General features: G+C 71.1%; 44 protein-coding genes, 1 tRNA gene, 1 pseudogene and 1 riboswitch. Of the genes and pseudogenes, 31 read left to right on the forward strand and 15 right to left on the reverse strand.

Annotation, left to right across the window (positions count from 1 at the left end; genetic code table 11):
• The first annotated feature begins 376 nt into the window (after window positions 1-376).
• Window positions 377-1,228, forward strand: coding sequence for a hypothetical protein (locus ACWDA7_RS27395; protein ID WP_450607186.1), 852 nt, complete (start codon window positions 377-379; stop codon window positions 1,226-1,228).
• A gap of 173 nt (window positions 1,229-1,401) precedes the next feature.
• Window positions 1,402-2,766 carry a tannase/feruloyl esterase family alpha/beta hydrolase gene (locus ACWDA7_RS27400; protein WP_450607188.1) on the forward strand — a complete coding sequence of 455 codons (1,365 nt, stop codon included), beginning with the start codon at window positions 1,402-1,404 and terminating at the stop codon, window positions 2,764-2,766.
• Between the two features lie 4 nt (window positions 2,767-2,770).
• Here the strand turns inward: ACWDA7_RS27400 and ACWDA7_RS27405 are convergent, their stop codons facing one another.
• From ACWDA7_RS27405 to xylA, 3 genes are all read right to left on the reverse strand, one after another.
• Window positions 2,771-2,953: a hypothetical protein gene (locus ACWDA7_RS27405; RefSeq protein WP_359397282.1), complete on the reverse strand. Its 183-nt coding sequence runs from the start codon at window positions 2,951-2,953 to the stop codon at window positions 2,771-2,773.
• 342 nt (window positions 2,954-3,295) lie between these two features.
• Complete coding sequence (locus ACWDA7_RS27410) at window positions 3,296-3,547, reverse strand: hypothetical protein (RefSeq protein WP_450607190.1); 252 nt, start codon at window positions 3,545-3,547, stop codon at window positions 3,296-3,298.
• A gap of 417 nt (window positions 3,548-3,964) precedes the next feature.
• Window positions 3,965-5,131, reverse strand: a complete 1,167-nt coding sequence (gene xylA, locus ACWDA7_RS27415) for a xylose isomerase (protein ID WP_450607191.1) — start codon at window positions 5,129-5,131, stop codon at window positions 3,965-3,967.
• Window positions 5,132-5,327: 196 nt separating this feature from the next.
• Between xylA and xylB the strand changes: the two genes are divergently transcribed.
• From xylB to adh, 7 genes are all read left to right on the forward strand, one after another.
• Window positions 5,328-6,773, forward strand: a complete 1,446-nt coding sequence (gene xylB, locus ACWDA7_RS27420) for a xylulokinase (RefSeq protein ID WP_450607193.1) — start codon at window positions 5,328-5,330, stop codon at window positions 6,771-6,773.
• Window positions 6,774-6,790: 17 nt separating this feature from the next.
• Window positions 6,791-7,999: an ROK family protein gene (locus ACWDA7_RS27425; RefSeq protein ID WP_450607195.1), complete on the forward strand. Its 1,209-nt coding sequence runs from the start codon at window positions 6,791-6,793 to the stop codon at window positions 7,997-7,999.
• A 247-nt stretch (window positions 8,000-8,246) separates the two neighbouring features.
• Entirely contained in the window at window positions 8,247-9,731 is a 1,485-nt protein-coding gene (locus ACWDA7_RS27430) for an APC family permease (protein WP_450607197.1), read from the forward strand.
• A complete protein-coding gene (locus ACWDA7_RS27435; RefSeq protein ID WP_450607198.1) occupies window positions 9,728-10,741 on the forward strand; it encodes an acetamidase/formamidase family protein in 1,014 nt (337 codons plus the stop codon). The genes ACWDA7_RS27430 and ACWDA7_RS27435 overlap by 4 nt, the downstream gene beginning before the upstream one ends.
• Window positions 10,742-10,800: 59 nt before the next feature.
• Window positions 10,801-11,415 (forward strand): N-acetylmuramoyl-L-alanine amidase, encoded by a 615-nt coding sequence (locus ACWDA7_RS27440; RefSeq protein WP_359397297.1) that lies wholly within the window; start codon window positions 10,801-10,803, stop codon window positions 11,413-11,415.
• A 183-nt stretch (window positions 11,416-11,598) separates the two neighbouring features.
• Window positions 11,599-12,876 carry a GAF domain-containing protein gene (locus ACWDA7_RS27445; RefSeq protein WP_450607200.1) on the forward strand — a complete coding sequence of 426 codons (1,278 nt, stop codon included), beginning with the start codon at window positions 11,599-11,601 and terminating at the stop codon, window positions 12,874-12,876.
• A 286-nt stretch (window positions 12,877-13,162) separates the two neighbouring features.
• Complete coding sequence (adh, locus tag ACWDA7_RS27450; RefSeq protein ID WP_432935322.1) at window positions 13,163-14,686, forward strand: aldehyde dehydrogenase; 1,524 nt, start codon at window positions 13,163-13,165, stop codon at window positions 14,684-14,686.
• 72 nt (window positions 14,687-14,758) lie between these two features.
• Here the strand turns inward: adh and ACWDA7_RS27455 are convergent, their stop codons facing one another.
• Window positions 14,759-15,382 (reverse strand): TetR/AcrR family transcriptional regulator, encoded by a 624-nt coding sequence (locus ACWDA7_RS27455; protein WP_450607202.1) that lies wholly within the window; start codon window positions 15,380-15,382, stop codon window positions 14,759-14,761.
• Between the two features lie 94 nt (window positions 15,383-15,476).
• Between ACWDA7_RS27455 and ACWDA7_RS27460 the strand changes: the two genes are divergently transcribed.
• The 3 genes from ACWDA7_RS27460 (at window position 15,477) to ACWDA7_RS27470 (ending at window position 18,885) form a co-directional block, all read left to right on the forward strand.
• Window positions 15,477-16,232: an SDR family NAD(P)-dependent oxidoreductase gene (locus ACWDA7_RS27460; RefSeq protein ID WP_450607204.1), complete on the forward strand. Its 756-nt coding sequence runs from the start codon at window positions 15,477-15,479 to the stop codon at window positions 16,230-16,232.
• Between the two features lie 386 nt (window positions 16,233-16,618).
• Window positions 16,619-18,190, forward strand: a complete 1,572-nt coding sequence (locus tag ACWDA7_RS27465; RefSeq protein WP_450607206.1) for a serine/threonine-protein kinase — start codon at window positions 16,619-16,621, stop codon at window positions 18,188-18,190.
• A complete protein-coding gene (locus tag ACWDA7_RS27470) occupies window positions 18,187-18,885 on the forward strand; it encodes a hypothetical protein (RefSeq protein ID WP_450607208.1) in 699 nt (232 codons plus the stop codon). The genes ACWDA7_RS27465 and ACWDA7_RS27470 overlap by 4 nt, the downstream gene beginning before the upstream one ends.
• Here ACWDA7_RS27470 and ACWDA7_RS27475 read toward each other — a convergent pair.
• From ACWDA7_RS27475 to ACWDA7_RS27485, 3 genes and pseudogenes are all read right to left on the reverse strand, one after another.
• Window positions 18,866-19,714 (reverse strand): annotated as a pseudogene (locus ACWDA7_RS27475) (IS200/IS605 family accessory protein TnpB-related protein); the annotation flags it as partial. The gene ACWDA7_RS27470 and the pseudogene ACWDA7_RS27475 sit on opposite strands and share 20 nt — an antisense overlap.
• 23 nt (window positions 19,715-19,737) lie before the next feature.
• Entirely contained in the window at window positions 19,738-19,869 is a 132-nt protein-coding gene (locus ACWDA7_RS27480; RefSeq protein ID WP_450607209.1) for a hypothetical protein, read from the reverse strand.
• Window positions 19,870-20,088: 219 nt separating this feature from the next.
• On the reverse strand, window positions 20,089-20,433 hold the full coding sequence (locus ACWDA7_RS27485) for a hypothetical protein (RefSeq protein ID WP_450607211.1): 345 nt from the start codon (window positions 20,431-20,433) through the stop codon (window positions 20,089-20,091).
• A 250-nt stretch (window positions 20,434-20,683) separates the two neighbouring features.
• Here ACWDA7_RS27485 and ACWDA7_RS27490 point away from each other — a divergent pair, with 250 nt between their 5' ends.
• Window positions 20,684-21,844, forward strand: coding sequence for a hypothetical protein (locus ACWDA7_RS27490; protein ID WP_450607213.1), 1,161 nt, complete (start codon window positions 20,684-20,686; stop codon window positions 21,842-21,844).
• A 114-nt stretch (window positions 21,845-21,958) separates the two neighbouring features.
• On the opposite strand, the gene glpK is transcribed toward ACWDA7_RS27490, so the two are convergent.
• Together glpK and ACWDA7_RS27500 are read right to left on the reverse strand one after the other, a co-directional pair.
• Complete coding sequence (glpK, locus tag ACWDA7_RS27495; RefSeq protein WP_450607215.1) at window positions 21,959-23,473, reverse strand: glycerol kinase GlpK; 1,515 nt, start codon at window positions 23,471-23,473, stop codon at window positions 21,959-21,961.
• Between the two features lie 41 nt (window positions 23,474-23,514).
• The gene (locus ACWDA7_RS27500; RefSeq protein ID WP_450607217.1) at window positions 23,515-24,282 is read right to left on the reverse strand and encodes an IclR family transcriptional regulator; all 768 of its coding nucleotides are present in this window, start codon (window positions 24,280-24,282) and stop codon (window positions 23,515-23,517) included.
• 146 nt (window positions 24,283-24,428) lie between these two features.
• On the opposite strand from ACWDA7_RS27500, the gene ACWDA7_RS27505 reads away from it, so the two are divergent.
• Entirely contained in the window at window positions 24,429-24,857 is a 429-nt protein-coding gene (locus tag ACWDA7_RS27505) for an ATP-binding protein (protein ID WP_450607219.1), read from the forward strand.
• A gap of 127 nt (window positions 24,858-24,984) precedes the next feature.
• On the opposite strand, the gene ACWDA7_RS27510 is transcribed toward ACWDA7_RS27505, so the two are convergent.
• Entirely contained in the window at window positions 24,985-26,139 is a 1,155-nt protein-coding gene (locus ACWDA7_RS27510; RefSeq protein ID WP_450607221.1) for a hypothetical protein, read from the reverse strand.
• A gap of 247 nt (window positions 26,140-26,386) precedes the next feature.
• Here ACWDA7_RS27510 and ACWDA7_RS27515 point away from each other — a divergent pair, with 247 nt between their 5' ends.
• Entirely contained in the window at window positions 26,387-27,277 is an 891-nt protein-coding gene (locus ACWDA7_RS27515; RefSeq protein WP_450607223.1) for an LLM class F420-dependent oxidoreductase, read from the forward strand.
• A gap of 82 nt (window positions 27,278-27,359) precedes the next feature.
• Window positions 27,360-27,926, forward strand: a complete 567-nt coding sequence (locus ACWDA7_RS27520) for a cysteine hydrolase family protein (RefSeq protein ID WP_450607225.1) — start codon at window positions 27,360-27,362, stop codon at window positions 27,924-27,926.
• Window positions 27,927-28,016: 90 nt separating this feature from the next.
• Here ACWDA7_RS27520 and ACWDA7_RS27525 read toward each other — a convergent pair.
• Window positions 28,017-28,090, reverse strand: a tRNA-Pro gene (locus ACWDA7_RS27525).
• 97 nt (window positions 28,091-28,187) lie between these two features.
• On the opposite strand from ACWDA7_RS27525, the gene ACWDA7_RS27530 reads away from it, so the two are divergent.
• Together ACWDA7_RS27530 and cobF are read left to right on the forward strand one after the other, a co-directional pair.
• On the forward strand, window positions 28,188-28,712 hold the full coding sequence (locus ACWDA7_RS27530; RefSeq protein ID WP_450607227.1) for a DUF309 domain-containing protein: 525 nt from the start codon (window positions 28,188-28,190) through the stop codon (window positions 28,710-28,712).
• Between the two features lie 57 nt (window positions 28,713-28,769).
• A complete protein-coding gene (gene cobF, locus ACWDA7_RS27535; protein ID WP_450607229.1) occupies window positions 28,770-29,540 on the forward strand; it encodes a precorrin-6A synthase (deacetylating) in 771 nt (256 codons plus the stop codon).
• Window positions 29,541-29,602: 62 nt separating this feature from the next.
• Here cobF and ACWDA7_RS27540 read toward each other — a convergent pair whose 3' ends face one another.
• Window positions 29,603-30,346, reverse strand: a complete 744-nt coding sequence (locus tag ACWDA7_RS27540; RefSeq protein WP_450607231.1) for a cobalt-precorrin-6A reductase — start codon at window positions 30,344-30,346, stop codon at window positions 29,603-29,605.
• A gap of 120 nt (window positions 30,347-30,466) precedes the next feature.
• On the opposite strand from ACWDA7_RS27540, the gene ACWDA7_RS27545 reads away from it, so the two are divergent.
• Window positions 30,467-31,282 carry an HAD-IIA family hydrolase gene (locus ACWDA7_RS27545; protein WP_450607233.1) on the forward strand — a complete coding sequence of 272 codons (816 nt, stop codon included), beginning with the start codon at window positions 30,467-30,469 and terminating at the stop codon, window positions 31,280-31,282.
• Here ACWDA7_RS27545 and ACWDA7_RS27550 read toward each other — a convergent pair.
• The 3 genes from ACWDA7_RS27550 to ACWDA7_RS27560 all read right to left on the reverse strand — a co-directional run bounded on the left by ACWDA7_RS27550 (window position 31,264) and on the right by ACWDA7_RS27560 (window position 34,890).
• Window positions 31,264-32,037 (reverse strand): sulfite exporter TauE/SafE family protein, encoded by a 774-nt coding sequence (locus ACWDA7_RS27550; RefSeq protein WP_450607235.1) that lies wholly within the window; start codon window positions 32,035-32,037, stop codon window positions 31,264-31,266. The genes ACWDA7_RS27545 and ACWDA7_RS27550 overlap by 19 nt on opposite strands.
• Window positions 32,038-32,113: 76 nt before the next feature.
• A complete protein-coding gene (locus ACWDA7_RS27555) occupies window positions 32,114-33,628 on the reverse strand; it encodes a long-chain-fatty-acid--CoA ligase (RefSeq protein ID WP_450607236.1) in 1,515 nt (504 codons plus the stop codon).
• A 74-nt stretch (window positions 33,629-33,702) separates the two neighbouring features.
• Window positions 33,703-34,890: a thiolase family protein gene (locus ACWDA7_RS27560; RefSeq protein WP_450607238.1), complete on the reverse strand. Its 1,188-nt coding sequence runs from the start codon at window positions 34,888-34,890 to the stop codon at window positions 33,703-33,705.
• 151 nt (window positions 34,891-35,041) lie between these two features.
• Between ACWDA7_RS27560 and ACWDA7_RS27565 the strand changes: the two genes are divergently transcribed.
• The 12 genes from ACWDA7_RS27565 to ACWDA7_RS27620 all read left to right on the forward strand — a co-directional run.
• Window positions 35,042-35,302 carry a WhiB family transcriptional regulator gene (locus ACWDA7_RS27565; protein ID WP_359397347.1) on the forward strand — a complete coding sequence of 87 codons (261 nt, stop codon included), beginning with the start codon at window positions 35,042-35,044 and terminating at the stop codon, window positions 35,300-35,302.
• The gene (locus tag ACWDA7_RS27570) at window positions 35,299-35,781 is read left to right on the forward strand and encodes a Dps family protein (protein ID WP_450607241.1); all 483 of its coding nucleotides are present in this window, start codon (window positions 35,299-35,301) and stop codon (window positions 35,779-35,781) included. The genes ACWDA7_RS27565 and ACWDA7_RS27570 overlap by 4 nt, the downstream gene beginning before the upstream one ends.
• 63 nt (window positions 35,782-35,844) lie before the next feature.
• Window positions 35,845-36,183 (forward strand): DUF3140 domain-containing protein, encoded by a 339-nt coding sequence (locus ACWDA7_RS27575; protein ID WP_359397351.1) that lies wholly within the window; start codon window positions 35,845-35,847, stop codon window positions 36,181-36,183.
• Between the two features lie 37 nt (window positions 36,184-36,220).
• Window positions 36,221-36,847: an endonuclease gene (locus tag ACWDA7_RS27580; RefSeq protein WP_450607257.1), complete on the forward strand. Its 627-nt coding sequence runs from the start codon at window positions 36,221-36,223 to the stop codon at window positions 36,845-36,847.
• A 169-nt stretch (window positions 36,848-37,016) separates the two neighbouring features.
• A riboswitch (TPP riboswitch) is annotated at window positions 37,017-37,111 on the forward strand.
• Window positions 37,103-38,497 carry a purine-cytosine permease family protein gene (locus tag ACWDA7_RS27585; protein ID WP_450607243.1) on the forward strand — a complete coding sequence of 465 codons (1,395 nt, stop codon included), beginning with the start codon at window positions 37,103-37,105 and terminating at the stop codon, window positions 38,495-38,497. Its footprint overlaps the riboswitch before it by 9 nt.
• The gene (gene thiD, locus ACWDA7_RS27590) at window positions 38,494-39,288 is read left to right on the forward strand and encodes a bifunctional hydroxymethylpyrimidine kinase/phosphomethylpyrimidine kinase (protein ID WP_450607245.1); all 795 of its coding nucleotides are present in this window, start codon (window positions 38,494-38,496) and stop codon (window positions 39,286-39,288) included. Before ACWDA7_RS27585 ends, thiD begins: the two co-directional genes overlap by 4 nt.
• Before the next feature lie 117 nt (window positions 39,289-39,405).
• On the forward strand, window positions 39,406-40,662 hold the full coding sequence (locus ACWDA7_RS27595) for an arsenic transporter (RefSeq protein WP_450607259.1): 1,257 nt from the start codon (window positions 39,406-39,408) through the stop codon (window positions 40,660-40,662).
• 180 nt (window positions 40,663-40,842) lie between these two features.
• On the forward strand, window positions 40,843-42,282 hold the full coding sequence (gene gndA / locus ACWDA7_RS27600; RefSeq protein WP_450607247.1) for an NADP-dependent phosphogluconate dehydrogenase: 1,440 nt from the start codon (window positions 40,843-40,845) through the stop codon (window positions 42,280-42,282).
• Between the two features lie 138 nt (window positions 42,283-42,420).
• Window positions 42,421-43,095, forward strand: a complete 675-nt coding sequence (locus ACWDA7_RS27605; protein WP_450607249.1) for a hypothetical protein — start codon at window positions 42,421-42,423, stop codon at window positions 43,093-43,095.
• A gap of 148 nt (window positions 43,096-43,243) precedes the next feature.
• Window positions 43,244-43,639, forward strand: a complete 396-nt coding sequence (locus ACWDA7_RS27610) for a MerR family DNA-binding transcriptional regulator (RefSeq protein WP_450607251.1) — start codon at window positions 43,244-43,246, stop codon at window positions 43,637-43,639.
• Window positions 43,546-43,902, forward strand: coding sequence for a recombinase family protein (locus ACWDA7_RS27615; protein WP_450607253.1), 357 nt, complete (start codon window positions 43,546-43,548; stop codon window positions 43,900-43,902). Before ACWDA7_RS27610 ends, ACWDA7_RS27615 begins: the two co-directional genes overlap by 94 nt.
• A 62-nt stretch (window positions 43,903-43,964) precedes the next feature.
• A partial coding sequence (locus ACWDA7_RS27620; protein WP_450607255.1) for a hypothetical protein occupies window positions 43,965-44,263 on the forward strand: 299 nt, incomplete at its 3' end.

Genomic DNA, 44,263 nt, shown 5'->3' on the forward strand with positions numbered 1-44,263 from the left:
GCCCCACCCCGAGATCCACAGACACGGCAGAACACAACCACAGTCACCGGCAGAACTCACAACTGCCCTACCAGTAACTGTGATTGCAGTACTAGGCCCGGCGCTGACATGAGGAACGGATGGGCCAGGCCTTTCACCGGACGGGGCAGGTCTTCATGCCGCCGACCGGAGGTGTGCCGAGATCGGCGATGCGACAGTCGTTCGGGAAGCCCTCGGCCTCTCGTTTCCGGGATCCCGGGAGACGTGTTCATGACTTCGTCCGGCCGTTTCGCCCGGTCCGCCGGACAAGTGCAGCTCCTCGTGGGATTCGCAGTCGTGACAACTGGCTCGCGGGCGCAATAGGGTGCGCCGACGGACAAACGATGGGGAGGATGGCATGGCCGGGACGGACGAGGAGGCCGTCGCAGCCGAGGACGACGCGCTGTACGTGCTGACGGCGGTTCTGTTGACGCCCGCGCAGTTCCCGAGCGTGCTCGGTGACGACTATCCGGAGGCCTGCGCGGCCCTCGACCTGCCACCTGTGGTGGACGGATACGGACTCGTGCTCGGCCAGGACAGCGACGGTGCGCGCTGGACCGTGGTCATCGACGATGTCTCACTGGTGGCTGTGGCGATCGCTTCCTGGGACTGCGGCATGGAGTACGACCTGTCGCCCGACGAGCGAACGGTTGTCGCCGCCCTGCCGGGCTGGCCGCTGGACGTGGCCGTCGCGGCGCCCGGCGTGCCCGCGCCGCACGATCCGGCACCGGAAATCATCGACCGCAAACCGCTCTCCCCGCCGGACACCGACATCTGGGGTCCCGCACAACGGCGACTGGGCGCCGACGAGATCGCGCTCCGGTGGGCCATATGGCGCGATCAGCTCGCTGATGCCGTCTTCAAACCCGCAGCAGCCCCGTCGGCGGACGGCGAGCAGGCCGAACCGGCCGAACCGGCCGAAGGCAGCACACTGAGCAATCCCCGCAGCCCTGTTCGCCGCGTCCTCGACGAGGCACGCGGGTACGTGGACGCTCCTCCGCCTCTCGGGCGTGTCCGTTCCTCGTTCGCACCGGGTGACGCGCGCACTCTGCGTGCCGACGGCCCGGGCTGGTCCATCGTCGCCAGGACCGACGACATCGCGTTCGTCCTCCTCGACGAGCAGCCCGGCCAGGTGGTCCCGGTGGGCCGCGGGCAGGAGCTGCCGGGCCTTCTCGAGGCGCTCGACAAGCTGGCGGTGCGCCCCCTCTGAGCCAGCGGGCCATCTGAACCGGAAGACGAAGTGCGGAGCCTCTGGGGCAGGGGCTGCGTTGTGGATCCCCATACCGGCTACGGCACCACTGTGGCCCGCACCCATACTCGGTGCGCTCGCCTGGCCGCAGCATGGGGCAACCCCGCGCTCCCGTCCTACCCGGAGGCCCCGCCATGCGCCTGTCCCGAAGCGTCGTGTTGTTCGCCGCCGCCCTGCTGACCTCGGCCCTCACGGGCCCAGCGGCAGCGGTCGGCGGTGGCCATTGCGAACGACAGGAGCGGGTGCGGATACCCGGTGCGGAGCTTCAGCAGAGCGCCTGCCTCGATGATCTGACAACTGCTGGGCTCGCCGGGACCCCGTACACGGACATGGCCGACCAGGCGGGACTGACCGCCAAGGTCACCCGCAATCCGTCCGGCGTGCCGGGACTGCAGATCGACGGGTACTTCCCGGACGACTCGCACTTCAACAACACGCACGGCTGGCAGCACGACGCGCAGTTCGTCATTCGGCTGCCCGACCGGTGGAACGGCGGCCTCGTGGTCACGGGTGCTCCCGGTACGCGCAAGCAGTACGCGACCGACACGGCCATCTCCGACCGGGTGCTGGCGCAGGGCTACGCCTACGCGGCGACCGACAAGGGCAACAGCGGGTCGGATTTCTACCGCGACGGGACCCGCCCGGGTGACGCGGTCGCCGAGTGGAACCGGCGTACGACGCAGCTCACGCTCGCCGCCAAGCGCGCGGTGGCCCAACGCTACGGGCACGCGCCCCGTCGCACCTATATGACCGGGATCTCCAACGGCGGCTACCTGACGCGCTGGCAACTGGAGCACCATCCGGAGCTGTACGACGGCGGCGTGGACTGGGAGGGCGCCCTCTGGACGGCCGACGGCCCGAACCTCCTGACGTCGCTGCCCGTCACCGTTGCCCGGATGTTCGGCTCGGCACGGGACGAGGACCTGTACGCGGCCGGGTTCGCGCCCGGGTCGGAGTTCCTTTGGCCTTACCACGAGAAGGCTTACTGGGGCGTCACCCAGAAGATCTACCGGGCCGAGTTCGACCCGTCGTACGACACCGCCTGCCCGGGCGCGTCCGCCGGGTCGACAGTGGAGCAGATCCTGGCGCCCTGCCCCTCGGACGCCGCGTACGACTATGCGGCACGCCCGGCGTCCGTGCACCGCGCGGTGGCCCGGGTCGCCCTCACCGGGCGGATCGGCAGGCCGCTGATCACTCTGCACGGCGACCTGGACGCCCTGCTGCCCAAGGCGACGGACTCGGACGTCTACGCGGGCATGGTGACCCGGAGCGGGCGCGGGCCGCTGCACCGCTACTACACCATCGAGGGCGGCACGCACGTGGACGGCCTCTACGACACCTATCCCGACCGGCTGCGGCCGATCCTGCCGTGCTACCGGGCCGCCTTCGACGCGCTCACCGCCTGGGTGGAGCGGGGCGTGCGGCCGCCCGCGGACCATGCCGTCGGCAGGCCCGCGGGCGGTGACGTGACCGGCTCCTGCACGCTGGCGGGAGACTAGCTTTTCAGCGGCCCAGTTCCTTGCGTGCGACCCGGCGCAGCCGGCGCCGCTGGGAGGGGTCCAGGGTCAGGTACGCCGCAGCCGGAACCCCCAGCACGATCAAGAGGGCGGCCCACCAGGGCAACCAGATCAACAGGATGAGCCCGACCAGCACACCCCCTGCGGCGATCTTCGCGTTTCTCGACATATGTCGCCTCCTTCGCGGCCACGGCCGCTCGCGGGCCTCGGCGGCTCCGCTCTCTGTTCTGAGAACGGGAGCGTGCTGCGCGCGGTTCCAGGCGGTGACCTGGATACAACCCTGAGCCGCGACCCTCAGCCGCCCCGCAGAAGCCTTCGGCGACTGCGGCTGGTTCAAGTATGAGCGCGTTCGGCGAACCCGACCCGCGCTTGTTCGGGGCCGCGCAAGCGGCTGGTCGTCGTCCTGGGCGTACTGGAGGGCGTACCCAGGAGGACGAACGGCATCGAGCGGGCGCACACCACGCGCGCGTCGATCACGGCACGTCGGCTCTCCAGCGCTCGCGGGCCGGCCTCAGGGTGAGGCCGCGGGTGTGGCGAAGAGCGACTCGATGCCGCTCGGCAGCTCGCTCGCAACGTCACTCGGAAGCTCGTTGGGAAGCCGGGACGGCAGCTTGCTCGGCAGGCTCGAGGGGAGCTCGGAGGGCAGCCGGGAAGGAATGCCGACGGACGAGGCCGACGGGCGGCTCGCGCCGGCACTGCTCTCGGCGGGTGACTTGCGCTGCGAGGAGTCGCCACCGCCGCTCACCGCCAGGAACACGGACACGATCACGAGGGCCACAACCACCGCGATCGCGAGGAACAGGGTGTTGCGGCGTGGACCGGGCCCGCCAGGAGGTGCCGGTGGCGGCTGCGGAGGAAGGCCGCTGCCGCCGCCCGACGACCAGTGTCCGCCACCTGGAGGCGGACCATAACCGCCCGGTGGATGGCCACGTGCAGGCGTTCCGTGGTCGTCCGGCGGAGCACCGTGCCCTCCGGGCGGAGGACCGAACCCACCGTGGTCCCACGGCGGCGTGTCTCCGGGCGGCTGGGCTGGCATGGGCGGCGTGGCCATACCGACCAGAGTCGCCGCGAACCGTTCAGGGCACGACCCCCGCGCGGCAGTTGATACGGACTCATGTCATGGATCGCATGATTCCGGAGCATTCCGCGCGAGGGCCGGCCGGGCGGCGTCACACGACGATCAGCCGCGCGCACCCAGCAGGTGGTCCATGGCCAGCTGGTCCAGGCGCTCGAAGGCCATGCCGCGTGCGGCGGCTGCTTCCACGTCGAACTCCTCGAAGGCACCGCGGTCCGCGAGCAGGGCCTCGAGTCCGTCACCAGCGGTCGGCTGCGCCAGCTCGTCCAGACGGGACGCGCGCAGCGCCTCCTGGACCTCCGGGTCCGAACGGAAGGCGGCGGAGCGCTCCTTGAGGATGAGGTAGTTGCGCATGCAGCCCGCGGCCGAAGCCCAGACGCCGTCGAGGTCCTCGGTCCGCGGCGGCTTGAAGTCGAAGTGGCGCGGCCCGCTGTAACCGGCGGTCTCCAGCAGGTCGACCAGCCAGAACGCCGCCCTCAGGTCACCCGCGCCGAAACGCAGGTCCTGGTCGTACTTGATGCCGGACTGGCCGTTGAGGTCAATGTGGAAGAGCTTGCCCGCCCACAGGGCCTGGGCGATGCCGTGCGGGAAGTTGAGGCCGGCCATCTGCTCGTGGCCCACCTCGGGGTTGACACCGTAGAGCTCCGGGCGCTCCAGGCGCTCGATGAACGCGAGGGCATGGCCGACCGTGGGCAGCAGGATGTCGCCGCGCGGCTCGTTCGGCTTGGGCTCGATGGCGAAGCGCAGGTCGTAGCCCTGAGCGGTGACGTACTCACCGAGGAGGTCGAAGGCCTCCTTCATGCGGTCGAGCGCCGCGCGCACGTCCTTGGCGGCGCCCGACTCGGCACCCTCCCGGCCGCCCCAGGCGACATACGTCTTCGCGCCCAGCTCCACCGCCAGGTCGATGTTGCGGATGGTCTTGCGCAGCGCGTAGCGGCGCACGTCCCGGTCGTTGGCGGTGAACGCGCCGTCCTTGAAGACGGGGTGCGTGAACAGGTTGGTGGTGGCCATCGGCACGGTCATCCCGGCGGCGTCGAGCGCCTGCCGGAAACGCTTGATGTGAGCCTCGCGCTCGGTGTCAGAGGACCCGAAGGGGATCAGGTCGTCGTCGTGGAAGGTCACGCCGTAGGCCCCGAGCTCGGCGAGGCGCTGCACCGTCTCCGCCGGATCCAGGGCACGCCGGGTGGCGTCACCGAAGGGGTCCCGTCCCTGCCAGCCGACGGTCCACAGGCCGAAGGTGAACCTGTCCTCGGGGGTGGGCTGGTAGTTCATGCCGCGGCTCCTTGTTCGCTGAAGACTATTTCGTCATGGCGCTTAACAAATTAGTATGCGGAGGCAACTCTGGGAAGAGACGAAGTGTCCCCCTCGAGGGGACTTCGTACGGTGACGATGCGTGTACGCCGGGCCCAGCCGGTCAGCGACACGCCCACAGACCAGATCCCGCGAGCCGCGGAAGAGGGAGAGCCCGATGTCAGCAGCCGAGGGTCCGCTCGTCGTCGGGGTGGACTCGTCCACCCAGTCCACCAAGGCCCTGGTCGTCGACGCATCGACCGGACAGGTGGTGGCCAGCGGTCAGGCGCCCCACACCGTCTCGACGGGCGCGGGCCGCGAGAGCGATCCGCGGCAGTGGTGGGACGCCCTGTGCGAGGCCCTGCACCAGTGCGGCGAGCCGGCCCATGAGGCCGCCGCGGTGTCGATCGGGGGTCAGCAGCACGGTCTGGTGACCCTGGACGCGCACGGCGACCCCGTGCGTCCGGCCCTGCTGTGGAACGACGTGCGGTCGGCGCCGCAGGCCCACCGTCTGGTGGAGGAACTGGGCGGCCCCAAGGCCTGGGCGGACCGCACGGGAAGCGTGCCGGGGCCGTCCTTCACGGTCACCAAGTGGGCCTGGCTGGCGGAGCACGAGCCGGAGGCCGTCCGGGCGACCGCGGCCGTACGACTGCCCCACGACTATCTGACCGAACTCCTGACGGGACAGGGCACGACCGACCGGGGCGATGCCTCCGGCACCGGCTGGTGGGCGTCCGCCACGGAGTCGTACGACGAGGAGGTCCTCGCACATGTGGGCCTCGACCCCGCCCTGCTGCCGCGGGTGGTGCAGCCCGGCGAGGTCGCCGGGACGGTGCGCGACGCGCATGACCTGCCGTTCTCCAAGGGCACTCTGGTCGCACCCGGCACCGGCGACAACGCGGCCGCCGCACTGGGCCTCGGCCTGCGCCCCGGCGTTCCGGTGCTGAGCCTCGGCACCTCGGGAACCGTCTACGCGGTCTCGAAGCGACGCCCCACCGACCCGACCGGCACCGTGGCGGGCTTCGCGGACGCGCACGGCGACTGGCTGCCGCTGGCCTGCACGCTGAACTGCACATTGGCCATCGACCGGATCGCCACCTTGCTGGGCCTGGACCGCGAGGCTGTCGAGCCGAGCCGGGGCGTGACGCTGCTCCCCTATCTCGACGGTGAGCGCACTCCGGCTCTCCCGCACGCCTCGGGCCTGCTGCACGGCCTGCGGCACGACACGGCACCCGGCCAGCTGCTCCAGGCCGCCTACGACGGTGCGGTGCACTCGCTGCTGGGCGCCCTCGACCTGGTGCTCGACGCGGATGCGGACCGCACGGCTCCGCTGCTCCTGATCGGCGGTGGCGCCCGGGGCACCGCCTGGCAGGACACCGTGCGACGGCTCTCGGGACGTCCCGTCCAGGTGCCGGAGGCGAAGGAACTGGTCGCGCTGGGCGCCGCGGCTCAGGCAGCCGGGCTGCTGACCGGCGAGGACCCGGCCGCCGTCGCCCGCCGCTGGGACACCGCCCGCGGGCCGGTGCTGGAGGCCGTGGAGCGGGACGACGCCACCCTGGCGAGGATCGCCGGGGTACTCTCCGACGCGGCGCCGCTGCTGGAGCGGGCGCCGGACCAGCCCTGACGAGATCAGAGGGAGGCATGACCGCACCACTGCACGAAGTCCATCCCTCCGGCCCTGGCCGCCGGCTGCCCGACACGCAGCAGGGCATGCGGCGCCGCAATCTGGCGCGGGTCATGCACACCGTGAGCGCCGAGGGACCGCTGTCGCGTGCCGCCGTCGCCTCACGGATCGGGCTGACCAGGGCGGCGGTCTCCACACTCGTCGACGAGCTGATCCGGGCGGGGCTGCTGGAGGAGCTCGGACCGGAGCGCCCCGGCCGGGTCGGGCGGCCCGGGTCAGCCCTCGCCGTCAGCGGCCGCGGGCCCGCCGGCATCGGCGCCGAGATCGGTGTCGACCACCTCACTGTGTGCGCGGTCGACCTGCGCGGCGTCGTCCGCGCCCGGGCGGAGCGGCACGGCACGAACCGCGGTCGCGCACCACAGCCCGTGCTCGACGAACTGTCCGCCCTGGTGGGTCAGGTCGCCGCGGAGGCGGAGCGGGAGGGGCTGTGGCCGGCCGGTCTCGCCGTCGCCGTGCCCGGTCTGGTCGCGCGCGACGCCCGGACCGTGGTCCGCGCCCCCAACCTCGACTGGCATGAAGTCGACCTGGCTCCGCTGCTGCCGGCCGGGCTGCCGCTGACCGTGGACAACGAGGCCAACTTCGGCTCCCTGGCGGAACTCTGGCTCGGCGATGACACACCCCGTGACTTCCTGCACGTCTCGGCGGAGATCGGCATCGGCGGTGCGGTGGTCGTGGACGGGCGGTTGCTGCGCGGGACGCGTGGCTTCGCGGGCGAACTGGGACATGTGCCGGTGCGCCCGGAGGGGCCGGAGTGCGCGTGCGGCGGACGCGGCTGTCTCGAGCAGTACGCCGGCGAGGAGGCCGTGCTGCGGGCGGCCGGGCTGACTCCGGGTGAGGACCACGTCGAACTGCTCGCCGAGCGTGCCGCGCAGGGCGACAAGGACGTGCGCCGGGCCCTGCGGGGCGCCGGAACCGCGCTCGGTATCGCGCTGACGGGCGCGGTCAATCTGCTGGACCCGGAGGCGGTCGTGCTCGGCGGAGCGCTGGCGGCTCTCGCACCCTGGCTGCTGCCGACCCTGGAGCAGGAACTGGCACGACGGACGGCAGGGCCTTCGTGCACCGTGTCCGTCTCACAGCTGGGATCCGAGGGGCCACTGCTCGGTGCCGCGCACTCGGTGGTGCGTGCGGTACTCGACGATCCGGCGGCCGTGGGCGGGCGGCTGTAGAGGCTGACATCCGGCGGTCGTGCCCGACCCGCCGGGTGGCTGGCCAACTGGGGGGCGCAGGCCGAACCCGGGAGGCCCTTCCCCGGAGCTCCTTCCCCTGAACGGGTGCCGGAGTTTTCCACAGTCCCGGGCTTTTCCACCGATGACACCGCCCTCTTCCTGCCCAACCGCCCACCGCCGTACGGTGATTCACGCGAGCCGCAGCCGTCGGACAGCGGCCGGCCATCAACCGCATCGGGGGGTTCACATGGCGAGGGAAACGGCGTTGGGACTACGGCGTGAGGCGATCGGCCTGCGCGAGGTCCTCTTCCAGAGCATCACGGCGATGGCACCGGCGGCAGCGGTCGCGGCGTCCATTCCGTCGGGCGCGGCCTTCGCGGGCGGCAGCCTGCCACTGTCGGTCCTCGTGGCCCTGGTGGCCTGCCTGTTCACCGCGTCCTGCGTGGCCGAACTGGCACGGCAGCTACCCGCCGCCGGCTCGGTGGCGACCTATGCGGCACAAGGGCTGCATCCGGCCATCGGCTTCCTCGTGGGCTGGGGCTATGTGTTCGTGGAGGCGCTGGTCCCGCCCCTGCTGCTCCTTCAACTGGGCTTCACGACGGCGGGCACGCTGCACGAGGAGTGGAGTTCGTACCCGGCCGACCTGTGGTGGCCGTGGTCCCTCGCCGGCGCCGTGGTCATCGCGGCGGCGGGCTACTTCGGGGTGCGCGCCTCAGCCCGCTTCGGCACGGTCCTCGGTGCCTTCGAGGTACTGGTCTTCCTGGTCTTCGCCGTCTGGCTCATCGTCAAAGCGGGCGGCGGCAACACCCTGTCGGTGTTCGGGACCTCGCACACCGCCAAGGGGTATGGCGGCATCGGCGGAGTGTTCGCCGGATCGGTGTACACGGTGCTCGCCTTCGCCGGATTCGAGGCGGCGGCGCCGCTCGCGGAGGAGACCAAGAATCCGCGGCGGACGATGCATCGTGCGGTCCTCGGGGCGGCGCTGGCGATAGGCCTCTTCTATGTGGTGACGACCTATGCGATGACCGTGTTCGTCGGCCCGGACCGCTTCGCCGGCTTCGGTGCTTCGGGAGCGGCGTCCTGGGAGGGCGTGGCCCGTGCGTCCTTCGGGCTCTTCTGGATCCTGGTATTCCTTGCCGTCGTCAACTCCACCATCGCCAACGCGAACGCGTGCTCCAACGTCTCGACCCGTACGGCCTTCGCACTGGCACGGATCAGGGTCTTCCCGTCCCTCTTCGCGCGCCTGCACCCCCGGTACCGCTCCCCGGTCGCCGGTGTCGCCGTCCAGGCCGCGCTGGCCGTGGTGGTCATGCTGGGCCTCGGCCTGTACTACGACCCCATCACGGCATTCCTGCTGCTGGCCACCGTCATCGTGACGGTCGTCATCGGTGTGTACATCGTGGTCAACTTCGCGTGCGCCGGCTACTTCCTGCGCCGCAGGCGTGAGTTGTTCAGCCCGGTGCGGCACCTTCTGTTCCCGCTGCTGGGCGTCGTCGCCTTCGTGCCCGCTCTGCTGACCGCGGCAGGGCTGCCGGTCTTCGACTTCGTGTCCGCGCTGTCCGCGCCCGTGTCCTACGCGGGGCCCGTCGTCGGTGTCTGGATGGCCGCCGGGGTCGTGGTGCTGCTGGTCCAACTGCGGCGGCACCCCGGACGCATAGCCGAGACCGCCCGCGTCCATCTCGACGAGTCCCCCGCACCCGACCTTCGGCAGAACGGAGCCGTGCAATCATGAGCGACCCGCGAGTCCTGACCGTGCGACCCACATCCGGCGAGTACGCCTGGACGTTCGGCGGGGCGCCGCCCGTCGCACGGATCGCGCCGGGCACCGTACTGGACCTGTACACCGAGGACTGTTTCGCCGGGCGGGTACGGTCCGAGAAGGACCTGGTGTCCGAGGTGTGCGAGTTCCCGTTCCTCAATCCGCAGACCGGTCCCTTCCATGTCGAGGGCGCCGAGCCGGGTGACACACTCGCGGTCCACTTCGTCTCGATCGAACCGGCCCGGGACTGGGCGGCCTCGACCACGGTCCCGCTGTTCGGCGCGCTGACCTCGACGCACACCACGGCGACGCTCCAGCCCCCGCTGCCCGAGACGGTGTGGATCTGGCAGCTCGACCGGGACCGGCGCACCGCCCTGTTCACCGCGCGCGACAGTGACATCCGCATCGAGCTGCCCATGGACCCGATGCACGGCACGGTGGGTGTGGCGCCGGCCAACCTGGAGGTGCGTTCCGCGCTGGTGCCGGATGCGCACGGCGGGAACATGGACACGCCGGAGATGCGAGCAGGCGTCACCTGCTACCTGGGCGTGAACGTCGAAGGTGGCCTGGTCAGTCTGGGCGACGGGCATGCCCGGCAGGGCGAGGGCGAGACCTGCGGCGTGGCCGTCGAGTGCGCGATGAACACCGTGGTGATCGTCGAACTGCTCAAGGGGATCGCCACCCCCTGGCCGCGCATCGAGTCCGATACTCACATCATCTCGACGGGCTCGGCCCGTCCGTTGGAGGACGCGTTCCGGATATCCCAACTCGATCTGGTGCAGTGGCTGGTGCGCGACTACGGGTTCAGCGAACTGGACGCCTACCAGTTCGCCACCCAGACGGTCGAGTCGCCGCTCGCGAACGTCTGCGACACCAACTACACGTGCGTGGCCAAGCTCCGCAAGGACTGGCTGCCCGCGCGGGAGACACATCGCGGAATGCATACGCAACTACGCGAAACGGCAGACGCACTGAGGCGTTGAGTACACCGGGGTCAAGATCGGCACAGCTCAAAGCAGCACACGCGGAAGGCATTCTGTCCATGGAACGATCCGCATCGCACGGAGCGGGACGCCCTACGAGCAGGCGGCGGTTGCTGAAGGGCGCGGCCCTGGCGGCGGTACCCTACGCGCTGCTTCCCGCGGTACCGGCCGGTGCCCGTCCCAAGGTTGTGGACCAACCCTCGGCCGACTGGTTGGGGGCGAACCCCTCCAACTTCACGGCCTCCGACCGGCCGGTGAGCCACCCGCTGGACCTGGTGGTCATCCATGTCACACAGGCGACCTATCCGAACACGCTGGGGATCTTCCAGAACCCGCGCAAGCACGTGTCCGCGCACTATGTCGTCCGGTCGGTGGACGGGCACATCGCCCAATGCGTCCGTGAACACGACATCGCCTGGCACGCGGGCAACTGGCCTTACAACACGCGCAGCATCGGTATCGAGCACGAAGGGTGGGTGGACCGGCCCGGATACTTCACGAACTCCCTCTACGAGGAGTCGGCCCGGCTCACGGCGGCGATCTGCACCAGACACGGCATCCCGAAGGACCGGGCACACATCATCGGCCACTACGAAGTCCCGGGCACGGACCACACCGATCCGGGCCCGAACTGGGACTGGACCCGCTACATGAGGCTGGTCGATTTCGCCTGAACTGAGGACGGCGGCGGTCGCTCCGGCAGGGGCGAGGCTGCCTGACACGAACGGGCGCTCCGGGTCTGCTCGGGACCGGACCTTCCTGTGGTCTCGTTCGGGGCGATGACGGTCGAAACGGTTGTCGGCGGCCACCCCGGGAGTGACGATGTCCCCAGCGCACCACCGTCCCGGGAGGCCGAGTTGACCGATCCGTGGGTGGCCCTGGAACCAGGGGCCGATCCTGCCGCACGGGTGCGGGAGCTGCGTCGCGCCCACGAGACGTTCACGGCGGTGGGCACGGTGGCCCAGAGGGTACGTCCGGTGGTGGCCGACTCGTGGCGGCGCTCCGCTCGGGCGGGTGTGGGACCGGACGGCACGGCACGGGTGGAGCTGACGGACGGCGACCTCGGTTCCTACCGGGCGGAGCATCCGCTGGCTCGGGTGATGCCGCTGGTCCGTGAGCTGATGGGCCCGTTCGCGGCGGACGGCGAACATCTGCTGGCGGTGTGCGACGCACAGGGCAGGCTGTTGTGGGTCGAGGGGCATCCGGCGACGCGGCGGCGGGCGGACAGCATGAACTTCGTGCCCGGTGCGCGCTGGGCGGAGTCGGCGATGGGAACCAACGCACCGGGGACAGCCGTCGCCGTGGACCGGGCGGTGCAGGTGTTCGCGGCCGAGCACTTCGCCTGGCGGGTCCAGCCCTGGACGTGCGCCGCGGCGCCGGTACACGATCCGCGTACCGGGCGGCTGCTCGGGGCGCTGGACATCACCGGCGGGGACAGGCTCGCACACCCGCACAGCCTGGGGTTCGTGCAGGCTGTGGCGCGCGCCGCCGAGTCCCAGCTGGCGCTACTGGTCCCGGCCGAGGCCGCCGCGGACACCTGGGAACTGGCGGCGCTGGGCCGCGATGAGGCGCAACTCCTCGCCGGGGGGCGGAAGATCAGGCTCAGCCGTCGGCACAGCGAGATCCTGGTGCTGCTGGCCCGTCATCCGGAGGGACTCACCGGCGACGAACTGCTGTGTGCTTTGTACGAGGACGAGTCGGTGACACCGGTGACGCTGCGGGCCGAACTGGCGCGGCTGCGCCGGATCCTCGGTCCCGGTCTGCTGGCCTCGCGGCCCTACCGGCTCACGGCCGCGGTCGAATCCGATGTCGCGATCGTGGAAAGGCGGTTGGCGGCAGGAGCGGTGGCCGAGGCCGCGGCCGCCTACCGGGGCCCCGTACTGCCGGGTTCGCAGGCACCGGCAGTGGCACGGCTGCGGCGCACACTCGGCGACGGACTGCGGTCGGCGCTGATCGCCCGCCGCGACCCCGACCTGCTGGCGGCCTGGGCGCACGCGCCGTGGGGCGAGGACGACGTCGACATCTGGCGGGCCCTCGCCGTGGTGCAGCCGACAGCGGCGGTACGCACGCGCCTCGAGTGGCTGGAGTCGGAACTGGTAGCTCCGCCGGGGTGGGCGCGTCCGGCACCGCGCTGACACGCGGCACGCCACGGCACACGGCTCGCGCCCCGATACCCGCTTGGGGTCGCCCTCCGCCCCACCCTTCGACACGGCCGCCTCGCAACACCCACCGGGACGGGCACGGTTCAACCACCTCCCTGACACGCGCCACGCCACAACACACGGCTCGCGACCCGACACCGCGAGGGGACACCCCCTCCGACCCGACCCCGTCGCAACGTACTCGCAACGTCCTCCGCTCTAGCCTCCCGGCCGAGAGCTGCCCAACGGCGGGCAGCGCTTTCCCGGGAGGCAGACTCGTATGACCCGTTACGCAGCGCCCGGCACCGAGGGCGCGATCGTCTCCTACCAGGCGCGCTACGACCACTTCATCGGCGGCGAGTACGTGCCGCCGGCCCGCGGTCAGTACTTCGAGAATCCGACTCCGGTGAACGGTCAGCCGTTCACGGAGATCGCGCGAGGTACGGCCGAGGACGTGGAGCGCGCCCTGGACGCGGCGCACGCCGCCGCGCCTGCCTGGGGCCGTACGTCCGTGACCGAGCGCTCCGACATCCTCCGGAAGATCGCCGACCGGATGGAGGCCAACCTGGAGCAACTGGCGGTGGCGGAGAGCTGGGAGAACGGCAAGCCCGTCCGGGAGACCCTGGCCGCGGACATTCCGCTCGCCATCGACCACTTCCGCTACTTCGCGGGCGCGATCCGGGCGCAGGAGGGTTCGCTCGGCGAGGTCGACGACGACACGGTGGCGTACCACTTCCACGAGCCGCTCGGTGTGGTCGCGCAGATCATCCCCTGGAACTTCCCCATCCTCATGGCCACATGGAAGCTCGCGCCGGCTCTGGCGGCGGGCAACGCGGTCGTGCTGAAGCCGGCCGAGCAGACCCCGGCGTCCATCCATGTCTGGCTGAGCCTGGTCGCGGACCTGCTGCCGCCAGGCGTGGTGAACATCGTCAACGGGTTCGGCGTCGAGGCGGGCAAGCCGCTGGCCTCCAGCCCCCGCGTGGCGAAGGTCGCGTTCACAGGCGAGACCACCACGGGCCGGCTGATCATGCAGTACGCGTCCGAGAACATCACTCCGGTGACGCTGGAACTCGGCGGAAAGTCCCCGAACATCTTCTTCGAGGACGTCTGGTCGGCGAACGACGACTTCCGCGACAAGGCGCTGGAAGGCTTCACGATGTTCGCGCTGAACCAGGGCGAGGTGTGCACCTGCCCGTCGCGGGCGCTGGTGCAGCGTGGCCACTACGCGGAGTTCATGGAGGCCGCGGTGGCCCGCACCGAGAAGATCGTGAGCGGGCACCCGCTGGACACCGACACGATGATCGGCGCGCAGGCGTCGAACGACCAGCTGGAGAAGATCCTCTCCTACCTGGACATCGGCCGCCAGGAAGGCGCAAAGGTCCTCACGGGCGGCGAACGTCTCGAGCACGACGGCGAGTTGAAGGGCGGTTACTACGTCCAGCCGACGATCTTCGAGGGCGACAACCGGATGCGGATCTTCCAGGAGGAGATCTTCGGGCCGGTGGTGTCGGTGACGTCGTTCCACGACTTCGACGACGCCATCAAGATCGCCAATGACACCCTGTACGGCCTCGGGGCCGGCGTGTGGACCCGGGACGTCAACACCGCGTACCGCGCGGGCCGTGCGATCCAGGCGGGCCGGGTCTGGACGAACTGCTACCACGCCTACCCGGCGCACGCGGCGTTCGGCGGCTACAAGGGGTCGGGCATCGGCCGGGAGACCCACAAGATGATGCTGGAGCACTACCAGCAGACGAAGAACCTCCTGGTGTCGTACTCGCCGAAGAAGCTAGGCTTCTTCTAGACACCGGAAAAGGGGCGCCTGACCAGGGCAGATGCCCGGCGGGCGCCCCTTTTGCCGTTCCCGCCGGGCCTGTCATCCCGCCGGCGTCCCGGGCTCCGGTGCGGGAGCGCCGAGGAGCTGGTCGATGCCCAGGTCGAGGGCTGCTTCGAGGTGCGCGAGAGAGCCGGTGGCCATGAGGATCGAGACGCCACCCTGGATGCCCGCGAGCAGGGCGGCCGCGGCACGGTCGGCGTCGAGGCCGGCTGAGATCTCGCGCCGGTTCTGCATGGCCCGGATTCCGGCGGCGATCTGGGCCTGCCACGAGGCGAGCAGTTCCGTGGTGACGGCCTGCGCGCCGGGCGTGGCCTGGGTCAGCTGGGAGGTCAGCATGCCGAGCGGGCACCGCTGCCCTTGCCGGCGGTAGCGGTCGACGACCGCGTCCCGCCAGTTGCGCCAGGCCCCCCAGGAGGTGAGCTCACCGAGGTAGGGCTGCTGGTCGGACAGGACGCGGCCGGCCTCGTGCCGGGCCACGGCGAGCAGGAGCTCCTCCTTGCCGCTGGGGAAGTAGTGGAAGAGCTGGCTCTTGCTGGTGGCCGTGCGGGAGCGGATGTCGTCCAGGGTCGTCTCGGTCACGCCGCGCTCGCGGATCTCCTCCGCGGCTCCTTCGATGATGCGTTGCCTGGTGGCCGCGCCCTTGGCGGTCAGTCGTGATGCCATGCCACCATCCTGCCATTTTCTGGACTTGCAGGTCCATTTTCTGGGTGGCAGGTTTGCCGTTCCCAGGCGATTCAGCGCAGAAAGGCACGGCATCATGACTCAGCGACTCACCGGGCGGACGGCCCTGGTCACCGGTTCCACCACGGGCCTCGGCGCCGCCATCGCGGAGGCCCTGGCCGCCGCGGGCGCGTTCGTCGTCGTCAGCGGACGCGACGAGCGTCGCGGAGCTGACGTGGTGGCACGCATCGAGAAGGACGGCGGTGCGGCGGCCTTCGTCAAGGCGGATCTGTCCTCGGGCACCGATGTGATCGGCCGCTTCGCCACCGACGCGGTCGCCGCGGCCGGCGGACGGATCGATGTGCTCGTCAACAATGCGGCGCTCCTGCTCACACCCACCCCCACTGCCGAGGTCGCGCAGCAGACCATCGACGAGGCGCTGGCCGTGAGCGTGCGGTCGATGTTCCTCCTCACCGGCCTGCTGGCACCGTCCATGGCCGAGCGCGGCCACGGCGCCGTGGTCAACCTGGGGTCCATCAGCGGTATGCGGGGGATGGCGCAGTCGGCGCTCTACAACATGACCAAGGCGGCTGTGCACTCGCTCACCATGTCCTGGGCCGCCGAGTACGGGCCGCAGGGAGTCCGGGTCAACACCGTCGCGCCCGGCCCCACCCTGACGGAAAAGGTGGCGGCGATGGAGGAGCACCTGACCCCGATCATCGCGCGCATGCCCTCCCGCCGCGCCGGCACCCCGGAGGAGGTGGCCGCCGCCGTTGTGTTCCTCGCGAGCGATGAGGCGTCCCAGGTCCACGGCGCCACCCTCACCGTCGACGGCGGATTCACCGCGGTGTAGTGGGACAGCGGCGCGGCGGCGCCGGAGACAGGTCCGCTCGAGCGGTACGTCAGTGCTCACTCGGTGATCCCGTCCTCGGCGCGCCGGCCGGTCGGCCGACCGACTTCACCGCGGCTCTCGGGGAGGTGGCCCGCCGGCGGTGCCGGCCCGGTACATCCGGTGCCAAGTGGTCCCCAGTCATGCCCGGCCACACGGGCGGGCCGGTCCGGGCGCCTGCAACCGAACCCGCCGAAAACGTGTCTCTGTCCGCGTGGTCCGAAGCTCCTGCGGGCAAGGAGCCTTTGGAAGCCGCGGCAGGGGGGACTGCGATGACGGCGTGGGCGGTACCGGGGTATTCCGAGTCGGTCGAACTCGGTTCAGGGGCAAGTGGGCGCGTAGTACAGGCCGTGCACGAGCAGACCGGTGTGCCGGTCGCCGTGAAGTACCTCAGCGATTCGCTGCGGACACGCCCGGACTTCGTGCACGGATTCCGCGCCGAGGCGCAACTGCTCGGCGGCCTGGAGAGCCCCTACGTCGCCGGACTCTACGAGTACGTGGAGGCGACACAGGGCGCCGCCATCGTGATGGAACTGGTCGACGGCGTCTCCTTGCGGACCCTGCTGACCAGGCAGGGCCCTCTCTCTCCCGAGTCCGCGCTGGTCGTACTCAAGGGGTCCCTGCTCGGCCTGGCCGACGCGCACCGGGTCGGTGTGGTCCACCGGGACTACAAGCCGGAGAACGTCCTGGTCACGCCGAAGGGTGTGTCCAAGCTCGTCGACTTCGGCATCGCGGTGGACTCCGGCGTCAGGGCAGGTATCGCCGGAACCCCCGCCTACATGGCCCCGGAGCAATGGACGGGCGCGCCCGCCTCCCCCGCCGGCGACGTGTACGCGGCCACCGCCACGTTCTTCGAATGCCTGACGGGCCGCAAGCCCTACTCGGGCGACAACCTGGCCGAGTTGGCGCTCCAGCACGTGGAAGCGCCCGTACCTGTGGAGGACGTGCCCGAGGCGGTGCGTTCGCTGGTCTGCCGGGGACTGGCCAAGTCGGCGGCGGGGCGTCCGGCGGACTCGGCGGCGTTCGTCGCCGACCTGGAGGAGACCGCCGTCGTCTCCTACGGGGGCGACTGGGAGGAGCGCGGCCGTGGCGGGCTCGCTTCGCTGGTGGCTCTGCTGCTGTTTCTGCGGCCTTCCGTCCGGGAGACGTCCCACGCAACCACGGACACAGCCCGCACGGTGCTGGCCTCGGGTCCTCGCGGGGGACGCCTCCACGCCTGGCGGCCCACATGGCCGGGCATCGCCGTGTCGGCCCTCGCTCTGCTCCTCGCGATCCTTCTGGCGCAGGGCGACAAGCCCGGGGTCGGGGTCGCCGGGCAGGCGGCGCAGGCCCTGGCCACCACGAGCGCCACGCCTGCTTCCGGCGCCGACGCGGTCGCTCCCACCGCAGAGACGCAAGCACCGCCGACCACCACGGCCCCCGCCGCCTCGCCGTCCGGACCGGGCCCCGGCAACACCGGTCCTCCGTCGGCACCGGTCACCGTCTCCGCCGCACCGCCGGGGGCCACGGCCGGCGCCGGGGGGACGATCGCGCCCCCCACCGTGCCGGGCTCTACCAGCCCGACGGCGGTCACTTCCCCGTCAGCGCCCGCTCCGGCGGCGGTCAAGGAGGTAGCGGTGGCCGCTTTCCAGCAGACGGGCCCGGCCACGGCGACCGCGACGATCACGGTCACCACGGACGGAACCGGACCTGTCTCGATCAGCGTCGGCTGGTTCACGGGCAACACCAGCGGGCAACCGGGCTCCGCGGACGGTGAGCCCACGTCCTCTCAGCGAAGCGGCGCGACGCAGTACACGCTCACCATCGACCACACCTTCCAGGGAACCGGCTGCTACTGGACGGTGCAGGCCACGACCAACCCGGCCCCCGCCAGTGGCGCCGCCTCGCAGCAGCTCCTGACCCGGCAGTGTGAGATCCGATGACTGCTCCCGACGACCGCCTGCCCGCACCGGACTCGACGACAAGGCGCCTGTCCAAGGCGCGGTACCCGTCTACGCAAGGCGCACCTGGGGACAGCGACGAATACAGCGCCACCGTGCTGTCCAGCCACTGGATCCAACGACCGCACCGCGACGCCACCGTGGTGGACGTCCCGGCGGTCACGGCGTCGCCCGACCGCGTCGACGGCACCGTGCTGCGCTTCGGCCCCGGGGTCACGGCCGCTCTCGCGCACCGTATGCACGCCACGCTTCCCCAGGCGGCGGCGCCCACGGCGCGTCCACGTGGCCGCCTCCGCCGGCACGCGCTGCCTGCGCTCGTGCTGATCGCCGTCGTCGTGTTCCTGCTCTGGCAGGAGCACTTCTCGGCGCCTGTCGCCGTACGCGAGGTCACCGTGACGGCCGCGCAGCAGACCGTGGGATGCGACGGGACCGCGGATCTCGTCGGAGTCGTCCGAACGAACGGCCGGAAGGGCTCGCTCTCCTACCGCTGGGTGCGCAACGACGGCACGGCCTCGGCCGTACTGCACGCGGCCTTCGCCCGCGGCCACGACCAGGCACGGGTCCATCTGCTGTGGACCTTCCAGGGCCGGGGCCACTACGCGGGCGCGGCGGAACTCCGTGTGCTGTCCCCCACGCGCCGCATGGCAAGCGTGCAGTTCACGTACGACTGCCGCTGAGCGGTTCGCCCGGCGGCTCGGTCCCGAACCGTTCCTGAGGACTGAGCTTGCGGTGCGCAGGCTCAGTCGGACGCTCCGAACGGTGTTGGGCGTCCTGGTCTCCCGCGTTCGCGCCGCGTCCGGTCCCGGTGGATCGTGTCCGTGGTCCGGGGATGCGGGGGCGGGTTCCCTCACGCCCGCGGGTGCCGCGTGCGGCCTGGGCGGTCCGATGCTCCTGTCCATCGCTCTGGTGGGCAGAAGGCGGTGCCGTCCGTCGCCGGATGCGGTGCCCGAGGGCGCGCCTGCCGATCGCGATGCTCGCGGCATCGTGACGGGTGACTTTCCTGGTTTTGCTGGTCGTGTGGGTGAGGGGCCCCAGCCAGTGCTGGGCGCCCCACCTGCTGGTGTAGGCCGGGTCGACGGCGATGATGGGGATGCCGAGTTCGGCCGCCATGCTGACGAGCCGGGCCCGCAGCTTGGACACGGGCATGCCGGAGATCAACCGCCTGAACCGCTTGCGGCGGCCGTGTTTCTCCCGGGTTTTCTCCGCGCTGAAGTCGAGGTCTTCGATCGCGATCGACACCCCGTGGCGTTTCGCCCAGTGCAGGAGCCGGATCAGTGCATGCCGTACCTGGGCATCCCGGTGGTTTGCGGTGCCGGACAGGTCGTAGAAGAACCGGCGCGGCTGACCGCGCGGATTGCCGTGGGCGTCCAGCCGCCAGGCGGCCAGATGGTCGGCGTTCGTATCGACACCGATCACGCCACCTGTGCGGGCTTGGGACAGGGGGACGGTGGTGACCGGCGGGATCGTCCACGAGGCGGTCAGGTACCAGCGCAAGCGGCCCATGTCGTAGCAGGGGGAATCGGGCGGGGTCAGCTGGACCACGCGGAGGTCCTCATGACGGCGAAGTCGGCGTCCAGCCGCCATCCCAGGCCCTCGTAGAAACTCTTGGCCCTGTCGACGTCGGCGACCGGCGCGACGACCACTTCTGGTCTCACGTCCACGACCGCGTGCTCCTGTTGCGTTCGCCGGCGGCGTCTGCACCTGCCCCCGAGGGCGGATGCACATCCATGGTCCGGCCTGAACGCGCCGCTCGCATCGCGTAGGGGCCGGGGGGTCGGCATGAACTCGCCAGCGGCGCCTGCGTGGTGAGCGGGTGTCAGGAGGTCTGCTCGTGGCAACCGGCCGCCGCGCCGGCACGGATGGAGTGGTCGATCAGTGGATCAGGAGCGGTGGGCGCCGGCCACGTGGGTCACGTAGGTGTCGATGCTGCGGTGCCAGTCGTTCACGCCGTACTGGTGACCGTCGCTGCCCGAGGGGACGAAGTGCTCCAGCTGGTTCACGACCCAGGGGTCGACCATCGCCAGCTGGTCCGCGATCCAGGGGTCTGTGGGGCGTTGGGCGTCGACGGTGGCGACCTTCGGGTGCTCGACGACGGTGACGCGGGCGGGGGTGTGCCCGGCTGTCTGAGGGGTGGCTGCGAACGCGGAGCCGCCGGTGGCGAAGAGAGCGCTCCCGACGACAACCGAGATGCCCGCGGTCGTGAGACGCCGCACCAGCTTGTTCATGTCTTTCCTCCTTGCACAGCCCATCGTTCGGTGAGTGCGAACGGTGGTGTTTGCCGTTCTGTTCCGGCATCAGCCAAATTACGAGCTCAGCTTTAGTTGAACAATGAACTACCACCGTGAAGCGCATCACATGACAATCGGGAGCAACAGCCGAAATAGCGACCAAGGGCCATGTCGCAACACTTCCACCCATCCAGGTCGTGACGGACGTCACGTCATCAACACGGCAAAAGGCGCCATTATCGATGTCGTGCAAGTTTCAACCATTCGTCGGGGTGTGCGGCCCACCGCCACGGTGGCGACGAGCGCGGTCCGGCGCCTCGGGGACCGGCTTCGCGGGAGGCGGCCCGGCCAAGTGGTGCACGGCCTCAAGACCCTGATCGCCGCGCTGCTCGCCTGGGGCGTCGTCGCACCCTGGGCCCCGGGCGGCCGCCCTTACCTGGCCGTCGCCACCGCGCTGCTCCTGGTCAACGCCTCCACCGTGTACCAGTCCGTGACGAAGGCGGTCCAGAGTGTGGTCGCCAGGGTCGCCGGGCTGATCCTCGCCCTTGCGACCGCCCGGCTGCTCGGAGCCACCGCGGCCGCTGTCGCCGTCATCGTCGTCATCGCCGTACTGGCGGGCCCCCGCCGCACTTCCGACGACCGGCTGCAGATCGCCTCCACCGCGGTGATCGCGCTGGCCGCCACGGCGGCCGATCCCGTGGGCAGTCTCCTTTCGCCGGCGCTCCAGACACTCGCCGGCGCCGCCGTCGGCCTCGCCGTGACCGCGCTCGTCCTGCCCCCGCTGTACCTGGACGAGTCCGATTCCGCGGTCCGCGACCTCGCGCACGCGATGGGGGCGCTGCTGCACGACATGGGAACCGGCCTGTCCCGGCGGCAGCTCACCACCAAGGCCCACACGTGGCTGCACCGGGCGCGCAGCCTGGACAAGCGCCTCAGCCACGCGGAGGAACAGGTGCGGCAGGCCGACGAGAGCCTGCGCTGGAACACACGCTGCGCCGCCCAGTCCCGGCGCCCGGACGCGACCCACAGTGAGGCCTTCAGCGCCTTGCGCGGAGTGTCGCTCCAGGTGCGCGGCATCGCCCGCACTCTGGCCGACAACGCGCACGACCACCACGCCGGCCACCACCTGGGGCACCAGTTCCTCGACCGGTACGCCGAGACTCTGCAACTGGCGGGAAAGGCCGTCCAGGGGTTCGTCGCACCGGCCGCGGCGCCGGGCTCACCCGAGACGGCTCCCCGGGAGCGGTTGCGCGGAGCGATCGACGGGGCGCTGGCCTGGCACGACACCATGACCGATCTGATCGGCCGGGGCACCCTGACCAAGCCGGGCGCATGGCACGTCTACGGGTCACTGATGACCGACGTGGAGAGGCTGCTGGCCGACCTGGACCGGGCGGACCCGCGCTGAACCGCCCGCTCCGGGCAGCGGGGCGGGCGGCATCGAAGTTCACCGACGGGCAAGCGGCTCCAGCGCCCGGCCCGCCTCAAGTGACGCACGCCGTCGTCCCGGACGCGCCGGACATCATGACTGCTTCGAGGGCCTGACCCACCCCAGGGACCGCTCGACGGCCCGCTTCCAGGATTCGTACTCCCACTCCCGCCGCTCGGGGTCCATGTCCGGTATCCACTGCGCGGCCCGGTGCCAGTTGCCGCGCAGGACCTCGAGGTCCGGCCAGTACCCAGCCGCGAGGCCGGCGGCGTAGCCCGCGCCGAGCGAGACCGTCTCGGCGACCAGGGGCCGCACCACGGGGACGTCGAGCACATCGGCGAGGAACTGCATGAGCAGGTTGTCGGACGTCATGCCCCCGTCCACCTTGAGCTCCTTCAGCGCGAGCGCGGAGTCGGCGTTCATGGCGTCGACGACCTCGCGTGTCTGCCAGCCGGTGGCCTCGAGGACGGCCCGGGCGAGGTGGCCCTTGGTGATGTACGAGGTGAGCCCGACGATGACGCCGCGGGCGTCGCTGCGCCAGTGGGGCGCGAACAGACCGGAGAACGCGGGCACGACGTAGCAGCCGCCGTTGTCCTCCACGGTGCGCGCCAGGGTCTCGATCTCGGGTGCGCTGCTGATCAGGCCAAGGCGGTCACGGAACCACTGGACCAGTGCGCCGGTGACGGCGATCGGGCCTTCCAGGGCGTACACGGTGGGCTGGTTCGCGATCTTGTACGCGACGGTGGTGAGCAGCCCGTGCCGGGACCGTACGAGATCGGTGCCGGTGTTCATCACCAGGAAACTGCCGGTCCCGTAGGTGCACTTCGCCTCGCCGGGCGAGAAGCAGGTCTGTCCGAACAGTGCGGCCTGCTGATCGCCGAGGGCCGCGGTGATACCGACGCCCGGAAGCACCGAACGGGCCTCGCCGTAGGTCTCCATCGAGGGCCGGATCTCCGGGAGCATCACACGCGGGATCCCGAAGAACTCCATCAGCTCCTCGTCCCACTCCAGGGTGCGGATGTTCATGAGCATGGTGCGGCTCGCGTTGGTGGCGTCGGTGATGTGCAGACCCCCTTCCGGACCGCCCGTCAGGTTCCAGATCAGCCAGCTCTCCACGGTGCCGAACAGCACCTCCCCGTCCTGGGCACGCTGCTCCAGCCCTTCCACGTGGTCGAACAGCCAGCGGATGCGGGGCGCGGAGAAGTAGGTCGAAGGCGGAAGGCAGCAGCGCTCGAGGAAGAAGTCGTCCCCCGGCTCGTGTCTCAGCTCCTCGATGAGCTGGGCCGTGCGGATGTCCTGCCAGACGACCGCCTTGCCGAGCGGGACGCCGGTCCGCCGGTCCCAGAGCACGGCCGTCTCGCGCTGGTTGGCGATGCCGATGGCGGCGATCTGCCCGACGTCAATGCCGACGTTGGACACCGTCTCCGGCACGATGCGCTCCAGATTGCGCCAGATCTCCAGGGCATCGTGCTCGACCCAGCCGGGCCGGGGAAAGTACTGCTGATGCTCTCGCTGGACCACCGACACAAGTCGGCCGCGATGGTCGAACAGGATGCATCGCGTGGAGGTGGTCCCCTGGTCGATGGACATCACATACCGTTCAACCATGATCGGGTCTGCCTTCCGATGCGTCGCGGCGGCGCCGGGACCTACCAGCGAGCCGCGCCCAGGTCTCTGGAGATCGCCCGCGCTGCCTCCCGCAGCAAGGTGATCAGGGGGGGGTGCGGCCGGCCCTGGCTGTCGCAGATCCGCTCGACCGGGCCGGACACGCCGAGAGCGCCCACCACGAGACCGCCGTGCCCGCGGATCGGCGCGGCGACTCCGGCCTCACCCATGGTCATTTCCTGCACCTCGGCGGCCCAGCCCAGCTCCCGGATCTCCGCGAGCGCCCGGTTGAGCTCCTCCGGGAGCACAACGGTGTGCCGGGTGTAGGCCTCCAGTCCGGCCGCCAGTAGCGGCTCGACGGGCTCGGCGCCGAAGGCGAGCAGGACCTTGCCCAGCGAGGAGGCGTGCAGCGGCAGCAGCGTGCCCACGTCCAGGGTCTGGAGGGTGTCGTCCGGCCGGAAGACGTGGTGCACCACGAGCACCCGGCCTTCGAGCGGCGTCCCCAGCCGTACGGCCTCCCCGCTCCGGGCGGCCAGGGCGTCGGCCCAGTTGATGGAGCGCGACCGCAGCTCGTTGACGTCCAGATAGCTGGTGCCCAGATGCAGCAGTGCGGCTCCCAGCTGGTATTTCCCCGTCGTCGCGTCCTGCTCCACGAAGTCCACGTGCTGCAGGGTGCGCAGGATGCCGTGCGCGGTGCCCTTGGCCAGACCCAGGGACGACGCCACCTCGCCGAGGCCCAGCCGACGCGGACCGCCGGCGAGCAGACGAAGGATCGCCGCCGCCCTCTCTATGGACTGGACCGGGCCGGCCATGAAGCGATCATAATGCGGATCGGGCTCCGCTTCAGGACGGCATTCGGTAATGCCGACCCCTGTTCATTGACCCGGCCCGTTTCCCTCTTTAGCGTGCCATAACGCCCGGCATCCGACCGGCTTCGCGGCCCGGAAGAGGAGGGCACATGACAGTAGCGCAGCTCAATGCAGCGCCTGGCGAGGGAGTGGAGTACGTCCTTCCGCTCCCGCATGCCTCCAAGGCCGTCTCGGCCGTGCGCCACCGTGCGGACGCGATCCTCACCCACTGGAACCTGTCCGCGGGCGCGGCGGAAGACGCGCTCCTGGTGATCCAGGAGCTGCTCACCAATGCGGTCGTCCACGCCCTGCCACCCGCCACGCTGCGGCTGTCCAAGGTCCTGGTGGACGGGCACAGGGCCATCCGGGTCGAAGTCACCGACATGGGGCCCGCGGCCTCCGCCGGACCGCCGGTTTCGACGATCGATCCCGACGAGCACGGCCGGGGCCTGTGCATCGTCACCGCACTGTCGGTGCGGTGCGGTGTGGCGGTGCACTCCGGGAGCACCAGCCGGTGGGCGGAGGTGCTCGTGGGGTGACAGTGCCATAAGAAGAACGACGCAGGCCTGCACCCCGTCGCCAGCCCAGCCGGATGAACACCGTCCGGAGCCGTCCGGCTCCGGACGCCGAACGGTCGGCATCGCGCCTTGCCCAGGGCGCGTACGGTCACGGTTGCGCCGGGACCGCCTTGCGGAGGGCCGCGATGCAGGTGCCGATGGCGGCCTGGAGCTCCTCGAGGCGCTGGAGCATGTCGTCCTCGTAGAGGTCGTCCAAGTCGTCCACGTCGTCCAGGGTGAGCTCCTCGAAGACCTTCGTCGCCCGTTGCAGGCCGCTGTAGAACTTCGTACGGCGTTCCTTCAGCCGCAGCTCGGGGTCGGCCTCGACGGCCTGCACGACGAGTTCCCTGACCGAGTCGTACGCCTCGGTGGCCCACGTCCCGGCCTCTTCGCCGTCGTCCAGCTCGTCGATGAGGGACAGATGGCGCTCGGCCTCCGCACGGAGCTCGGGAGGTGCGTCGATCGTCTGTCCGGCCGGGGTCCTGACCTGGCCCTTCTCGGCGATCTGCCGTACGTAGCCGATTCGGTCGGCAGCCCGGCTCTCGGTGGCCACCGCCTTCTTCAGCTCGTCCGTACGGGCGATGTCACGGGCCAGCTCGGTCTGCAGGACGGGGTCTTCCTTCAGCCGGTCGAGGAGCGCGGCGCGCGCCGTGCCGGCCGTCGCGGGGTCGGCGAGGATCGCCGCACGCAGCGCGGTGGGGTTCTCGGCGACCTCCAGCGCCTTGGTCGGCCGGATGCCCTCGGCCTCGGCCGCCGCCGCGATGGCGGTGCCGCGCTCGGAGGCGGCGCCGGAGCGGGAGGTGTAGTAGTCGTGCCACATGTCGGAGTCCGGCAGTTCGATCTCCTGGCCCGGGACCAGGATCTCGAAGTGGGGTACCAGGCCGTCGTCGGCCGCCTTGTCCCAGGCCTTGTAGTAGCGCATGACCCGCTCCGCCGAGCACCCGGCCAGCTCGGCGAAGCGCTTGGCGGAGATCTTCGGGCTCTGCCCCGCAGGCTGCCCGCCGGGCCGGACGCTGCGCGCGACCTTCAGGGCGAACGCCCAGCCGCCGGTCCGCGCGTACACGCCGAACTCACGGGCGTCGCGCACCACGGTCTCGGCCACCTCGGACTCCGCGGGGGCAGGCGCCCCGGCTTCTCCGTCCGCTCCCGGTTCGACCCAGAAGCCGTCGCCGGAGGCCACCCCGGCGGCAGGCGGCGTCTCCTGCGCGGGCTTCTCGTCGTCGGGCGAACCCGCCGCCCCGGACGGGTCGATCGCTACGGTCACTGAAACTCTCCCGGGCACTAGCGGACTGTGGGGAACCCGAGCGAGCAGCCTATATGAGTCCCTTGCGACGGCTTTGCGCCTCCGTCCCTTCCACCGGTCGGCCGCGAGGGTCCGGTGCGGCGATGCACCCGCCTCAACGGAGGCATGTCCGGCGTGGAATACCGCGCATCGGGTACCCGTTGGGCTCTGCTGTGACCGAGTGGTTCACGAGCAGCGTGCGGCACCGGGTACGGAGGGAACGCAAGCGATGGGCGAGGTCACGAACGCGGACGGCGGCAACTCCCTGAAGGGAACCGTCGGGCGGTACGGCATCTGGAGCACGGGACTGCGTTCGGAGGACCCGGCACGGCACGGCGAACTGACCGAAGCCGCCGCGGAACTCGAGGAACTCGGCTTCGGCGCCGTCTGGCTGGGCGGCAGCAGCGGCATCCAGCACGCCGTCCCACTGATCGAGGCGACCTCACGCCTCGTCGTGGCGACCGGTATCCAGAGCATTTGGCAGTACGAGGCGGCCGAGACCGCGGCGCGCTTCCAGGAGCTGGAGCGGACCCGGCCCGGGCGCTTCCTGCTCGGACTCGGCGTCAGCCACCCCAAACTGACGGACCAGTACCGCCGCCCCTACAAGGCCATGGTCGAGTACCTGGACGCACTCGACACCGCCGGCGTCCCCGCCGGGCGCCGTGTCCTGGCCGCGCTCGGCCCGAAGATGCTGGAGCTCTCCCGCGACCGCGCCGCCGGCTCCCACCCGTACCTGATGCCGCCCGAACACACCGCCACGGCCCGTGAGATCCTCGGCGACGCGCCGCTTCTCGCGCCGGAGACGAAGGTGGTCCTGGACACGGATCCCGACAGCGCGAGGACGACGGCCCGCGGTGTCCTCGACTTCTACCTGGGTCTGCCGAACTACACGAACTCCCTTCTCCGGTTCGGCTTCAGCGAGGACGACTTCGACAACGGCGGCAGCGACCGCCTGGTCGACGCGCTGTTCGCCTGGGGGGACGACGACCGGATCCGGGAACATGTCGGGGCCTTCCACCGGGCGGGCGCGGACCACGTGGCCCTTCAGGTGGTCGAGGACGGGCCGCCTGACTCGCTCCCCCGGGCCGCCTGGCGGCGCCTTGCGGAGCTACTGCGCTGACGGCCGTACGAACCCGCCGCGTTGTCAGTGGTGCGGCCTACTGTGGGGTGCGCACAGAATCCGCGACCACAACGGAGTTCCCATGACGACCCTCCCCGACCGGCCGCACACCGCCCTGCTCGTGATCGACGTCCAGAACGGGGTGGTGGCGGGCACCCACAACCGCGACACCATGATCGCGAACATCAACTCCCTGCTCGACAAGGCGCGCGCGCAGGACGTGCCGGTGGTCTGGGTGCAGCACTCCGACGACCAGCTCAAGCGGGACAGCGAGAGCTGGCAGTACGTGCCCGAATTGGTCCGCCGCGACGAGGAGCCCCTCGTGCACAAGCTCTACGGCGACTCGTTCGAGGACACCGAGCTGGAGGCGGTGCTCGCCGAGCACGGTGTGGGCCGGCTCGTCGTCACGGGTGCCCAGACCGACATGTGCATCCGTTCCACCCTCCACGGTGCCCTGGTCCGCGGGTACGACGCGACACTGGTCGGCGACGCGCACACGACGGAGAACCTCACCGAGTACGGTGCGCCGTCCCCGGAACAGGTGATCGCGCACACCAATCTCTACTGGACGTGGCAGAGCGCACCGGGGCGCCGCGGCGGGACCGTGGATACGGCCGAGGTGACCTTCGAGCCGCTCAGCGCGGGCTGAGCGACCGCCGGGCGGTGCGGGAGCTGCGGGGGCCACCATTCGCGAAAAAGGGCCCCCGCAGGCTCTCACCTGCGAAGACCCTCCGCACCGTCGGGACGACAGGATTTGAACCTGCGACCCCTTGACCCCCAGTCAAGTGCGCTACCAAGCTGCGCCACGTCCCGGTGCGCTCCCGCGGTGATCCGCGTGATCGCGCAACAGCACCTTACCCCACGGCAGGAACTGCCCGGCGAAGAGCGGGAGGCGCGGGACAATCGGGGTATGGGCGAGGCATCAGGAGTTCGGGCGGACCGGGGACGTGACCGGGACACGGAGGGCCGGGCCCGCAACGCGCGGCCGCGGGACGGTCTCGGGCGGCCCCTGCCGTACGGCGCGCAGGGCGTGGCGCGCCAGCCGGAGGGAGTCGTACGCACGCCCCTCGACAGCGTCGCGGAGGCCCAGGCCCTGCTGGACGAAGGGAAGCCGTTCCACGCGCACGAGGTCTTCGAGGACGCCTGGAAGTCGGGTCCCGACGAGGAGCGCGCGTTGTGGCGGGGGCTGGCCCAGCTGGCGGTCGGCCTCACTCACGCGGCCCGCGGCAATACGACCGGCGGCGCCCGGCTGCTGCGGCGCGGCGCCGGGGCCGTCCACGCGTGGGCGGCGGAGACCGGACAGGACCGGCCGTATGGCATGGCGATAGCAGAACTGCTCGTCTGGGCAGAGGAGTTGGCCACGGTGGCGGAGCGGGAGGCGGCCCCGGTTGACGCCCGGGCATGGGCTCCGCGGCTGCGCGGCAAGCAGTCCTAGACCGGGCTGCGCCAGGGGCGTGCGCAGGCTGCCGAGGGCGTACGGCAGACTCGGGGCGTGCGAAAGATTCATGTCATCGGCATCGGAGCGGGCGACCCCGACCAGCTGACTCTCCAGGCGGTCAAGGCGCTCAAGACCACCGACGTGTTCTTCATCCTCGACAAGGGCGAGATGAAGTCGGACCTGGTCCAGCTGCGACGCGACATTCTCGAGGCACACGTTCCGCAGGGTACGTACCGCATGGTCGAGGCGCGCGACCCGGAGCGCGACCGGTCCGCAGGCGGCGCCGCCTACTCCCCCGCCGTCGGCGACTGGCGGTCGGCACGTGCCGGGATCTACGAGCGGCTCATCATGGAGGAGCTCGGCGAGGACGAGAGCGGTGCGTTTCTGGTGTGGGGCGACCCGGCGCTCTACGACAGCACGCTCGGCATTCTGCAGGAGGTGCTGGACCGGGGTGCGGTGACGTTCGCGTACGACGTCGTACCGGGCATCAGCAGCGTCTCGGCGCTCGTCGCGAGGCATCGCACAGGGCTCAACCGGGTGGCCCGGCCCGTCCAGATCACCACGGGACGGCGCCTCGCGGAGGGCTTCCCGGAGGGCGTCGACGACGTGGTCGTGATGCTCGACGCGCACCAGGGCTTCCGGCAGTACGCCGACCAGGACATCGACATCTACTGGGGCGCTTATATCGGCACCCCGGACGAGATCCTCGTCTCGGGTCCCCTCGCGGAGGCGGCCGACCGCATCGAGCGCCTGCGCGCTGAGGCCCGCGAGCGCAAGGGCTGGATCATGGACACCTATCTGCTGCGCAGGCACCGGCGGGACTAGCGGACGCGCCCTCGCGCGAGACCCGGATGACGGATCCGCGGGCCGTCACCCCGCGTCCGTCCTCACGGGCCGAACCCCAGCCGGGCGAGAACTCCGGGCACGTCGGGGACCGCGATCACGCCGTCCGGCAGGGGTGGACGGCGGACGAGCACCACGGGGAGCCCGAGGTCCCGCGCGGCCGTGAGTTTGGCCGCCGTCGCCGCTCCCCCGCTGTCCTTCGTCACGAGCACGTCGATGCGGTGCTCGCGCAGCAACGCGGTCTCGTCCTCGACCGTGAACGGCCCCCGGGCCGGCAGCACCTCCGAGTGCGGCGGCAGGGGAGGCTCCGGCGGCTCCACCGACCGTACGACGAAGTGCAGGTCCGTCAGGTGCGCGAAGGCCGCGAGACCCAGCCGGCCGGTGGTGAGGAACACCCGCGGGCCGAGCGTGGTGAGCAGGGCCGCCGCGTCCGCGAGCGAGGCGACCTCGTGCCGGCGGTCGCCGGGGACCGCGCTCCAGCCGGGCCGGCGCAGCACCACTGCGGGCACACCGGTGGCCGCGGCGGCCCGAGCCGCGTTCGCCGTGATACGGGCGGCGAACGGGTGCGTGGCGTCGACCAGCGCGTCCACCTGGTGTTCGCGGAGCCAGGCGGCCAGCCCGTCCGCGCCGCCGAAGCCTCCGATCCGTACGTCGCCGTCGAGCGGGCCCGGCCGGGACACCCGGCCGGCCAGGGACGTGGTGACCCGGACTCCGGGCCGGGCGGCGAGCGAAGCGGCGAGTTCGCGCGCCTCGGTGGTACCGCCGAGGATCAGCACGTGGGGGGACATGGGTCCGAGGTTACGGGCAGGCCGGAGCCCCTCCAGCGGGTCCCCGCCGCAGGCGGTCCGGCCGTGCCGTCTCGCGCACGGGGTACGGCGGTCCGGCAGTGCTCTCGCTATCGTCCTGCCATGGATGCAGTGCGTGCCGTCCTCATCGACATCGACGGCGTCCTCACCGTCTCGTGGCGGCCGCTGCCAGGCGCGGTCGAGGCGCTGGGGCACATCCGCGAGTCGGGGCTGGCCGTCGCTCTGCTCACCAACACCACGTCCCGCACCCGTGCGTCGATCGCCGGGACCCTTTCCGACGCCGGCTTCCCCGTGACGGCCGACGACATCCTGACCGCGCCCGCCGCCACCGCCGCGTATCTCGCCGAGCACTGTCCCGGGGCGCGCTGCTCACTGCTCAACAGCGGCGACATCCGGGAGGACCTCGCCGGTGTCCGCTTCGTCGAGGACGTCGAGGATGCGGTCGCGGATGCGGTGGTCGTCGGCGGCGCGGGTCCCGGGTTCGACTATGGGGCGCTCAACCGCGCCTTCGGCCACCTCCAGCGGGGTGCGCGGCTGGTCGCGATGCACCGCAACCTGTACTGGCGCACCGAGCGCGGTCTGCAGCTCGACTCGGGCGCGTTCCTGCTGGGCCTGGAGAAGGCCGCGGGTACGGAGGCCGAGGTGACCGGCAAGCCGTCACCCGCGTTCTTCGAGGCGGCACTGGCGCACGTAGGGGCCGGCGCCGACCAGGCGCTGATGGTCGGCGACGACGTCGAGACCGATGTCCTCGCGGCCCAGCGCGCCGGGATCACCGGGGTCCTCGTCCGGACGGGCAAGTATCTGCGGCAGACGCTTCGGGCCGCGAGCGGCGAGCCCGACCACGTCATCGACTCCTTCGCCGACCTTCCCACGCTGCTTGGGCAGTCCGGCGGCCGCGCTCAGCGCAGCAGCAGCTGAACGGCGCCCAGCACCGTCGCCGCGATCACCAGCTGCTCGAACAGCCGCTGATCGATGCGGTTCACCGCCCACTTGCCGAGGAGCGCCCCCGGCACCACGAACACGGCGAGGGCCGCGTCCAGCAGCAGCGAGCGGCCGTCGATCAGACCGAGTCCCGCGCTGAAGGGCAGCTTGGAGACGTTGACGATCAGGAAGAAGAAGGCCGAGGTGCCGAGGAAGCCGAGTTTGCGGAATCCGGCGGAAAGGAGATACATCGACATGACCGGGCCGCCCGCGTTCGCCACCATCGTGGTGAAACCACCGAGGACGCCGTAGGAACGGGCCTTGGCCCGGCCGGCGCCTGTGGTCACCTCGTCGGGTTCCTCGTCCCCGCGGGCACTGCGGCGCCGCCACACCGTGATCGCCGCCATCAGCAGCAGGATGGCGCCGATCGACGTCCGCACGATGCCGTCGTCGGCCCACACCAGGAAGAGCGTGCCGAGGACGACACCCGCGGCGACCGCCGGGAACAGGCGCCACAGGGTCGGCCAGTGGGCGTGTCTTCGGTAGGTGAGGACGGCGAGCACATCGCCGACGATCAGGATGGGCAGCAGAACGCCGGTCGAGGCGCGGGCCGGCAGCACCGCGGCGAAGATGGCGAGGCTGACCGTGTTGGCGCCGCTCACGGCGGTCTTGGAGAAGCCGACGAGGAGTGCTGCGGTGGCCAGCGCGGCGAAGCCCCACAGGGATATGTCCCAGAGCGTGATCGTATTCATGCGAGGACCGATGCTATGTCCGGACAAGTGCCGGGCGTAAGGACCGTCTCGCCTGGTGGCCCCTGCACGCGCGCGGCTAGCGCGTCTGTGTGTACCGCGCCCGCAGTTCCCGCTTGAGGACCTTCATGCTCGGTCCTAGGGGCAGCGCGTCCGTGAACTCCACACGGCGCGGATACTTGTGCCGCCCCAGGTGCTCCTTGGACCACTCGGTGACGGCGGCCGCGTCGAGTGCCGCGCCCGGCGCGGGGACCACGACGGCGCAGACCTCCTCCCCGTGGAGTTCGTCCGGCAGGCCGATGACGGCGACCTGGGCGATGCCGGGGCAGCGCAGGAGCACCTCCTCGACCTCACGCGGGTAGACGTTGTAGCCGCCGCGGATGATGACGTCCTTCTTGCGGTCGACGATCCTGAGGAAGCCCTCGTCGTCCTTGATGCCGAGGTCGCCGGTGCGCAGCCAGCCGTCGACGAGCGCCTCCGCGGTGGCCTCGGGGCGGCCGAGGTAGCCGGAGAAGACGTTGTGCCCGCGGATGACGACCTCGCCCAGTTCACCGGCCGGCAGGAGTTCGATGCGGCCCTCGACCTCCGCACGGGCGATCTCCACGTCGACGCCCCACAGCGGATGGCCGATCGTGCCCGGCTTGGTGCCGAACCACGGCTGGTTCACGGTCGCGGTCGGCGAGGTCTCCGACAGCCCGTACCCCTCGTAGATCCTCGCGCCGTACGCCTCCTCGAAGCGTTCCAGCACCGCGCCGGGGAGCGAGGCGCCGCCGGAGATGCACACGCGCAGCTCGGGCAGGACGTCGGCGTCGGCCGCGGCGGCCGCCAGGGACACGAACATGGTCGGCACGCCGTGGAAGGTGTTGACGCCCTCCTTGACCATCAGCTCGATGGCCCGCGCCGCGTCGAAGCGCGGCAGCAGGACGAGCGTGGCCCCGGCCCGCCAGGTGGAGTTCATCGACACGGTCTGCCCGAAGGCGTGGAAGAGCGGCAGCGCGCCCAGCGCGATGTCGTCGGCGTGGATGTCGTTGGCGTCGAAGGCGTTGACGGTCGCGTTCATCACCAGGTTGAAGTGGCTGAGCATGGCGCCCTTGGGCACGCCGGTGGTGCCGCTGGTGTAGAAGACGACGGCGGGGTCGTCGGCGGCGCGGGTGACGTACGACGGCAGCGGTTCGGCGTCCGCCGCCAGCTTCTCCAACTCGGCGCCCAGGGTGACCACCTGGACTCCGACGGCCTGTGCGGCGGCCGTTCCCGTCTCCGCCTGCGCCGGGTGGCACAGCAGGAGCGTGGCGCCGCTGTCCTTCAGGACGTGCTGGACCTCCTCCGCCGACAGCAGCAGGTGGACCGGGACGATGACTCCTCCGGCAGCCGCGATCGCGTAGTACGCATGCGGGAACTCGGCGGTGTTCGGCGCCATCAGGGCGACCCGGTCCCCCGGCCGGACGCCGAGCCCGACCAGCGCCCCGGCCTGCGCGCGGGCCCGCTGCCACACCTGGGCGAAGGTCAGGCGCAGGTCGCCCTCGACAAGGGCGGTCCGGTCGGGGCGGCGCCGGGCGTTCTCGGCGAGGATCGTGGCGAGGGACAGGGTGGCCATGGAGGTGGTGCTCCGTTTCCTTGCGGCGCTGCTTTGTTGAATTGCCTTGCGGGGAGCCCCCGTTGAGGTACGAATCAGTGCCTCTCGACCAGCACCGCGCTCCCCTGCCCCACGCCCACGCACATCGTGGCCAGCCCGCGGGCGGTGCCCGTGCGGCGCATTCGGTGCAGGAGAGTGGTGAGGATACGGGCGCCGGAACAGCCGAGCGGGTGGCCGAGGGCGATGGCGCCGCCGGTCGGGTTGACGAGATCCGGGTCGATGCCGAGGCGGTCGACGCAGGCGAGGGCCTGGGCCGCGAACGCCTCGTTGAACTCGGCCTCCTGGATGTCGCCGATCGTCCAGCCGACACGGGCGAGAGCCTTCTCGGTGGCGGGGACCGGGCCGATGCCCATGATGTCCGGGTGGACGCCGGCCGAGGCGCCGGCGACGTACTGGCCGAGGGACTCGAGGCCCAGCTCGTCCAGGGCCTCCTCGCTGACGAGCAGAAGTGCGGCCGCGCCGTCGTTCATGGGCGAGGCGTTGCCGGCGGTGACGGTGCCGCCCTGGCGGAACACGGGCTTGAGGCGGGCGAGCTTCTCGTACGACGTGTCCTCGCGCACGCACTCGTCGGCGGCGACGACGACACCGTCCGGCCTGGTCACGGGCAGCAGTTCGGCGTCGAAGAAACCGTTCTTGCGGGCGTCGGCGGCCCTCCGGTGGCTGCGCAGCGCGAAGTCGTCCTGGCGTTCGCGGGGAACGCCGTACCGCTCGGCGACCTCCTCGGCGGTCTCGCCCATGGACAGCAGTCCGTGGAGGTCCCTCATCGCCGGGTTCACCAGGCGCCAGCCGAGCCGGGTGTCGGCCGTCTCGATGCGGTTCGGGAGGGCCTCGTCCGGCCGGGGCAGCACGAAGGGCGCACGGCTCATGGACTCGGAGCCGCCCGCGATCACGATGTCGGCCTCGCCCGCGGCGATGGTACGGGCGGCCATGGTGACCGCTTCCAGGCCGGAGGCGCACAGCCGGTTGACCGTGGCACCGGGCACGGACTCGGGCAGGCCGGCGAGGAGGACGGCCATCCGGGCGACGTTGCGGTTGTCCTCGCCGGCCTGGTTGGCGGCGCCCCAGTAGACGTCGTCGACGCGGGCCGGGTCGAGTGCGGGCGCATCGGCGACCAGGCCGCGGATCACGGTCGCGGCCAGGTCGTCGGGCCGTACGGAGGACAGGGCGCCGCGCAGCTTGCCGATGGGGGTGCGGCGGGCTGCCGCGAAGTGGACGGTACGCACGACGGAACTCCCGGCTGCCCTCGACGGTTAATTAGCACTGCTAGTTTTTGACTATAGACCGCCGACCGCTCACTGGGAAGATCCCAGCCATCCTGCGCAGGAGCTGCCGCAGCCGGGTTTCGCCCCATCCGTCCCGGGCACCCGGGCGCCCATGGAGTGGTTGCGGCACGCGGCATGCGTGGGTGAGGACCCCGAGTTGTTCTTCCCCGTCGGATCGACGGGCCCGTATCTGGTGGAGACCGCCGCCGCCAAGCGAGTGTGCCGCCGCTGTCCGGTGATGGCCGAGTGCCTGGACTGGGCGCTGCGCACCGGGCAGACGGCGGGCGTGTGGGGCGGCACCGACGAGAAGGAACGTGCCCGGCTGCTGCGGACCACGAAGCACCGATCGACGACAAGGAGAAGCACACGATGACCGTGGTGCACAGCACTCTGCCCGAGCCCGCCCGGCGCATCACCGGCCAGGCCCCGCAGGACACCCTGGTGGATCTGCTCGGGCTCTCCCTCGTCGGGAAGCAGGCCCACTGGAACATCGTCGGGCCGAGGTTCCGGTCGATCCACCTCCAGCTCGACGAGGTGGTCGACACGGCCCGCTCGTATGCGGACACCGTGGCCGAGCGTGCGGCCGCGCTCGGGGTCACTCCGGACGGCCGCCCGGAGACCGTCGCCTCCGCCTTCGGCCTGCCCGTGACGAAGGCGGGCTGGTTGCGGGACACCGAGGTCGTGGGACTGATGGTGGAGTCGCTGGAAGCCGCGATCGGGCGGCCGCGCGAGCGGATCGAGGCCACCGAGAAGGCGGATCCGGTCACTCAGGACCCGCTGATCGGGCTCACGGCCGAACTGGAGAAGCAGCGCTGGATGTTCGAGGCCGAGAACTGGCCGCGCGAGGACTGAGGCGCGCCAGGACCGAGACATGCGGAGAGCAGACGGAACCGCCGGGCGCGAGAGGAGTACGCCATGACCGACGCCCTGGAACTGGACGCGCTGTGGGACGAGTTCCACAGCGTGGTGAACATGACGTCCCAGGAACTCGCGGCCTGGCTGCGGGTCCAGGACGCCGGCGAGGACACGGAACCGCTGCCCGACCAGGCGGGAGACCCCACCGGGCAGCATGTCCTGGCCATCCTGCAGAAGCGGCGCATGGATCTCACCGACGACGACGTCAGGGTGATGTACGAGGTCGTGGACACGGTGACCGCAGAGCAGGACCGGTACGACGAGCCGGAGGCCATGGAGGGCGACCGCCGTCATCGCCTGATGGCCATCGGCCACGACCCGCTCAAACCGTCGGGGTGAGGCCGCCGTGAACCGGGGCGACAGCGCGGCCCGCGTCATGGGGGAACTCATCTCGGAACACGGCCGCACCTACGCCGAAGAGGCAGGCATCCAGCTCAAGGACGCCCCTCAGCCGCTCTACCGGCTGCTGCTCATGGCCGTGCTGCTGAGCGCCCGCATCCGTGGGTCGATCGCACTGGCCACGGTGCGGGCGCTGCACGAGGCGGGCCTGCGGGATCCGCGGCGCATGGCCGGGGCCGACTGGCAGGAGCGGGTCGACGCGCTGGGACGGGGCGGCTACCGGCGCTACGACGAGCGGACGGCGACCCAGCTGGGCGACGGTGCGGAACTGCTGCTGGAGCGTTGGGGAGGCGATCTGCGGCACCTGCGGGAGGAGGCCGACGGCGACGTCTCCGCCCTGCGCCGACTGCTGCAGGAGATACCGGGGATCGGTCCGGCCGGCGCGGACATCTTCCTGCGCGAAGTACAACGGGTCTGGCCGGAGGTGGCTCCCTACCTGGACGACAAGGCCCTGTCCGGAGCGGAGCGCCTCGGACTGCCCAAGGACCCGGAGATGCTGGCGGCGCTCGCCGAGGACACCGAACCGGCCGTGCTCGCCGCCGCGTTGGTGCGCGCGGCACTCGACAAGGAGATGGCACAGGAAGTCCAGCGGCACGCCGGGTAGCACCGGCCGGCCATCCGCGCAGCGGGCCCGTCGCCTGGCCCCGCTTGCGTTCACCGGAGCCGTCGCGCTCCGCCGCAGCCACTGACCGGCCACTTCGGAAGGGCCGCCGCGCAGCAAACGGCGGCCCTTCCGTATGGCACATCGCGACGCTCGGGTTACTCTTGCGGCCGTACCGGACACGGGGTGCCCCATCTGCGGGCTGAGATCACACCCGTTGAACCTGAACCAGTTCGTACTGGCGGAGGGATGTCTTTCATGCCATTGGCGCATGTTTCCGGCGGGCTGCCCGCCGACGGCCGACGGGCCGTCTTCGACGGGCGGATGCCCACCGCTCCCGGCGACCTCAGGGTCGAGGGCCACGGCATCGAACCGGTCCCCGAGAGCAACCGCTACGGCGGCGCGGGGCGGCTGTTCACCGTGTGGTTCGCCCCCAATCTGACGATGACCGGTGTGTTCACCGGGACCATCGGCATCACCCTCGGGCTCGACTTCACCACCGCGCTCGCCGCCGTCGTCCTCGGCACCGTGCTCGGCGCGGTGCCCACCGCCTACCTCGGCACCTGGGGCAGCCGCACCGGCGCCGCCCAGCTCCCCCTGGCCCGGCTGGCCTTCGGGCGTGCGGTCGTCCTGCCCGGGGTGCTGCAGTGGCTGTCCTCGGTCGCCTGGGACGCGCTGATCGGGCTGTTCGGCGGGGACGCGCTGGCACGGCTGTGCGGCTGGCCGTTCTGGCTCGGCGTCCTGGTCATGATGCTGGGGCAGGGAGCGCTCGGGGTCCTTGGCTACGAGGCGATCCACCGGCTCCAGATCGTCATGACCTTTGTGCTCGCGGCCGCCTTCGCCCTGATCGCCGTGCGCATGCCGGCCGACGTCCACCTCGCCACGAGCGGCAGCGCGCACGGTGCCGACCGGGCCGGCGCCTTCGTGCTGACCAGCACCATCGCGCTCAGCCTGACCCTGTCCTGGGCCCCCTACGCCAGCGACTTCAGCCGCTATCTGCCGAGCACCACCTCCCGGTCCCGGATGTTCTGGTGCACGCTGCTCGGCCTCGTGGTGTCCTTCCTGGCCGTGCAGGTCCTCGGCCTGTGGGGCGCCTCTGCGCTGACCGACCAGACGGCCGCCGGGGTGGACAAGCTGCTGGGCGGGGGCGCACCGGGCGCGTTCGGGCTGCTGGCCGTGGGGCTGGCCGCACTGTGCAGCAACGCCATGAACGACTACAGCGGTTCCCTGGCGCTGCAGACCGTGGGTGTGCGCGTGCCGCGTCCCGTGGCGGCCGCGCTCGCCGCGTCGCTCGGCTTCCCGCTGGTGCTGTGGATGCACGCGGCCGACACCACCGCACGGTTCCAGAACGTGCTGCTGTTCGTGGGCTACTGGATCCCGGGATTCGTGGCGATCGTGGTCGTCGACTGGCTGGTACGGCGCGGTTCGGTCACCGATCTCGTCGCCGAGTCGGCCTGGCCGCGGTCCATGTGGCCGCCGCTGCTGGCCTTCGCCGGTGCGTTCGCCGCGGCGGTGCCGTTCATGGACACCGGCCTGTACGTGGGCCCCGTCGCCGACGCGTTGCACGGCGCAGACATCTCGTACTACGTGGCGTTCCTGGTGGCCCTCGCCGTATACGCCCCGCTGCGCGTCCGTGAGGAGGGGCGCGCATGACGCCGCCGCGTGTTCTGACAATCGCCGGGTCCGACTCGGGAGGCGGCGCCGGCATCCAGGCCGACCTGAAGACCATGCTGGCGCTCGGCGCCCATGGGATGAGCGTGGTCACGGCGGTCACGGCGCAGAATTCCGTCGGTGTGCAGGGCGCCTGGGAGCTGCCCGTGGAAGCGGTGCGGGCCCAGTACCGCAGCGTCGTCGACGACATCGGCGTCCAGGCGGTCAAGACCGGCATGCTCGCCTCGCCCGCGCTGGTCACCACGGTGGCCGAACTGCTCGCCGACCAGGCGGCCCCGGTCGTGGTGGACCCGGTGAGCGTCTCCAAGCACGGCGACCGGCTGCTCGCCGACGACGCGCTGGACGCCGTACGGACCCGGCTGCTGCCGTGTGCGACGGTGACCACGCCGAACCTGGACGAGGTGGCCGAGCTGACCGGCGTCACGGTGAAGGACGAGCCGGGCATGCGCGAGGCGGCCCGGCGCCTGCTGTCGTACGGGACCCGGTGGGTGCTCGTGAAGGGCGGGCACCTGGCCGGTGAGGCCGTGGATCTGCTGACCGACGGCCACGAGGAGCACTGGCTGCGCGCCCCGCGCCACGACAACCGCCACACCCATGGCACGGGCTGCACGCTCGCCTCGGCGGTCGCGGTGGGGCTCGCCCAGGGCCTCGCGGTGCCGGAGGCGGTGCAGCGGGCCAAGGACTACGTCACGGAGGCGATCGCCCAGGGCTTCGCGCTGGGCTCCGGCATCGGGCCGGTGGACCACGGATGGATGCTGCGCGGGAACATCTGAAGGGGCAGGCCTGACCGCGCTCCCGCGTCCCGTCCGGCACGCACCGATTCGAGGTATTACGGACCGGCCTGATGTGATGTAAGGGCTGCGCCGAACACCTTCCGGAAGGATCGATCCCTGAACACCGCGTTCGCCGAGGTCCTCTCCATCGTCCTCCTCGCCGCCGTACTGGCCGGCGCGGTGGTGCGTCCCTTCGGGCTGCCGGAGGCGGTCGTCGCGGTTCCGGCGGCCGGGATCGCGATCGCGACCGGTGCCATCACCCCCGCCCACGCCCAGGCGGAAGCGGAGCGTCTCGGTCCGGTGGTCGGTTTCCTGGCGGCCGTGCTGGTGCTCGCGCACTTCTGCGACCTGGAGGGGCTCTTCCGGGCGTGCGGCGCGTGCATGGCGCGTTGGGCCGCAGGACGTCCCGGGCGGCTGCTGACCGCGGTGTTCGCCCTCGCCTCGGTGATCACCGCCGTGCTCAGCCTGGACGCCACGGTCGTACTACTGACGCCCGTGGTGTTCGCGACGGCGGCCCGGATGGGGGCCCGACCCAGACCCCACCTCTACGCCTGCACGCATCTGTCGAACACGGCCTCACTGCTGCTCCCGGTCTCCAATCTCACCAATCTGCTCGCCTTCGGCGCGGCCGGGCTGAGCTTCACGCGCTTCGCCGCCCTGATGGCCCTGCCCTGGCTGGTGGCCGTCACCGCCGAGTACGTCGTCTTCCGGCGCTTCTTCCGCCGCGACCTGGACGCCGGAGCCACGGCCCAGGACCAGGGGGAGCCGCCGCGGCTGCCGCTGTTCGCGCTGGTCACGGTGGGCTGCACGCTCGCCGGGTTCGTGATCGCTTCCGCCTTCGGCGTCGACCCCGCGTGGTCGGCGCTGGCCGGGGCGCTGGTCCTGGCCGGGCGTGCGCTCGTCAGGCGCCGCGCCACCCCGCTCACGGTGGTGCGCGCGGCGGCGCCGTCCTTCCTGGCGTTCGTCCTGGCACTGGGCGTCGTCGTGCGGGCGGTGGTCGACAACGGGCTCGCGGACGCCCTCGGGCGGGTCCTCCCGGACGGGACCGGGCTGCCGGCGCTGCTGGGCGTGGCGGCCCTGGCGGCCCTGCTGGCCAACCTGATCAACAACCTGCCCGCGGTCCTGGTCCTGCTGCCGCTGGCCGTCCCGTCGGGCCCCGGCGCGGTGCTCGCCGTGCTGCTCGGCGTGAACATCGGGCCCAATCTCACCTATGCCGGCTCCCTGGCCACCCTGCTGTGGCGCCGCATCGTCCACCAGCACGAGCACACGGTCGACCTCAAGGAGTTCACCCGGCTCGGGGCGATCGCCGTACCCACCGCTCTGCTGGGCGCTGTCGCGGCGCTGTGGGTCTCCCTCCACGTCATCGGCGCCTGAGCCGCTCATGGCGCCTGGCGGACCGGGCCTCGCGAACGGCACGGAACCCGGCCGCGCGCTGAGCAACTCCCGCCCCGCCGTCCGTACCTGAGCGGGACAGCGGTACGAGACGCACCGAGCGACATCCGTTTCGCCCGGCAGACACCCGGGCGCAGTGGATCAGGACCCAAGGAGCACAGCATGCAGGCGACCGCGCAGATCGGCGTCACCGGGCTCGCGGTGATGGGCCGCAACCTGGCCCGGAACTTCGCGCGGCACGGCTACACCGTCGCCGTGCACAACCGCACCCCGGCCAGAACCAAGGCACTGGTCGAGGAGTTCGGGCACGAGGGCGCGTTCGTGGCCGCCGGGACGGCCGAGGAGTTCGTGGCGGCGCTGGAGCGGCCCCGCCGTCTGATGATCATGGTGCAGGCGGGCGCCGCGACGGACGCCGTGATCGAGGAGTTCGCCCCGCTCTTGGAGCCCGGCGACATGATCATCGACGGCGGCAACGCGCACTTCGCCGACACCCGCCGCCGTGAGCGGTCGCTGCGCGACCGCGGTATCCACTTCGTCGGCGCGGGCGTCTCCGGTGGCGAGGAGGGCGCGCTGCACGGTCCCAGCATCATGCCCGGTGGTTCGGCCGAGTCGTACGCCTCGCTCGGTCCGATGTTCGAGAAGATCAGCGCGAAGGTCGACGGCGAGCCCTGCACCACGCACATCGGCACCGACGGCGCCGGGCACTTCGTGAAGATGGTCCACAACGGCATCGAGTACGCCGACATGCAGCTGATCGGTGAGGCGTACGACCTGCTGCGCCAGGTGGCCGGGTTCTCCCCCGCGGCGATCGCCGAGATCTTCCGGGAGTGGAACAAGGGGCGCCTCGACTCGTATCTGATCGAGATCACAGCCGAGGTGCTGTCGCATGTGGACGCCGCGACCGGTGAGCCGTTCGTGGACGTCGTGGCGGACGCCGCGGGGCAGAAGGGCACCGGGCGCTGGACCGTGCAGACCGCGCTGGAGCTGGGCTCCCCGGTGACCGCCATCGCCCAGGCCACGTTCGCCCGTGCCGCCTCGGGCCAGTCCGCGCTGCGCGCCGCCTACCGCGGCCTTCCCGGCGGCTCCGGCACGGACCTGACCCCGTACGAGGCGGAGCGGTTCACCGTGCAGGTGGAGCAGGCCCTGTACGCGTCGAAGGTGATCGCCTACGACCAGGGCTGGAAGATGATTCTGGACGCCGCCGACGAGTTCGCGTGGAAGATCGATCTCGGGGCGGTCGCGAAGATCTGGCGTGGCGGGTGCATCATCCGGGCGGCCTTCCTCGACCGGATCCGGGCCGCCTACGCCACGGATCCGGGTCTGGTCAGCCTGCTGTCCGACGCGGGCTTCGCGGGGGAGATCACGGACGCCCAGGTGCCGTGGCGCGAGGTGATCGCCATCGCGGCCCGCCGGGGCGTGCCGGTGCCCGCGTTCTCCGCCGCGCTGTCGTACTACGACTCCCTGCGCGCCGATCGTCTGCCGGCCGCGCTCACCCAGGGACAGCGCGACTACTTCGGCGCGCACACCTATCGGCGCGTCGACCGGGACGGCAGCTTCCACACGCTCTGGGGCACGGCCGACCGCGTCGAGACCGAGGCCTGAGCGCCCGCGTCGGGCTCCCGCGGCGGGAGCCCGACGCGGCGGCCCTGCCTCCGGCACGGCGGTCGGTGGGTGAGCGGACCCGCTCGATGGGGGGAGGTGGCGTTCGTCCGGCGTTGGTGGCGAGAAACACTTACCCCCATGACTGACTCGCCACAGCTCCCCGCATGGCGGCGGCCGACCGACGGTGAGCACCGCGGGCAGGTCGCCGCGGTCATCGTGCTCATCATCGCTGCGCAGCTCGCGGAGCCCAGCCGGTTCACGCTCCGCCCTCACTGGCTGCTGCCCGCCGTGGAGGGCGCCTTCCTCGCGGTCCTGCTGTTCAGCAACCCGGGCAGGATCAACCGGGAGTCCGTCGCGCTCCGTGCCGCGTCCCTGGTCCTCGCGGCGGTCGCCAGCCTGGCCAACGCCTGGTCGCTGGTCCTGCTCGTCGCTGCTCTGCTCGGGGGACACGAACGGAGCGCCGCGGGCCCGTTGCTCCTCGTCGCGGCCGGCATCTGGGGCACCAACGTCGTGGTCTTCGCTCTGTGGTACTGGGAGTTCGACCGCGGCGGACCCGTGGCGCGGGCCCACGCCCACCACGTCCATCCCGACTTCCTCTTCCCTCAGATGCAGGCGCAGGAGCTGGTCAGCGGGGACTGGGAACCGGCCTTCTTCGACTACCTGTACGTCTCCTACACCAACGCGACCGCCTTCAGTCCCACCGACACGATGCCGCTGTCACGGTGGGCCAAGCTGCTGATGCTCATGCAGTCGGCCGTCTCCATCATGACGGTCGTACTGGTCGTGGCACGCGCGGTGAACATCATGGGCTGACCCCGGGCACGGCGAAGGCCGCTGCCGTCGCTACGGGTGGTGACGTTGTCGAGACCCGCGTACGGGTGGCGCGCGACCACGCCATCCGTACGCGGGTTGGCAACTGTTGATTCGGTTGTAGGTCACAGTGGGCCATGGAGCCCTCCACATGAGCGAGAAGGGTGACGATTGGATCTCGGCGGGGAAGGCCGCGAAGCGGCTAGGTGTTTCCACGCGGACACTGCGCCGCTACACCCTCGAAGGCGTGTTGGAGGACCGGCGTTCGCCTGGCGGCCGGCGGATCTTCCGTATCGGTGACCTTGACGTGCTGTCGCGGCGGAGGGGGCATCCTGCGCTGCCGCTGGTGGGTGGGGTGGTCCTGTACGGGCGTGTGTCGTCGCATCGGCAGCGGGCCGAGGGGGACTTGGACCGGCAGATGGTTCGGCTGCGTGAGGCGGCCGGGAGCGGATCGTGGTCGGAGAGTTCACCGACGTTGCCTCGGGGCTGTCGGACACGCGCAAGGGCCTGCGGCGTGCGCTGCGGGCCTGCCAGGCTGAGTCCGTGACGACGCTGCTCGTTACCCATGAGGAGCGGCTGGCCAGATTCGGCACCGCCATGCTGGCCGAGGTCGTACTCCCACCGTGGGGCGGCCGGTTGGAGATCGCAGGGAGTGATGAGGAGTTGGACGAGACCGGCGACGGGGACCTGGTGCGGGACATGCTGGCCATCGTCACCTCCTTCTCCGGCCGGTTGTACGGCTCCAGGTCAGCGAAGGCCCGTGCGCTGACGAGGGTGGTCAAGTCGACTGTTGCGGAAGGCGATTTGTAGGGTCAGGGTTGGCCATGTGTACTGTGTGGATGGCGAGTTGCGAGTTGAGGAAGGAGGCTTCCTTGCATCAGAACCGCGCAACGATCGAGGAAATCCGCAAGGCGCTCGGCGGCGACTGCGAGTGGGTTACTCGGCGGCTGCTCAAGCGGAAGGGAAAGCAGTTTCCTGCCCGGGAGGACATAGCGCGCTGGCATGAGGAACCACCAGGCTGGTTCCTGCTGGAGAAGCAGAAGCGATCCAGTGCCAGGGCCAAGAATCAGGCCGGCAAGGTCGCTATCGCCTGCCCCGGCTGCGGATTCTCGATCGAGGTCAAGCCCACAACAGCGCGTCGCCGGAAGGATTGGGAGGGCCTGTACTGCGG

It is taken from the genome of Streptomyces sp. NPDC001156, assembly GCF_053598275.1.

What these genes read in the sequence shown, in the direction of transcription:
- ACWDA7_RS27395 (WP_450607186.1), top strand. Translation starts at nt 377, where the DNA reads ATGGCCGGGACGGACGAGGAGGCCGTCGCAGCCGAGGACGACGCGCTG.
- ACWDA7_RS27400 (WP_450607188.1), top strand. Translation starts at nt 1,402, where the DNA reads ATGCGCCTGTCCCGAAGCGTCGTGTTGTTCGCCGCCGCCCTGCTGACC.
- ACWDA7_RS27405 (WP_359397282.1), bottom strand. Translation starts at nt 2,953, where the DNA reads ATGTCGAGAAACGCGAAGATCGCCGCAGGGGGTGTGCTGGTCGGGCTC.
- xylA (WP_450607191.1), bottom strand. Translation starts at nt 5,131, where the DNA reads ATGAACTACCAGCCCACCCCCGAGGACAGGTTCACCTTCGGCCTGTGG.
- xylB (WP_450607193.1), top strand. Translation starts at nt 5,328, where the DNA reads ATGTCAGCAGCCGAGGGTCCGCTCGTCGTCGGGGTGGACTCGTCCACC.
- ACWDA7_RS27425 (WP_450607195.1), top strand. Translation starts at nt 6,791, where the DNA reads ATGACCGCACCACTGCACGAAGTCCATCCCTCCGGCCCTGGCCGCCGG.
- ACWDA7_RS27430 (WP_450607197.1), top strand. Translation starts at nt 8,247, where the DNA reads ATGGCGAGGGAAACGGCGTTGGGACTACGGCGTGAGGCGATCGGCCTG.
- ACWDA7_RS27435 (WP_450607198.1), top strand. Translation starts at nt 9,728, where the DNA reads ATGAGCGACCCGCGAGTCCTGACCGTGCGACCCACATCCGGCGAGTAC.
- ACWDA7_RS27440 (WP_359397297.1), top strand. Translation starts at nt 10,801, where the DNA reads ATGGAACGATCCGCATCGCACGGAGCGGGACGCCCTACGAGCAGGCGG.
- adh (WP_432935322.1), top strand. Translation starts at nt 13,163, where the DNA reads ATGACCCGTTACGCAGCGCCCGGCACCGAGGGCGCGATCGTCTCCTAC.
- ACWDA7_RS27455 (WP_450607202.1), bottom strand. Translation starts at nt 15,382, where the DNA reads ATGGCATCACGACTGACCGCCAAGGGCGCGGCCACCAGGCAACGCATC.
- ACWDA7_RS27460 (WP_450607204.1), top strand. Translation starts at nt 15,477, where the DNA reads ATGACTCAGCGACTCACCGGGCGGACGGCCCTGGTCACCGGTTCCACC.
- ACWDA7_RS27470 (WP_450607208.1), top strand. Translation starts at nt 18,187, where the DNA reads ATGACTGCTCCCGACGACCGCCTGCCCGCACCGGACTCGACGACAAGG.
- ACWDA7_RS27485 (WP_450607211.1), bottom strand. Translation starts at nt 20,433, where the DNA reads ATGAACAAGCTGGTGCGGCGTCTCACGACCGCGGGCATCTCGGTTGTC.
- glpK (WP_450607215.1), bottom strand. Translation starts at nt 23,473, where the DNA reads ATGGTTGAACGGTATGTGATGTCCATCGACCAGGGGACCACCTCCACG.
- ACWDA7_RS27500 (WP_450607217.1), bottom strand. Translation starts at nt 24,282, where the DNA reads ATGGCCGGCCCGGTCCAGTCCATAGAGAGGGCGGCGGCGATCCTTCGT.
- ACWDA7_RS27505 (WP_450607219.1), top strand. Translation starts at nt 24,429, where the DNA reads ATGACAGTAGCGCAGCTCAATGCAGCGCCTGGCGAGGGAGTGGAGTAC.
- ACWDA7_RS27515 (WP_450607223.1), top strand. Translation starts at nt 26,387, where the DNA reads ATGGGCGAGGTCACGAACGCGGACGGCGGCAACTCCCTGAAGGGAACC.
- ACWDA7_RS27520 (WP_450607225.1), top strand. Translation starts at nt 27,360, where the DNA reads ATGACGACCCTCCCCGACCGGCCGCACACCGCCCTGCTCGTGATCGAC.
- ACWDA7_RS27530 (WP_450607227.1), top strand. Translation starts at nt 28,188, where the DNA reads ATGGGCGAGGCATCAGGAGTTCGGGCGGACCGGGGACGTGACCGGGAC.
- ACWDA7_RS27540 (WP_450607231.1), bottom strand. Translation starts at nt 30,346, where the DNA reads ATGTCCCCCCACGTGCTGATCCTCGGCGGTACCACCGAGGCGCGCGAA.
- ACWDA7_RS27545 (WP_450607233.1), top strand. Translation starts at nt 30,467, where the DNA reads ATGGATGCAGTGCGTGCCGTCCTCATCGACATCGACGGCGTCCTCACC.
- ACWDA7_RS27550 (WP_450607235.1), bottom strand. Translation starts at nt 32,037, where the DNA reads ATGAATACGATCACGCTCTGGGACATATCCCTGTGGGGCTTCGCCGCG.
- ACWDA7_RS27555 (WP_450607236.1), bottom strand. Translation starts at nt 33,628, where the DNA reads ATGGCCACCCTGTCCCTCGCCACGATCCTCGCCGAGAACGCCCGGCGC.
- ACWDA7_RS27565 (WP_359397347.1), top strand. Translation starts at nt 35,042, where the DNA reads ATGGAGTGGTTGCGGCACGCGGCATGCGTGGGTGAGGACCCCGAGTTG.
- ACWDA7_RS27570 (WP_450607241.1), top strand. Translation starts at nt 35,299, where the DNA reads ATGACCGTGGTGCACAGCACTCTGCCCGAGCCCGCCCGGCGCATCACC.
- ACWDA7_RS27575 (WP_359397351.1), top strand. Translation starts at nt 35,845, where the DNA reads ATGACCGACGCCCTGGAACTGGACGCGCTGTGGGACGAGTTCCACAGC.
- ACWDA7_RS27580 (WP_450607257.1), top strand. Translation starts at nt 36,221, where the DNA reads ATGGGGGAACTCATCTCGGAACACGGCCGCACCTACGCCGAAGAGGCA.
- ACWDA7_RS27585 (WP_450607243.1), top strand. Translation starts at nt 37,103, where the DNA reads ATGCCATTGGCGCATGTTTCCGGCGGGCTGCCCGCCGACGGCCGACGG.
- thiD (WP_450607245.1), top strand. Translation starts at nt 38,494, where the DNA reads ATGACGCCGCCGCGTGTTCTGACAATCGCCGGGTCCGACTCGGGAGGC.
- gndA (WP_450607247.1), top strand. Translation starts at nt 40,843, where the DNA reads ATGCAGGCGACCGCGCAGATCGGCGTCACCGGGCTCGCGGTGATGGGC.
- ACWDA7_RS27605 (WP_450607249.1), top strand. Translation starts at nt 42,421, where the DNA reads ATGACTGACTCGCCACAGCTCCCCGCATGGCGGCGGCCGACCGACGGT.
- ACWDA7_RS27610 (WP_450607251.1), top strand. Translation starts at nt 43,244, where the DNA reads ATGAGCGAGAAGGGTGACGATTGGATCTCGGCGGGGAAGGCCGCGAAG.